Annotated in this window: 45 protein-coding genes (2 of these 45 running past the window's edge); 11 read left to right on the top strand and 34 right to left on the bottom strand. The window is 44.8% G+C overall.

Going from position 1 to position 57,671, the window contains the following annotated elements; genetic code table 11:
* Positions 1 to 358, top strand: the final stretch of a protein-coding gene (locus tag R70723_RS03285; protein WP_039869770.1) for an AraC family transcriptional regulator. 584 nt of this gene lie to the left of the window's left edge; only the last 358 of its 942 coding nucleotides appear in the window; its start codon lies beyond the left edge, outside the window; its stop codon occupies positions 356 to 358.
* Positions 359 to 962: 604 nt separating this feature from the next.
* On the opposite strand, the gene R70723_RS03280 is transcribed toward R70723_RS03285, so the two are convergent.
* Positions 963 to 2,129 (bottom strand): DUF4317 domain-containing protein, encoded by a 1,167-nt coding sequence (locus R70723_RS03280; protein ID WP_039869768.1) that lies wholly within the window; start codon positions 2,127 to 2,129, stop codon positions 963 to 965.
* 139 nt (positions 2,130 to 2,268) lie between these two features.
* A complete protein-coding gene (locus R70723_RS03275; RefSeq protein WP_039869766.1) occupies positions 2,269 to 3,006 on the bottom strand; it encodes a hypothetical protein in 738 nt (245 codons plus the stop codon).
* Positions 3,007 to 3,153: 147 nt separating this feature from the next.
* On the opposite strand from R70723_RS03275, the gene R70723_RS03270 reads away from it, so the two are divergent.
* On the top strand, positions 3,154 to 3,759 hold the full coding sequence (locus R70723_RS03270) for a DUF4304 domain-containing protein (protein ID WP_039869764.1): 606 nt from the start codon (positions 3,154 to 3,156) through the stop codon (positions 3,757 to 3,759).
* Between the two features lie 120 nt (positions 3,760 to 3,879).
* On the opposite strand, the gene tnpB is transcribed toward R70723_RS03270, so the two are convergent.
* The 9 genes from tnpB to R70723_RS03220 form a co-directional block, all read right to left on the bottom strand.
* On the bottom strand, positions 3,880 to 4,968 hold the full coding sequence (tnpB, locus tag R70723_RS03265) for an IS200/IS605 family element RNA-guided endonuclease TnpB (protein ID WP_197071792.1): 1,089 nt from the start codon (positions 4,966 to 4,968) through the stop codon (positions 3,880 to 3,882).
* A gap of 236 nt (positions 4,969 to 5,204) precedes the next feature.
* Positions 5,205 to 6,626 (bottom strand): stalk domain-containing protein, encoded by a 1,422-nt coding sequence (locus tag R70723_RS31850; RefSeq protein WP_052421171.1) that lies wholly within the window; start codon positions 6,624 to 6,626, stop codon positions 5,205 to 5,207.
* A 371-nt stretch (positions 6,627 to 6,997) separates the two neighbouring features.
* Positions 6,998 to 8,290 (bottom strand): carbohydrate-binding domain-containing protein, encoded by a 1,293-nt coding sequence (locus R70723_RS03255; protein WP_039869762.1) that lies wholly within the window; start codon positions 8,288 to 8,290, stop codon positions 6,998 to 7,000.
* Positions 8,291 to 8,443: 153 nt separating this feature from the next.
* Entirely contained in the window at positions 8,444 to 9,322 is an 879-nt protein-coding gene (locus R70723_RS03250; RefSeq protein ID WP_156123775.1) for a hypothetical protein, read from the bottom strand.
* Between the two features lie 87 nt (positions 9,323 to 9,409).
* Positions 9,410 to 12,493: an EAL domain-containing protein gene (locus R70723_RS03245; protein WP_052421170.1), complete on the bottom strand. Its 3,084-nt coding sequence runs from the start codon at positions 12,491 to 12,493 to the stop codon at positions 9,410 to 9,412.
* Positions 12,494 to 12,674: 181 nt separating this feature from the next.
* A complete protein-coding gene (locus R70723_RS03240; protein ID WP_039869759.1) occupies positions 12,675 to 13,469 on the bottom strand; it encodes a hypothetical protein in 795 nt (264 codons plus the stop codon).
* Between the two features lie 138 nt (positions 13,470 to 13,607).
* Complete coding sequence (locus R70723_RS03235) at positions 13,608 to 14,711, bottom strand: slipin family protein (RefSeq protein ID WP_039869757.1); 1,104 nt, start codon at positions 14,709 to 14,711, stop codon at positions 13,608 to 13,610.
* A gap of 653 nt (positions 14,712 to 15,364) precedes the next feature.
* Complete coding sequence (locus R70723_RS03225; protein ID WP_039869753.1) at positions 15,365 to 16,162, bottom strand: DUF1385 domain-containing protein; 798 nt, start codon at positions 16,160 to 16,162, stop codon at positions 15,365 to 15,367.
* Between the two features lie 26 nt (positions 16,163 to 16,188).
* Entirely contained in the window at positions 16,189 to 16,686 is a 498-nt protein-coding gene (locus R70723_RS03220; protein ID WP_039869751.1) for a hypothetical protein, read from the bottom strand.
* A 175-nt stretch (positions 16,687 to 16,861) separates the two neighbouring features.
* Between R70723_RS03220 and R70723_RS03215 the strand changes: the two genes are divergently transcribed.
* Entirely contained in the window at positions 16,862 to 17,089 is a 228-nt protein-coding gene (locus R70723_RS03215; protein ID WP_039869749.1) for a helix-turn-helix domain-containing protein, read from the top strand.
* Between the two features lie 191 nt (positions 17,090 to 17,280).
* On the opposite strand, the gene R70723_RS03210 is transcribed toward R70723_RS03215, so the two are convergent.
* The 10 genes from R70723_RS03210 to R70723_RS03170 form a co-directional block, all read right to left on the bottom strand.
* On the bottom strand, positions 17,281 to 17,757 hold the full coding sequence (locus R70723_RS03210; RefSeq protein WP_156123774.1) for a DUF8743 domain-containing protein: 477 nt from the start codon (positions 17,755 to 17,757) through the stop codon (positions 17,281 to 17,283).
* A 312-nt stretch (positions 17,758 to 18,069) separates the two neighbouring features.
* Complete coding sequence (locus R70723_RS33215) at positions 18,070 to 18,519, bottom strand: hypothetical protein (protein ID WP_144027143.1); 450 nt, start codon at positions 18,517 to 18,519, stop codon at positions 18,070 to 18,072.
* 15 nt (positions 18,520 to 18,534) lie between these two features.
* Complete coding sequence (locus tag R70723_RS03205; RefSeq protein ID WP_039869746.1) at positions 18,535 to 20,307, bottom strand: ATP-binding protein; 1,773 nt, start codon at positions 20,305 to 20,307, stop codon at positions 18,535 to 18,537.
* Positions 20,304 to 25,664 (bottom strand): FtsK/SpoIIIE domain-containing protein, encoded by a 5,361-nt coding sequence (locus R70723_RS03200; RefSeq protein ID WP_039869745.1) that lies wholly within the window; start codon positions 25,662 to 25,664, stop codon positions 20,304 to 20,306. Before R70723_RS03200 ends, R70723_RS03205 begins: the two co-directional genes overlap by 4 nt.
* 2 nt (positions 25,665 to 25,666) lie before the next feature.
* Positions 25,667 to 27,199: a methylation-associated defense system protein MAD7 family protein gene (locus R70723_RS03195; protein WP_039869742.1), complete on the bottom strand. Its 1,533-nt coding sequence runs from the start codon at positions 27,197 to 27,199 to the stop codon at positions 25,667 to 25,669.
* Positions 27,192 to 29,030: a hypothetical protein gene (locus tag R70723_RS03190; protein ID WP_039869741.1), complete on the bottom strand. Its 1,839-nt coding sequence runs from the start codon at positions 29,028 to 29,030 to the stop codon at positions 27,192 to 27,194. Before R70723_RS03190 ends, R70723_RS03195 begins: the two co-directional genes overlap by 8 nt.
* 211 nt (positions 29,031 to 29,241) lie before the next feature.
* Positions 29,242 to 30,120 carry a hypothetical protein gene (locus R70723_RS03185; RefSeq protein WP_039869739.1) on the bottom strand — a complete coding sequence of 293 codons (879 nt, stop codon included), beginning with the start codon at positions 30,118 to 30,120 and terminating at the stop codon, positions 29,242 to 29,244.
* A gap of 4 nt (positions 30,121 to 30,124) precedes the next feature.
* Complete coding sequence (locus R70723_RS03180; protein ID WP_039869737.1) at positions 30,125 to 33,601, bottom strand: DUF6079 family protein; 3,477 nt, start codon at positions 33,599 to 33,601, stop codon at positions 30,125 to 30,127.
* Positions 33,602 to 33,611: 10 nt separating this feature from the next.
* On the bottom strand, positions 33,612 to 34,490 hold the full coding sequence (locus R70723_RS03175) for a DUF4007 family protein (RefSeq protein ID WP_039869735.1): 879 nt from the start codon (positions 34,488 to 34,490) through the stop codon (positions 33,612 to 33,614).
* 132 nt (positions 34,491 to 34,622) lie between these two features.
* Entirely contained in the window at positions 34,623 to 35,438 is an 816-nt protein-coding gene (locus tag R70723_RS03170) for a hypothetical protein (RefSeq protein WP_039869732.1), read from the bottom strand.
* A 131-nt stretch (positions 35,439 to 35,569) separates the two neighbouring features.
* On the opposite strand from R70723_RS03170, the gene R70723_RS03165 reads away from it, so the two are divergent.
* A complete protein-coding gene (locus tag R70723_RS03165; RefSeq protein WP_039869730.1) occupies positions 35,570 to 35,920 on the top strand; it encodes a helix-turn-helix domain-containing protein in 351 nt (116 codons plus the stop codon).
* Positions 35,921 to 36,214: 294 nt separating this feature from the next.
* Here the strand turns inward: R70723_RS03165 and R70723_RS33210 are convergent, their stop codons facing one another.
* The 5 genes from R70723_RS33210 to R70723_RS03145 all read right to left on the bottom strand — a co-directional run bounded on the left by R70723_RS33210 (position 36,215) and on the right by R70723_RS03145 (position 40,548).
* Complete coding sequence (locus tag R70723_RS33210) at positions 36,215 to 36,409, bottom strand: hypothetical protein (protein ID WP_144027144.1); 195 nt, start codon at positions 36,407 to 36,409, stop codon at positions 36,215 to 36,217.
* A gap of 364 nt (positions 36,410 to 36,773) precedes the next feature.
* Positions 36,774 to 37,625: a hypothetical protein gene (locus R70723_RS03160; RefSeq protein WP_039869729.1), complete on the bottom strand. Its 852-nt coding sequence runs from the start codon at positions 37,623 to 37,625 to the stop codon at positions 36,774 to 36,776.
* A 135-nt stretch (positions 37,626 to 37,760) separates the two neighbouring features.
* Positions 37,761 to 38,384 carry a type 1 glutamine amidotransferase family protein gene (locus tag R70723_RS03155; RefSeq protein WP_039869727.1) on the bottom strand — a complete coding sequence of 208 codons (624 nt, stop codon included), beginning with the start codon at positions 38,382 to 38,384 and terminating at the stop codon, positions 37,761 to 37,763.
* A gap of 72 nt (positions 38,385 to 38,456) precedes the next feature.
* Positions 38,457 to 39,419, bottom strand: coding sequence for a helix-turn-helix transcriptional regulator (locus tag R70723_RS03150; RefSeq protein ID WP_039869726.1), 963 nt, complete (start codon positions 39,417 to 39,419; stop codon positions 38,457 to 38,459).
* Positions 39,420 to 39,537: 118 nt separating this feature from the next.
* Entirely contained in the window at positions 39,538 to 40,548 is a 1,011-nt protein-coding gene (locus R70723_RS03145; protein WP_231574817.1) for a carbohydrate-binding protein, read from the bottom strand.
* Positions 40,549 to 40,893: 345 nt separating this feature from the next.
* Here R70723_RS03145 and R70723_RS03140 point away from each other — a divergent pair, with 345 nt between their 5' ends.
* Entirely contained in the window at positions 40,894 to 43,056 is a 2,163-nt protein-coding gene (locus R70723_RS03140; protein WP_039878194.1) for a sensor histidine kinase, read from the top strand.
* 19 nt (positions 43,057 to 43,075) lie between these two features.
* A complete protein-coding gene (locus R70723_RS03135; RefSeq protein WP_231574816.1) occupies positions 43,076 to 43,789 on the top strand; it encodes a response regulator transcription factor in 714 nt (237 codons plus the stop codon).
* A 111-nt stretch (positions 43,790 to 43,900) separates the two neighbouring features.
* Here R70723_RS03135 and R70723_RS03130 read toward each other — a convergent pair whose 3' ends face one another.
* Positions 43,901 to 44,470 carry an SF0329 family protein gene (locus tag R70723_RS03130; RefSeq protein WP_039869722.1) on the bottom strand — a complete coding sequence of 190 codons (570 nt, stop codon included), beginning with the start codon at positions 44,468 to 44,470 and terminating at the stop codon, positions 43,901 to 43,903.
* A gap of 25 nt (positions 44,471 to 44,495) precedes the next feature.
* Positions 44,496 to 45,479: a tRNA dihydrouridine synthase gene (locus R70723_RS03125; RefSeq protein ID WP_039869721.1), complete on the bottom strand. Its 984-nt coding sequence runs from the start codon at positions 45,477 to 45,479 to the stop codon at positions 44,496 to 44,498.
* Between the two features lie 636 nt (positions 45,480 to 46,115).
* Here R70723_RS03125 and R70723_RS03120 point away from each other — a divergent pair.
* Entirely contained in the window at positions 46,116 to 47,093 is a 978-nt protein-coding gene (locus R70723_RS03120; protein ID WP_039869719.1) for a phosphotransferase enzyme family protein, read from the top strand.
* Between the two features lie 329 nt (positions 47,094 to 47,422).
* Here R70723_RS03120 and R70723_RS03115 read toward each other — a convergent pair whose 3' ends face one another.
* The 3 genes from R70723_RS03115 to R70723_RS03105 all read right to left on the bottom strand — a co-directional run bounded on the left by R70723_RS03115 (position 47,423) and on the right by R70723_RS03105 (position 48,820).
* Positions 47,423 to 47,890 carry a bactofilin family protein gene (locus tag R70723_RS03115; protein WP_039869717.1) on the bottom strand — a complete coding sequence of 156 codons (468 nt, stop codon included), beginning with the start codon at positions 47,888 to 47,890 and terminating at the stop codon, positions 47,423 to 47,425.
* Positions 47,891 to 48,200: 310 nt separating this feature from the next.
* Positions 48,201 to 48,437 (bottom strand): hypothetical protein, encoded by a 237-nt coding sequence (locus R70723_RS33695; protein WP_197071791.1) that lies wholly within the window; start codon positions 48,435 to 48,437, stop codon positions 48,201 to 48,203.
* A 14-nt stretch (positions 48,438 to 48,451) separates the two neighbouring features.
* The gene (locus R70723_RS03105) at positions 48,452 to 48,820 is read right to left on the bottom strand and encodes a winged helix-turn-helix transcriptional regulator (RefSeq protein WP_039869714.1); all 369 of its coding nucleotides are present in this window, start codon (positions 48,818 to 48,820) and stop codon (positions 48,452 to 48,454) included.
* Positions 48,821 to 49,005: 185 nt separating this feature from the next.
* Here R70723_RS03105 and R70723_RS03100 point away from each other — a divergent pair, with 185 nt between their 5' ends.
* From R70723_RS03100 to R70723_RS03090, 3 genes are all read left to right on the top strand, one after another.
* Complete coding sequence (locus tag R70723_RS03100) at positions 49,006 to 49,542, top strand: NAD(P)H-dependent oxidoreductase (protein ID WP_039869711.1); 537 nt, start codon at positions 49,006 to 49,008, stop codon at positions 49,540 to 49,542.
* 131 nt (positions 49,543 to 49,673) lie between these two features.
* Positions 49,674 to 50,567 (top strand): ATP-binding cassette domain-containing protein, encoded by an 894-nt coding sequence (locus R70723_RS03095; RefSeq protein ID WP_039869709.1) that lies wholly within the window; start codon positions 49,674 to 49,676, stop codon positions 50,565 to 50,567.
* A complete protein-coding gene (locus tag R70723_RS03090) occupies positions 50,564 to 51,340 on the top strand; it encodes an ABC transporter permease (RefSeq protein WP_039869707.1) in 777 nt (258 codons plus the stop codon). The genes R70723_RS03095 and R70723_RS03090 overlap by 4 nt, the downstream gene beginning before the upstream one ends.
* A 34-nt stretch (positions 51,341 to 51,374) precedes the next feature.
* On the opposite strand, the gene R70723_RS03085 is transcribed toward R70723_RS03090, so the two are convergent.
* Together R70723_RS03085 and R70723_RS33205 are read right to left on the bottom strand one after the other, a co-directional pair.
* Positions 51,375 to 51,974: a response regulator transcription factor gene (locus R70723_RS03085; RefSeq protein WP_039869704.1), complete on the bottom strand. Its 600-nt coding sequence runs from the start codon at positions 51,972 to 51,974 to the stop codon at positions 51,375 to 51,377.
* Positions 51,955 to 53,013: a sensor histidine kinase gene (locus R70723_RS33205; protein WP_144027145.1), complete on the bottom strand. Its 1,059-nt coding sequence runs from the start codon at positions 53,011 to 53,013 to the stop codon at positions 51,955 to 51,957. The genes R70723_RS03085 and R70723_RS33205 overlap by 20 nt, the downstream gene beginning before the upstream one ends.
* Before the next feature lie 893 nt (positions 53,014 to 53,906).
* Here R70723_RS33205 and R70723_RS03075 point away from each other — a divergent pair.
* A complete protein-coding gene (locus R70723_RS03075) occupies positions 53,907 to 55,772 on the top strand; it encodes a leucine-rich repeat domain-containing protein (RefSeq protein ID WP_039869699.1) in 1,866 nt (621 codons plus the stop codon).
* A gap of 130 nt (positions 55,773 to 55,902) precedes the next feature.
* Here the strand turns inward: R70723_RS03075 and R70723_RS31845 are convergent, their stop codons facing one another.
* On the bottom strand, positions 55,903 to 57,671 hold the 3' end of the coding sequence (locus tag R70723_RS31845; RefSeq protein ID WP_052421169.1) for an S-layer homology domain-containing protein. Its footprint extends 2,227 nt past the window's final position; 1,769 of the gene's 3,996 nt are visible here — the last part of the coding sequence; its start codon lies off the right edge, out of view; it ends in the stop codon at positions 55,903 to 55,905.

Genomic DNA, 57,671 nt, shown 5'->3' with positions numbered 1-57,671 from the left:
CTCTCCGGCGCTGGAGTATATCACGAAGCACTATATGACGCCGATTACGATCGACTTTCTGGCCGAGCTATGCCACCTGAGCACCACCCATTTCCGCAGAAAATTCCACGAAATCATGGGCACCGCGCCGCTGGATTTCCTGACCAGTACACGCATCGAGGAAGCCTGCAAGCAGCTAAAAAGTACGGATGATTCCATCCTCTCCATCTCCGAGCAGGTCGGCTTTCATTCCATCTCCAGCTTTAACCGCTGCTTCTCCCGGCTGATGGGCACCTCGCCCAAAGAGTGGCGTAAGGGTGCACAGTCCGAGGCGCAGTCGGCGAAGGCATCGATCCTGGAGTTTACGGGCTGGGTGTAGTGAGGAATACTGAAGAATAAGCTGATTGCTGATATGCAGGAGGAAATTGCTATCCGGAAGGCAGCGGCGAAATTTTGGGATGAGTCAAAGGGAAGCGACTGAATGATTGCTTGGATAATAGAAGTAATAGTGAAAATAGGACTCGCCTTGCATAACAAGGAGAGTCCTATTTTTGTTTAATATATCCAATCAATTAATCAGCATGCTATACTATTAAAGCAATAGAAAGGCTTTGAGGGCGGCCGGCTAATCTCCCGGAAGGGAGGTGATGCCAGTGGAGGTATACCAAGCATTGACGCTAATGATTTCATTCGCGACTCTGGCCCGCGTTGATTCTATCTTTCCACAAAAAGAAATAGGCCGCCCTGGTCAAAGGTAGCGGTCTATTTCTGGCCTATCCTGTTTCAAGCCTCCGCCCTTAAAAGCGGCTGTTGCAACGGAGAGTCGTGTTCGCGCACGGCTCTCTTTGCATTGTACGCTGTTTCTAAGCCGAGTATACCACAAAGATGGATTGATGTTAACTCCAGTTAACTGAGTTAACCGGTTAACTGAAAGGATGAAACTTTAAAATACAGCCTATCCATACGCCAAGCTCCTGCCTGAATTACAGCTCCTCCGTACTAAGCGTAAACCCTTCAATCACCACGTCCTCATCAACCTCGATCATGATGCAGCGTTTACCCTGGTAATTAACCTGCTTCACATAACGCAGATCCTGCGGGCTGACGGAGATGGTAGCTACCTTGGTTTCGATTTTGATCGATTTGGTGGTGAATTTCGGCATTACGCTGGCTGCCTTCATCTCGTAATTCCGGTCGTCGATGATCGTCTCGAAGGCCCGCTCCACTTTTTCCGCCGTAACATCCTCCACGCCGCTTACCTTCAGAACGCGTTCGACATCCTTAAAATCCAGCGTAGCCGGCTCTTCCTCACCCTGCCCGTCCTCGATAACCTGCTGAATCTGCTCATACACCTGGGCGATGGTGGTTGAATCCAGATGCTCGCCGGCAATCTCCTTCACGATATCCTCGAAATAAGCTCTCTCCTCCATCGCCGTTATAGAAGATTCTGCATTCAGCACCTGCTCGATGAACTGCGGGTCCGGATAATTCGATTTGCCTGTACAGTACAGCACGCGGTTAATATCCGAATAATTATCCGTCACACTCGGATAGAGGAACCCCTGCTCCGGTGAGCTGAGCTTCACAATCGGATCAACGATGACACTATATTTAAATTCCTTCTCTACATAGTCGAACATGAGGTGCTTCCGCTGCTGCTCGGTAGAATTCACGCTGCACAGAATGAACTGGTGTGCGAACGTCTCGTTCTTCTCACTTTCTTCGTTTGCTTCATTTCTGGCTTTGGTCGGCCGGTGGTACTGCCCGCGTACGAAGGTGATTACCGTGTCCTTTTCATACTTGGTATCTGCCAGCATCCGGTCCACCAGCAGCAGCATGAGGTCCTGCCACTCTTCCGGATCCCCTGTGATCAGCCCCTGGTGCAGCATAACCTTGGCCGGCTCCTCCGCTTCATCCTGAAACTTCAGCTCGAACAGCTTGTGGTCCAGCTCACCGGTCAGCAGCTTTTTGAAATTGCCCATGTACAGCTCCTGCTTCTCCCGGTCCACGAGGCCAAACGGCAGGCGCTCCCAGTGATAAATCTCGTTCGTTTCCTTCATCACGTACACGTTCAGAATATCGTACAGGCTCAGCAAATCATGGTCGAGCTTAAACTGCTTGCGGATATGCGCTACTTCTTTTTTATTCATAATGGATTCGGGGCTCCTTCGATTGAATGTCACTTTACCCAGTATAAATGATCAGGAGGAAATTTTCTAAGGCCTTGCAGCATAAAAAAAATACCTGCAGCGTCCCGCCGCAGGCATTCATCCTGAAAATCAATTCCTTTTATAACTGCTCCACATACTGCTTCGCTTCGCCCAGAGACATATCCGAATGCTGGCGCACGAGCTTGATCGCGGCAATGAGCTTCCCGTCCTTCTTCATCTGGCGGACTGTGTCCAGGATCTCTTGCGGGGGAATAGGCCGGACACTTCCGGCTTCTGCTCTGCGCTTCATTTCCGCGGCTGCCCGCAGCTCCTGTTCTGCAGTCAGCGGCGTTTCAGCTGTCGTCTGGATGAACGGAATCTCCCGCTGCGGCCTCATACCAATTATGATGCCCAGCAGCGTTCCAACCACCGAGTACAGCACCAGATATTGTACGAACCGGTACAGATACAGCCAGACCGTGCTAAGCTCCAGCACCTCGCCGTTCTGCTTTAGAATGGTTAGATTATCCGTAATGGCATACTCGCCGGGTGCATAATTACTGACATCCTGCATGACCTGCAGCTCCCCGATTGGCGAAACCACCCACTCAAGCGGCTTATTGGTTACCGGATTGCCCGAGGTGTCCAGCAGCATGCTGAGCAGAGTGAAGCCCGCAATAACGTAAACCATATTATTCTTCCACGTAAAGCGCTTGGATAGCACCACTACACTAAATATGAACAGCAGCGTTAACCCTTTTATGTACATATTATGAAGATAAAATTGTAAAACCGCAGGCAAAACCCAGCCGAACAGCATGACCATAACAGCTGTAAATAAAGAAACATACAGCAAAACCTTAGCATTCTTCTTCACATGCCGATTCCCCTTTCTTCAGCGCTAATACATTATTACCCAAATGAGTGCGGATTGGTACGGCGGCACCCTGCTATATTAAGGGTATACATAGTTATAGGAAAAAATGAGGTTCATCCTAATTCATTTCAGCCGGGAGGGTTTCTTATGCAAGAGCTGTTTAAAGAGATCATTACGAATGACATCAAACCCTTTTTCAAACAGCATGATTATCGTAAAAAGGCTTTGAATTTCCACAAAACAGAGGCTGGTTTTATCTACAAAATCAATTTTCAAAGGTACCCGTACAACACCTCGAGCAAGCTTATGTTCTATATCAATTGCAGTATCCATTCTGCCGAGCTGGCAGAGCTCCAGTCCAAGCAGCCCGATAATCTGCCGGCTCTGGACTTCAAGTCTCATTTTACCGCGCGGATCAGAGCAATCTGTCCCACAGCTCCCGACATTTATACGCTGACACCTGAGACGGACCGGGAGACCTTCACAGCTGAGCTTATCCGTCATTTGGAGGAGGCCCTCAGCTTCATGCATGCCATGACAAGCGCCAGGGACATTGCAGATTACTATATAGATAGGACATCATTGTATATGAGTGAAGAGATTTTCCGGCTGCTGCTGCACTCAGGGGATCAGGAGACGGCAAACGATTATTTAGCCAGGCTTCAAGCAAAATACGGTACCGAGAAGCGGTGGGCAATCTTTGAGCGGAAGTATGATGCTGTTTGGGCAGAGTACGGGCTGGATAGGTATTGAATTCTCCCCCACTTAGCTAACGCTTGAAGTGGCGGATTCTTGCGAACAGAAGAGTAACCTCTTCTTATTTAGCAAGCGATTCCTGCGTTCCCGCAGTTCTATAATTTGGATAGGTGGCGGTTAAACCGCTACTTGTGCAATATTATGAGCGGCGTTTTCATCACGGTCATGAAGCGTACCGCAAACGGTACACGTCCATTCCCGAACCGCAAGATTCTTAACTTCCGGGTGGATTGTGCCACACACGTGACACCGCTGACTGGTCGGTTCGAACATATCGACGATCCGAAGGGTTCGTCCATACCAAAGGGCTTTGTACGTCAGTTGCCGTACCCACTCCCCCCAAGACGCATCCGCGATGGATTTTGAAAGCTTGGGATTCTGAATCATATTCGCGACACGCAGATGTTCGATACTAATCGTTTGGTTTTCACGGATCAGTTTCGTTGTCAGTTGGTGGAGAAAATCATTTCGTTTATTCGCAATACGTTCGTGAATGCGAGCGACATGCTGCTTCGCTTTCTTCCAGTTGGAGCCGCCCGGAGTACGCCGAGCCATCCGCCGCTGCCAAAGCGCCAGCTTTTTCTCATATTGGCGGTAAAAGCGGGGGTTGGCATACCGTTCACCATTTGAGCTTACAGCATACTCTTTCAAACCCAGATCGATTCCGATATGTGCGTCCACTTGCGGCAGTGGGTTCTTTTCAACTTCGCAGCCAAGCGAAACGAAAAATTTCCCACTGGCGTTTTGACGCACGGTAGCGGACAATATCCGGCCTTCCAGCTTCCGGGAGTTTGCAAAACGCATCCAGCCGAGTTTTGGGAGCTTCAAGCGACTCCCCTCAATGGCGATATTCCCGTTCGTGAATTTGGTCGTGTAACTTTGAACCGGATGCTTCCGGCTCTTAAAGCGTGGCGCTTGATTTTGCTTTTTGAAAAAGCGATCAAAGCTATCCGCCACATGACGGGCAGCCGACTGCAAAGCGATGCTATCGACTTCTTTCAGCCAGTCGTATTGTGCTTTTAGTGCAGGGAGTTTTGTCGCACAAGCGTGATAGGACAAGCCTTTTCCCGTTTCCGCATAGCTTTGATTCCAAGTGTCCAAAAAGGTATTGAACACAAAGCGGCAGCAGCCGAACATACGCCTTATGAGTTGCTGTTGTTCCGGTGTGGGGTAGATCCGGTATTTATAGGCTTGATGTATCAGCATGTGCGACACCTCATTTTTGGTAATATTATTCATATTATAGCACATACGTTCGGGTTTAGGTCAAATACCGCAGATTCATCCCCACCCTATCGAGGGTGGAGTATTCTCAGCTTTTTTAGATAAATAATACAGGATGCCCAAAAAGCGGATTACAGACCAGGTCTGAGTCCGCCTTTTGGGGATGCTTATCGTTATGGATTGGAGAAGTCCGGTCCAAGCAGCACGGCTATCAAGCTTTATTTTGCCGTTATCACACTAATCTCAGCTTTATCCGCGTTCCAGCCCACCTCTGCTCCAAACAGCTCACTGATGAAGCGCAGCGGAACATGCGTCTCATTGTTATAGATCCGGATCGGTCCCCCAAGCAGCACCTTCTTACCGTTAACCGTTACAGTAGCGTCGCCGGGCTTCATCGTTACCTTTTGATTACGGTAGCTGATCGTTACTTCCTTGGTCTGTGCCACAAAAGACAGCGCCGCCCCCAGCGGCTCAGCCAGCTTACGCAGCGGTACCATCGTTACGCCCTTACGGATAACGCCCGGATAATCCTGCTGAACACCGTCGATTATGACCGTACCGGTATCGAGAATCCGGACCGGCTGCTCCTGCCGGCTCTTCCAGGTCATCAGCCCGTCGCCCAGCCGCCCGAACGAGCTGTCGCCCCATGCATGCAAGTCACCTTTGGAATCCAGGGCAAAGCGCTGCTCCCCCCTTGAGGCAATCCCCGTAATTCCGTTCAAGGAAGGAACCGGGTGCGGACGCTGCATCTGCTCATACGCTGCCTGGGACAGATTTGGCTTGCTGTAATCCACCCCCGCTTCGTACACCGTCCCGTCTGCCTTCAGGAACAGCGCTGTAGTACCAATCGAGATCTTCTTTACCTCTTCCAGCCCCGAAATCTGTGTTGGAGCATCCAAAATTCCATAATAGCTTCTAGGATTCAGCGCTAAAAAATCCTGGCCCCAAGTATAAACATGGCCCGAAGCATCGAGTGCCAATGCCCTGGTGGCGTATATATCTATCGCCGTAATCTCCGGAAGGCTGTATACCCGCAGCGGGCTGGTCCGGAAGCCATACGGATTGGACGAAGTAACCCTGCTCAGATGGGCCCAGCCTCCCCATGTGTATACTTCTCCGCGGCTGTTAAGCGCCATGCTGTAGTCCCCGGCGGCAATTGCCTTGATACCGGTGAGTCCGGGCACCTGCTGCGGCGGATTGTCCCAGGAATCGCTGAGCTGCCCGTTTCCAAGCTGCCCCTGGGAGTTAATGCCCCAAGCCCAGACTGTACCGTCCTCTTTTAAAGCCAGATAGTGATTATTGCTGCCTGCGATATCAACAGTATCATTGAGAGCCTTCATCTGTGACGGAGCACTGCTGCCCTCTGCGGGATATTTCCACACCGTGCCGTCCTCGAACAGCACCAGGGTATCATAAGCGTCCATAAGGAACTTAACAGCCTTTTGCGGCAGCTCGACACGGTGCGGAACGGACTCATACATCCCGAACCTCCACAGGCTGCCGTCGCTTTTGTAGAAATACGTATAGCTGCCCGCTGTGTGAAACTCAGTGATTTTAGGCGAGGCTGCGTATGTAGGCAAAGGTTGAACCGTCAGGCACAGGATTGTAAGGATGAAGGCCAGTATAGCTGATTTTTTCATAGAATTGTCCTCCTCTTGGATTAGGAATTTAAGCTAATATAGCGGAAATAACTGTACCTTCTGCAACAAAACCTGACTAATTAGCGCCGCTGCAGGTTTTATTTGACCCTAGACCCGCTGACTGAGATTAGCGTTTGGCAGGGGCGCTCAATCTGCTGCCCGCCGTTTCTCCTAAAGTGGGGAAAGGAGAAGTTTTGTTAGCTTCATTATACACTATGGATATTTTTACCTTCATTTAAGAGGAAAGAATCATTGCTTGCATTCGAATACCGGTTCCCCACGAAAAAAAGCGGTATTCATCGATTGGATGAATACCGCTGTGTTGCTTACCTTTTTATGCCCGGATCAGTAGTTTGACCACAGCCGCTTAATTACTGCCCAGTCCCTCTACCGCCGCCAGCACCGCCACGGAAGCCGCCTCCGCCTCCTCCGCCGCGTGACTCGGTGATCTCCGTAATCTGCTCGCCATTAACCGTGACCGTGCCGCCGTTCAGCTCGGCAGTTCCGTCCGCATCAAACGCGGAAGTGGCCTCTACCTCAATAGTTCCACCATTAATATAGAGATTACCGTTCGAGTCAAAAGCATCCGTATCCCCGCTGCCCATGGTTACTTTGATCGTACCGCCGTTGACTTCAATAGACGCATTATTGTTCACCTTTGGCGTGGCATTAATGCCGTCATCCGTCGCATATATTGTGATCTGGCCGTCATTGATTATGATATTATTGCCTTCGATACCTTCCACAGCAGTCTCAATAGTAATGGTGCCGCCATCGATCTGCACAAGGTTGTTGGCCGTGATGGCATCATCCGCAGCAGTGATATTAAGTGTACCACCTTCAATGTAGATGTTACCGAGGGTAGTGTCCTCCTCATTTTCGCTATGCAGCGCATCCTTACCGGTATCAATGGTGACCGTTCCGTCGTTGATCAGAATGGCATCGTTGGCTTCCAGCGCATCTGCAGAGGATTGGATGGTATACACGCCCCCGGTGATTCTGAGATCATCCTTGGAAGAAATCCCATTGCCTTGAGCCGACACAAGGTCCAGGCTTCCGGTTCCGTTCAGGGTCACATCAGCTCTGGAGAAAATCACCGCATCCAGATTGGTCTCCCCATCCGCCACGTAGGTTCCGGTAACCTCCATATGGTTGTCACTGTCCGTCGAGGTAACGAATACTTTGTCTGCCGATTTTACATAAAGGGCCGGTGCATCAGCATTGGTTATACTGACTCCGTCCAGGACGATCTGAACCTTCGCTTCCTCCGCAGCATCGACCGTCACCGTTACATTCTCCGCCTCACCGCTTAAGACATATACGCCTTCCTCGCTCAGGGTCACATCCTGATTGCTTACCAGATTCATCTGGGTTGCAGCTGTCAGATCCACCGTCTGCTCCAGATCCCGGTCAGTGAATAATGCCGATGTGTCTATAGCCGTTGTTGTTCCGGTGCCTCCGGTTGTTTCAGCACCTTCTGCTGCTTCTCCTGTTGACGTTGTGCCGGATGACGCTGTAGAAGCTGCTGTCTGCGCTGCTGCTGCCTGTGTACTTGTAACCACTGCTGCGCTATTGTCCTGTACACTCGAGCACCCAACAACAGATAAACCTAATAATGCGGCAAACGTTAGAACCTTTATGCTGATAAATTGGTTATTTTTCATAAATGAACACTCCTTGTATAATCGGATGCAAATCTTTTTGTTGATCAAAAAGCATTATTGCGTCCTGGCTTATACAAAGAATAACCCGAATACCTTTAACCAAGCTTAAACGGGCAAAAAGAAAGGGATGCCGGATAGCACCCCCTGTTTCTTTTATAGTATAGGCTGAATCTTCTTAGTCGGCTGAGGCCCCGCACCGTTCTTAGCCCAATAAATAATGTAGTAAATAGTGCTGTTATAGTTAACAGTCGCGGCATAGTTTACATTTTGGAAGGAGTACTCATTGGTCCAGATCTTATATCCCGGTGAAGCGTAGTTCCAGCGCATGGGCTGGTTACCCGCCGGTTTATGTGTCCAGTCACTGGCTGAGGTATCGCCCTTCATGAAATGATAGTCATTGCTTCCTTTACGGACCGCAACCACCCGCTCATAATAAGCCAGGGAGCTTGGCTTCGTCGTAGTCTTGTATCCCCAATAGCCGAGCGCATTGAGATCACTGACTGCCAAATCTGCTATTTCTGCAATCCCCATGCTTACCGAAAAGCTTTGGCCGGAGTGGTAGCCCGGGTCCTTGAAGACCTGCTGGCCGATCGCATATCCATAGCAATTATAATATCTGTAGTCATTCGACCAGGACCCGATTAAGCTGCTATCCTGCAGCGTATAGCCGGCCAGGGCAGAGATGCCTCTTGCAGAAGCGCCGGGGGCACCGATGATTTCCAAAATATTCTGCGTAAGCTCCACCATTTTCGTGTAACTGTACGGGATACGGTCTGCGGTTATTGCCCCGCTCTCAATACCGGTGACGATCTCCTTTGCCGCGCTGCGTGTGAATTCATCCGCTTCCAGGCCTTCCGGCAGCCGGAGCCCGTTATCAAGCAGCGTATCCAGTACATCATCACCGCTTAATTGTGCCAGCTGCTCCACAGCAGCCCGGCTGCCTTCTGCATCGGCTGCAGGTGACGGTATAACGACCGTATGTAACAGAAAGAATGCCATTACCAAAGAAAACGCTCTAGTGATTGTCTTCAAAAGGTTCCCTCCCACTAATATATTCTCAGCTATAAGTATACACGGAATAGAAGGGATTGTGCTTTTGTTCACTATTTATCTATTAATTCAATTATTTGGTATATCATTCACATCTAACAGAATGGACTCTATTTCTGACGCAGGCATCGGCTTATAAAAGAAGTACCCCTGAATCTCATCGCATTTATTCTTGTTAAAAAAGGCGAACTGCTCTTCGGTCTCAACACCCTCGGCAATCACATGAAGCTTCAGGTTTTTAGCCAGCTGAATGATCGTCTTGGCTATCGCCTCATCGTCGTTGCCTGTTGAAATGCCGCGTACAAACTGCATGTCAATTTTGATCCGGTCTACAGGCATGGTCTTTAATCTGCTTAACGAGGAATAGCCCGACCCAAAATCATCAATGGAGATGCTGACACCCAGCTTCTTAAGCGCATGAAGCACTTCTACAATATAGTCATCTCCGTCAGCGGCAGCACTTTCCGTGATCTCCAGCTCCAGGTACTCCGGCTCCAGGCCTGTCTCACTGAGTGTCCGTTCAACGATGCTGAGCAGGTTCCGGTCCTGGAACTGGACAACCGACAGGTTCACTGCCATGCGTATCCCCTGCACCCCCAGCGCCTGCCACTCCTTCATCTGCCGGCACGCGGTCTCAAGCACCCACTTGCCGATGGGGATGATCAGTCCGGTCTGCTCAGCCAAGGGAATAAAGGCAGCCGGGGAAATCATGCCCCGCTCCGGATTATTCCAGCGGATCAGCGCTTCCAGACCCACAATTTCCTTCGTCTGCACACTTACCTGCGGCTGGTAGTAAAGCGTGAATTCATTTCTTTCCAGCGCCCGGTAGAGGCTGTTTGTAAGCTGTGTTTTCTCCAGTACCTGCTCCTTCATGGCTGGTGAGCATAAGAGGTACTGGTTTTTACCTTTTTCTTTGGCAGCGTACATCGCCAGATCGGCATTCCGGATCAGCTCCTCCGTGCTTTCCCCGTCTCCGGGGTAGACCGCGATCCCTGCGCTGGCTGTAATAAAAAATTCCTGGCCTTTGACAATCACGGGCTGGGCAATCGAATGGATGATGCTTTCAGCCATTTCCCCAATGTCTTCCAGCCGCTCTATCCCGGCCAGCTTTACGAGGAACTCATCGCCGCCAAAACGCGACACCATATCCTCTTCACGCAAACACCCGGCTATTCTGCTTGTCACCTGTTTCAGCATCTCGTCTCCGCCGAGGTGTCCTATCGTGTCATTGACGATTTTGAAGGCATCCAGATCTATGAAAAGAACACCGATATGCTTGCCGGCCTCCCCGGCTGACTGGATACTCTCGTCCAGCTGATGCTTGAATAAGGTATGGTTCGGAAACCCTGTTAGCGCATCATAATACGCCATGTAGCTGATTTCCCGTTCGGATTGCACTTTTACCAGCGCATCTGACAATAGATTGGCGAGAATCCGCAGCAGCTCCTGATGGCTCCGCCCGAAGGTTCTATTCGTTTTAAGGGATGCGAAGAACAAAAGCCCCAGAATTTTGCCTTTATTCCTTACCGTAATGGAGATCAGCGACTTCATCCTATGGGAGTTGAATAAGGCTTGTTCTGCTCCGGCTTCCGGCGGCAGCATGTCTACGTCCGCTACTTTTACCAGATCAGTGTGTACAATCTCGTTCATCCACCAGGGGAAGGCGTCGCCGTTCAACTCGGGAATGAGGTCAACTGCGGTTTCAATCCCGGCATTGCACCATTCATACGTCTGCTGCTGGTCCGTTAAACGAATGAAAAAGGCCCGGTCTACTTGAAAATGCTCACCGCACAGCTCCAATAACCCGTTGATTTTTTCATCCAGATCATCTTCAGCTACCTTAACAAAGTCACCGGATATCCGGGCAACCATTTTCTGAAACCTGATTTGGGCTTCATTCTCTTCAAGACGCTGGATATACACCCGGTTAACAAAATAAGCCAAGCTAAGCGTGATACCCAAAATACCGATCCTGGCCAGATAATCCGAACCATCCACCTGAACCATCGCTTCCGGCATTCTTAACCAGATATATATTTGCGTAATTAGTATAGGTATCCCTATCCAATAGATCATTAGCCGTTTATTAAAAAGAACAGACAGCATCACAATAATGAACGGAGCCGCCCACGCGGTAACACTTGCAGATTCGATAAAGCTGACGGCAATCAGAATGATCGAGGCCAGCATAATCAGAACGAAAATGTATTCCTTAATATCTGTATTCACCGGTATATGTTTAATAAGCGTTAATATGAATCCGGTAGCAAAAAAGAAAAGACTGAATAACAACACCGTGCTGAACCGGGGGTCCATCTGATTAAAAAAGTACTGTGACGCAAAGTTCAGCATTCCGCCAATGATATACACGAACGACATAATTTTAATGAACCGGTCCATGTTGACTTCACTTAATATTTTTCCCGGCTCAGCTCTGCCGCTTTTCCCCAGACCCATCAGCCCATACCGTTTGATCGCATAAAAAATAGCTGTTGTCGGGATTAGCACAATAACCGGTGCCAGCTCAGGAAGCTTCAAGGAGGAGTATCTGTTCACAATCACATCTGTTGCAGTCCCCGCAATCATGGCCAGACTATAGGAGAACATAAAGAGATAGCCCTGCTTCTTCTTTATTGGGTCCTTCGACCTTCTCCCCCAATTCCAGAGCAGCAGCAATCCCGCAGTAGTAAAACAAATATAATACAGGTTGAAATACAAATCGCCCCAGCTGTTCGCTGAAACATTAATCCACCCCGTTGCAATCTGGACCAGCTTGTACTGTTCCTTCGCGGCACTGCTATAACCAAAGGCTACAATGTTCACTGCTGCCGGAAGGTAAAGGAGCACATAAATCCATTTGCTTCTCAGCACCTTCGTTCTTTCGGTCAAAATAAGAAAAAAATGCAGCAGGAAGCTGTACACCGTCCCGAAACCAAGCGCAGACAGCCTGCGCCACAATATCGCCGTCTCATAATCGGGTGCAGAATTGGTGATCGAAAAACAAAAGGACCATATGGAAAGGGACAGACAGGCTACACAATAGAGCCGGTTTAGCTTGCTGCTGGTATTAAGAGAAAGGATATACATCCCCAGGATGAAATAAATGGCGAACGCTATAAATAAAACCAATGAATAAAGATAGGATAACGTCATAACGGGTCCCTCCATGATTTCCGGTAGATTCTGTATATCTATGAGAAACCATACATTGATACAATATACCTATATTTCGGCAGAAATGTGAAGTTCTATTAGCAATATTTTCATACCAAAGACCCCTCCAGCCCTGGAAGGGTCTTAGCACCGATCCTTTTTAAGATAGATCACCTGACATTCACAAATATGCGCCAAAATAAAGCTCCACCGCCGCCTGAGAGTACCCGTCCTCCCCCTGCCACTCCGCCATAGCATTGTAATCAGAGCTCCCGCCTCTGCGCTTCCGCGGGGTATTACCCGGCACCAGCAGTCCGGCATAGCCCCAGATCTCCATCAGCACATCCCGCTCATTCTTACTGGAGGGAACTACATCCTTCCACCGCTTCTCCAGCATCCGCGCACTGTCATGGCCAGCACAAGCCCGAATGGCTTCGAGCATTCCCGAGAGTATCGCAGCATCCTCGTCAGTACTCTCGAAAGGCTCTTCCTTACTGAATAATTCAAGATCCAGCCAGCAATATAAAAGCCAGTTGAGGCGAATCCCGCCCCACTTGACCCGTTCGAAATTCAGCACATTCAAATCCGCATGGTTATATTCCCGGTCGGCCATTAATCCGTAGAAGTTACAATCCCCGCAGCTGCTATAATGGGGCCGTACTGCACTCCGCTCCTCATAAGTATGCATAGGCAGACGTGAGGTCAGCGCCCAGCTTGAGAGGGCACTGCGCAAATGGACCTTTTTGGTAGACAGACTGTGCAGGAAAGCGGCAGCTACCCGCTCCCTGGTAATCGTCTGGTGCAGCACATTCAGCCGTGTAATAATCTCATCGTGAGTAATGGTTACAGGATCGAACATCAGCCCTTGGCTCTTGGCATACTCGAAATCCTCACCGGCAAAAGCGCCCCGGGTCCCCCTCCAGCCGGCCGATGTCCAGAAGGTGTTCATTAGGATCTTTTTCGCTTTCTTGTCCATGCTGTTACTCCTTGGGTTTGGCTTAATCCTATGTTGAAGCTTAGTTCTATACTATCTATTATATGACCTGCATGCAAAACACCCGGCTCATGTTCGTTCTCTCTTTCCGCAAAAAGAAATAGACCGCCAGGCAGCGGTCTACTTATTAACACTGATCAGCGAGCTTAACCGCTCCAGGAGGTCGCCGCCGCCTGTTACCGAGATCGAGCCGATTTTGTCACAGATCTTCTCGAGGAATTCCAGCTCCTTCAGCCGGAACAGCGTCTGATTCTCATCCATCAGCTTCGCCGTATTGAGCAGGCTGCGCGTCGAGGCTGTCTCTTCCCGGCGGGTAAGCAGGTTCGCCTGCGCCTTCTTCTCTGCGAGCAGGACAGTGTTCAGGATGTCCTTCATTTCTCCCGGCAGAATCACATCCTTCACGCCCGCCCCCAGGAAGCGTACCCCGAACGTTTCTTCCTTCTCCTGAATGCGGGACAGGATGAAGGTAGCCACATCCTCCTTCTGCTTCAGCAGCTCATCGAGCTTCAGCGTCCCGACATATTCCCGGAGCAGCAGCTGCAGCTGAATGTGGATCTGCTCGTCATAAGCCTTCAGCTCCAGAACGCGCTGCGGGTTCACGATCTTGTACTGGCATACGAAGTTCAGGCGCAGCGTAACCTTATCCTCTGTCATGATCTCCTGCCCCATCAGATCCATCTGCTGCTGTCTTAGATCGACTATTTTGGTCAGTACGGAGACTGGGCCCTTCCAGAAATAATACTTGCCGGGCGTCAGCTCCCGCTGGAGAGCATGGTCATAGAACAGGAAGCCCAGCTCGTGGCTGGCGATTTCACAGCACTGCACATACGGAGTAAGCTTCGTTATAATCGAGCGGTCAATCCCGGCCGGGAGCTCCGGCTGCCGGATGTCCGTATGGACGAAGGTGTGCTTCTTCAGGAGGTTCCAGTAAGCATACATTCCCGGCTTCAGCACCTGTGCAAACTGGCCGTCCTCATAGTGCACCACAATCTCATGATCCTGTACGCGTACAACATCGAGCTCCCGCAGGAGCTCTTCATCCTGTATGAACAGCTGCAGGTCCTTGCCCTCAACGTTAAACGGTTTGGCAATGTTCAATACCGCCACCGTATGATGCGTCCAGGATAAATAACGGTAGGTTCCCGGCAGCAGCCGCTTTACATAGCTTCCCTTATGAAAGAGCAGACCGCGCTGGTCCGCTTGAATCGTGATTGGCTTTAACATATATTTTGCCCCCTTCATGTTTGACCAATGGATGGCAGAACCCCGCTGCGGTCCTGGCGGAATCACGTTTGAGACAGGCGGCCTGCCGGAGGCTTGGGAGGACGTTGTGATCTGAGAGCTAAACCCTGCTTCAGCCAGCCTTCATATCCTTCTGTCCTTGCCAAGCCTCTCCTGCTGCCGCACTACCGGTATCCACGGATTACAAAGCCCTTCCGCAGTGTGCTGGATTAGCCGCCTGGGATTCTGCCCCTTGGTTTCCTTACTCAGATCTTGCTCAGTTGTGGCTCGATGGAAATCGAGTACAATACCAATTATCGCTCCTAAGGCGATCGGGGAATCGAACCCCAAGTGAGATTCCTACCGAAACGTGCTGTACAGGATACCGTAACATACATGCCGGCACTGCGGGATCTTCTTGAGATCCCCGCCTCGTTACGCCCGCCCGGATAAGAACCAAATATATGATGAACGCGTTCGGCGTTATCAACCTGCAAAGTGTTAAGCTGCTTCTTACAGGTTCTATCTTCGCTGAAATCCGGCGGAACGAACATGGCGGAAGTATTACGACGGGAGAAATTATTTCCAGAGGGGGGTAGAAGGGAAAGAAAAAAGCTCAGGGGCAGGGGGCTGCGCTTGAGCTTTGGGAGTGCGGATTATGTATAAGGGGTATGAAACTTCTCCAACTCCTCCAAGTGCTTCAGGCAGGCAATAGCGACTTCAATATGTTCCGTTTGCGGCTTGGAAGTAAATAGCCATCTTTGCGCCAGTGCCCCAAGCCAATAAAATGGCTTCAACAGAATATTAAAGAACTTATGATCGACCATAAAAATCTCCATACCAACAGACCAGCCGATAATAATTTTAGCTATAAACCATATTTGTATAGGGGATATAAGGATCATAACCAATACAATAAATACCGCCAGATTCGTTCCACACTGAGGATGAACCCTGCTTTGCTGCTGAACATTAGGAACGTTTAACTTCCAGCCTCTATCATAAGCGTTAGCCGCCATATGCTCTGCTGCATGAAATTTCCCGGCAGGTCCAAAAATAATTTCATACAGCAGAACTATCATGCCCGCTGTTATTATTAAGGCTATTAAGAATAGAAGCCAAGCCCACCCATCAGATGTGGAGTTCTCTGTACTTGATGAAGGTAAAAATAAACTGAATATCCCGAATAATAATATAACGCCATTCATCACAGTTATGACTTTACCGTCAACTGATCTTTTGCCGAGCTCCACCACTCCACGGATAAATGGTAACCCAGCCAGCTTCCTGCCCATTCCTCTATATACACCCGAGCCTTCATCCGTTGTGAATTCATGCAATATCTTATCCTCAAAATCGATACTACCCTCCGCATTGAGAGTAGCTGTAACCATATAGTGATTAGAAACGAACATGACCCCATTACGGTATGCCCTTCCGCCAAGTGTATTCATTTTACAGCCCCCAGCCCCAGTGTTTATTAATCCGAGAGAACAGAAGGAGCAGTAAAAGCATGGGCAAGCTGCATACCATCCTTTAAACCTTGCAGATAAAGACGTTCATACAGAACGGATAGCTTTATTTGAAGCTTTCCCTCCCAACCCTCAAACTCAGGCATACGTGTAAGGTCCATAGAATCAAACAACGCCTGAAACGCTTTACTCTCTTCTTCAAAAACAAGCCTAGGCTCGGATTGGTATTCGATCTGTGCGGTCACTTCATTTAGTCTGCCTTGCATCGTTTGAACAAACCATGCCGGAAAGCCCACCACAACTCCCCCATCACAAAAGTTTAAACGAAAATCCCCTGAGTACCGGTTCTTTTCTTGATACATCTGATTAATAATTTCGTCTACCTTACGACTCTGAGCTTGAACCGCCTCATTGCCGCTGAGTGGAACTCCCTGCTCCAGGGATCTCTGTCCAAGTTCATTCAGCTTGCGTTTTTCCTCCTCATATTTCCGACTCAAATGCTGCATTACAACCTCTCCCTTCTGGAAAAGCTATATCTGTAAATACCGAATTAGGAACAGGATACTTTCAAGAAGAACAATATTCTTTTTTGTTACGCATATGCGTACCGTACTTGGAAATATTATACGGTACGCTTATACGTATAGTCAAGATTTAGACTCAGATAGGCGGGGAGATTCTATGGGAAAGAGAGTCATCGTAAAAATACCTCAGTTAACAAAAAAACATGGAATCTCTCTAAGAGAGTTATCAAGAATATCCGATGTTAGACATGCTGCTTTGAGCGAATTAGCCAACAATAAAAGAGAAAGCATTAATTTTAATCATATTATTAGGATTGCAGAGTCTTTAGATATTGACGATATTCGAGAGATTATTGATTTGGTTGATACAGAAGATACAAATTGACCATTTTCTCAGCACTCAACTCCCTATAAAGCACAAAAAAGCTCCAAGGTAGACGCAGTGACGCATCCGTTTTGGAGCCTTCGGTATGCAATACAAGTCTTGACCAACATAACTAGATAGAGAATTTGCCTCTTCGTTCATCACAAATCCATCCGGCGATTCCGATATACAGCCCTCCAACCGCAGAGTGACTATATATTCCTCACCTCAACAACCCGCCCCAAATCCACATACTCCTCATGATTCAGCTTCACCTGCACTCTGCCCTTGCGGCGCTTCTCCCGCCATTCCCGCAGTGCTTCCTCTGTTTCCAGACGGAGCTCGGCGAGCTCCAGGGCCCGGTCCAGGATGTACTTACTGTTGTAGAGCACCGTATAAATCCCTTGTCCGCCAAGCGCAATAGGAGCGGCCAATGGCTTCCATTCCTCAACCGTAAAGCGCACATACAGATCCTCCTCCGTCCCCGGCCGACAAGGGACCTCCATAATCTCCTTACGCCGCAGCACCTTCCAATCCGCTACCTTTCCTACCCAGTGGATACCTGTTTTTGCAGGAATAATGAACTTTTTGCGGGATTGGCACATCGCCACGTATTCGATTTGGGTGAGTATTTTCTGACTGGCAAGATTCCGTAACGGCATATGGTAAAAAGCTTTCCGAACCGCCACCCCCACCTGCTCCGGCCCCCGGAAAGAACCAACCAGCACATTTTGCCCGCAAGCTGATCCGCATAATACTCTCTCGTGCCGCGTGGACGTGTGGACCGCTCGTAGGCTTTTTCCGGACTGTCCCGGATAATCTCATCAAGGAATTGTTCCACCAGGCTCCTCTTCCGGCACAGGCTGTCCATACTTTCCTGGGTAAGGAGTACCCTCGTACGCAGGATTCAAGCGATATTTAGCGTCAATAACATACCGCAACTAGCTGCTACATATACACTTTAAGCATTGTCATGCAAAAAAGAGAATGGGGTTAAAGCTTCAGATATTGTAATAATCAATAAATTTCAACACTATAGTTTCTGCCAATTTCTCAACTTTCTTTTCAGAGGTAGTACTAAAAGTTCTAACATTCGATATCACTTTGAAGGCTTTGTTTAAACTAGCCCTTCTTTCAAGTAATTTTACCTGAACAAGGTATTCTACTGATTGTCTATAGGTTGAAGCAACACCTGTATATAGCGGGTCTGAGGGAAGCACGTATGATAACAATATTAAATCATCAACATTCTCTAAATCATCATCAATCCGTTCCTCAAATCGTTTTCTAAATGTACCGCAAGATCCTATATGCGCTCTTAACCTACCGATAGTTCCGTGTCTATCATTGGTCTCCCCTACATAAACAGTTCTATGAGATTTTGATAAAATTATATAAATATATGCTCTTTCTCTACCACTAAATATACTAGATATTTCTGTTACAATCATGGCTCTATCCTTTTACTAAATAATATCATCTTTGTATAATGGCGGAAGTTTATTTTCCTTCGTCCTAACAAAAGCCGCCAAATATTCCGAAACAATCCTTCTGTACTCTAATATTGTTCCTTCTGTATCTAATCCTGCAAAAACATTGGATGTTCTCGCCTTAACTTCTGCCAAGGCAAAATTATAAAGTAGCAAATCATATATCACTTGTAAATCTGTGTTCATACTATTGTCCTCAAAGACTACTTTTGAAAATCGATGTTTCTTGTTTATTCTTACACAGTGACCTTGATCCGCATCGAAATAAGGCTCCCACAATAAATTATCGTCTACTGAATTAACCCTAAATATTTTCTCAACTTTTGGATTATTTGTCCCTCTTAGTGTTGTATTAATATCTTCATCAGACAGTTCTTCTTCGCTCACCTCTCGTCCCTCATTCTCACTTTTTTCTTCAGCAGCCATTTGTTTTATCTTCTTTTTCATATTATCAGCAAGTGCTTGTCTCTTTTTCTGCTCGTTTTTTTCTTCCTCTTCATTTAAAATTGGTTCAGTAGATAAATCGGGAACCTCATAATCTAATACAAGCTGATTAGATGTTGCACTTGGTTCTGATCCTTCCTTTTGTTTTAGTAACTCATTGGCGTGCTTCCAAGCCTTTTTACTTTTTCGCTTATAATCGTCGCTTAAATCACTAATCGTTTTTTGGGCTTCATCAGACAAGATTATTGATGACTTCTTAACATCGATATTAAATGCATTATCTGCAGAGTCATCAATAATTATCCTTCCTCTAAAAGAATAATAATCCTGATCAAGAGGAATTATTCCAAACCGTTCAGCCCAGGAAATCAATCTTTTATTTCTATAGACATAAAAACCATAATTATTCGCTTCAATTTTATACTTCTGTCTAATCTTTGAATCTTCTGGTTTAAAGGCTGGGGGATACGGTAGTTGAGTCACCTCGATTATTCCATGAACACCAAAATCAGGGTCTAACAACATCGGTTCTTTAGGTTTCTTAATCCACTTAACATTCAAACCATCCCAAATATCTTCATCCAAATTCCCACCATTTGTAGCATCACTTGCTTCCTGTGTAAATAGCACGTCATACGGTTCTATTTTAGTAACAGAAGTCCCATTCAGAATGGATATTTCCAAACCATTTTCTTTTATAAAGTAATAATAAATTACACCTAATTTATACTCTAATTCATCAAATGTCGCTTTAACACTAGGGTGATTTTCAAGTCTAATATCACAAATCCGTATAATTGTCCCATGGTTATCACTTATGTAATTCTCTATTAATTGCATATCTTCATCACTTAGTTTAACTTTTTTTGAAAAGTACTTCCCCTCTGTCTTTATTTCGTTTAAGGAAACAATAAATTTTATAAAATCATGGGTTCCGTCCGATGAAATAACTTCTAAAACATTCCCTTGTGAAAAGGCAGCCGATTTTAATCCTAATCCAAACTTTGACAAGGAATTTGTATCATAATTTGAATCTGGCGACCCTAACTTTAATGCATTCAACACCTCTTGTTCTGACATTCCTCTTCCATCGTCGACGATAATGTATTCTTTAACATTATTTTTTCTAGCGTCACGGCTGGCTGGGTTAATTTTATTAATTTTAATCAGAATTTTTTTGGCACCTGCCCTAACTGAGTTGTCTAGTATATCTCCTAAAGCAGCAGGTGGTGTATAACCAATTCTCCCTAGTCCAAACAATGTTCTATAGGGGTCCCATTCTAAATTATACACTTCTTCTGTCATTCGACATCCACTCCTATTTTACCAGTAATTTTTAATATACTTTCATTTGAAATAAAAGGAACCTGACCAAAAATCAATCCAGTTTCCCCCTGTAATCTTGCTGCTAAATGCCCTCTCCCGAGTAACTTTTCCGCACCTTTTTCCCCAAGAGAAATTTCAGAAGTACCTACACTCTCAACTCGCAATATCAATCGATTCCCCAGATTATCCCTTAATTGAACTGGCAAAACATTAGCATCAGGACGCTGTGCTGCGAAAATTAAATGTATTCCGGCCGCACGTGCCTTGACTCCTAAACGTTGTACAATGGAGGAAACTGCGTTCTTATACTCATCGACAAGCATCCATTCAGCAAACTCGTCGTGAACTAAGAATATAAGTGGTAGCTTATCGTCATCAGAAGCCTTAGCGTTATAATCTTTCAAATTATTCACTCTAATTTCTTTAAACTTCTGGTACCTAGTATTCATTTCAACAACAAGATCTTCAAGTACTTGTGTAGCTTTATTCTGATCGTCAATGATTCCTTCAACAAGGTGAGGTAATTCTGCAAGATGCATATAGTCGACACCATATTTAGGATCAATTAAATAAATGTGCGCTTGATCTTTGCTGTTTGTTATGCAAATATCAAGAATTAAATTTTGTAACAAGACAGATTTACCACTTCCCGTTGCGCCTGCAATGAGAGTATGTGGGGCATGTTGAGCTCCACCTTCAAATTCCCCACCCAAATTTAAGTAAAGCAACTCCCCATCAATTTCTTTAACACCGATAACAAAACTCATGTTCAATCCAGAAGCATTGCTTTGAACCTTCCTTACTTTCCATACATCTGCTAACGATATGCTTTGCCTATTAGGACGAGCTAAGGACACAACAATCTCTCCAGGGTGAGCCATGATATTTATTACATTAAGGGCATGTGTAGTAAGAAGAATTGATCTTCTTTTTTCTATATCATCAACCTTTAATTGATCTGATCCCTTTAATTTTATGACAATAGCATTAGGCGTAAGTCGATGCCCAACTACTTTCGCTTGCAAGTTATAGCTAATTAAAGCCATTCTAAGTTTATTCACTGTCTCACTAACCCAGGATTGATCCTCAATGGTTTCTTCCGTGCTTTGAGCATTCTGTAATATCCATTTTGCCAACTGAGTATTCGCCCAAGGAACTTCACTGCTCATTTCCACGATAGGTCTCTTTGAATCTAGCTCCATCGCTATCGTTTTTTCTTCATTGTTCACGGAAAAAGTTTCTCCTCTATCTCCTTCAACTTCATCTGTCTCAAAGCTAGATTGTATTTGATTGTTAACAGATGTTTCATAGGACTTTACTTCTCCAGTACCAACCCTATTATTACTCGCAGCAACAAAATTGATTCTTGGAGCAGGTAATTTAGCATCACTTAATTCCCAAGGCTTACTTTCGTCAAGCTTCTCCCTAACTTCAACGATCGAACTCCTGTGATGATAAGCCAAGACTAATTCTCTTACAAGATCTCTAGTAAACACTTCTTGATAGGAGTTCTTAGCATTTGTAATGGAGTTTCTTTCACTATCCACAACTGTGTCAGGTACCGTAGATATAAATACATGAGAATAACCTTTGATTTCAATAGTAATTGCCCCTGCTCGAATAACCTCACGCAACTCTTCAACAGTAAAGGGAGAATCAGGAGCTAATTCAATACCGTCATTTAACAGATCACTTATTCTAGAAAGCCATAAGTCACGGTCAAGTCGTCCTGGATTACCAAATAGTGCGTTATCCATTCTTGTGACGGTATCGCGCAACTGCTTTGAAGAATTTTTTTTCGCTTCGGAAACACCTTTGGCATCGACATATTTTGCTTCAGAAACAAATACTTGAAGACTCGGCTTATCTTCAACCATTTTAGGTACAAGCGCTAAAATATCTGCGATCTGTTCTTCTTTTTGTCCAAGCCAACTTGCGTAATCATCAAGGAAAAACCAACCTACAGCCTGTTCTGTTACCATCTCGGATTGAAGGATCATCTTACTTAGTACAACACCAATTAATTCACCCGCAAACACACCTCGTTTTGCAGCACGAAGTACGATATCGCCTGATATTGAATTGGCATCCTCAATAAACCGCTCCGTGAGCTGCACTAATTCCGCTTCAGTTAACCCTAGGCCTAAGGCATTTAATCTTCTTTTTACTAATACATTTAACAGGTTCAATTTAGATTTCGACGATACAACAACGTTTGAGCCATGGGATTTATTGTGCTGGTACTTTATTACCTTCACCCCAAGATTCTTAAGCTGTCTTCGTTCTAATAATTGATCATAATTGACTACCCATTCGCCAAGTTTGTGAGCTTCATCAAAGATGTCCTTCACCTTATCATTCTGGAACGAAATTTGCCTTGCCGGTAAAAAGAATGTTCCTGGTTTAACGTCCTTTCCCTTAACAACTGAATATATTGCTGATAAGTAAGACCATCCAACTGAAGGTTGACTTGGACATGCCAAGTATACCGTAGATTTAAGTTCATCTTTCGCCGTAGATCTTCTTTTCGTCCACCGTGGAGGATAGTGATTAAGTAATTCTGGCATCTGCCTCACCTGAACTTCATCCCACTCAAGATTTGCTTGCCGAGAGATAACATCTTGTAAAAATACGATATCTGCTAACTTCCCCTCTTTTGGGTCTAATGCAGTAGCCTCATGTGCCATTACTCCTACACGGAGACGTGCCATAAAATCACGGGTTACCTCGCTCGCAACAAAGGAGTCAGCATCGCTATCCGTACTCTCTATCATTTTCATATATAACTCGTTTAATTTATTTGTATCACGATGCCTCAAAATTACCTGACAGCGGACTTCATCTTCAACTTCATGCATTGCGGCTAGAGAATTTACAATTGTTTCTGGAAGTCTTGTGGAATCACAATTGTACAAGACTAAGCTTAAATTTGTCTTTTCATGAGGTTGAAGATCCAAGTAACGTTCAACTAGGTTAAGAAGTTTGTGGCTTGCTTCTTTTGGGTCTTCATTCGTCTGCAATTCCTCTTCTGTACGTACTGGGCTTTCCATTAAGGTGTAATCATTCTTAGCATCTGTAATCGATAGAAGCACCGGTTCATGACCTTTATACCCTATTGCAAGTTCAGGATAATATGGGCTTAATATTTCTTCTTTGAGATCCGTAAAGAACAAACTCGGATCGCCAAAGTCAACTTGGTCCGATGTTAGTACATAATTTAGTAAACCAATAACTTGCCGCGCCTTAACCGCCTTTGCCGCCATTCGCATCGGGTGCCATGGAGCTACTATCGTCATTGGCTTATTTTTATCTCCATCCACCCTTATATTCCCGATATCCATAACAGGCTGCACAATATGAATTCGATTCATATCGCCCAAAGCGTGCTCTTGTAATGATCGTAAGAACTTATCGTACATCTCACTTTGTTCAATCATTGAATCAGAACTGATACCATCAATAAGCCAATCATTTATAGACTGTTTATATTTTTTTGAAAATTGAATCCACGATGCATTAAGAGCTTCATAGTCGCTGTGTGTAAGTCTGGTTTCCTCAAGCAACTTTTCCAAGTTATTTAAGATTGTTTTTTGCAAATCAATTGTTTTTGAATATACACCAACTAGGGAACCCCTATCTTGTCCGAACACTGCTTGAATTGTACCGACATCGCTTAATGATAACCCCTGTAGCTTTCCTTTTTTACTAACTGGATTTTGGGATACACTAGAATAAGCGAATGGGTGTTCAGCAAGTCTCCTTAAATCGTGGTGAAGCTCAAGCCCAATCTCTTGAGGGTTACCTTGCCATACTAGTTTCACTTCATTTTTTTGTCTTGATCCCTGTAAATCAAGGTAACTAAGCTCTATGTAGAATACGATTTGAATAGCCGCTTTTGCTGTTGAAATATTCTTTTTATAGCCTTTCTTCTGTTTGGATTCTTTCTGTTTAGCCTCTGACACTAACTCATCGTATTTAAACAAATAATAAGTGTCCCAATTCACTTGCCAATTAGTTAATTTTTCAAGTCCTCTATAAGCGTTGCAAAAGGCCATTCCCACATCTTCATTTAGATCCAACCAAGACTTTTTACTAACCGTCTTCTGAGTACGAATTCTTAAAGTTTTCTCCCCAATAAAGTTATCGCATTGAGCGAAAAGGCGCTCAATTCCCTCTAATAAACCAACTAAAAAATCATTGCATTCAATCGCCTTACCATAAACGAAACGGTCCCACTCCGCCTTTAGCACTTTGTCTGTGTCAAAGTTATGACGGTGCTTATCGTAAAAATCTTTATCTTCCTCTGTAGCTTCCTTCGCTTTTTTCTTCTTAAAAAGCTCGTTTAGATTATCTAGATAAAGATTCTCAACATCCGTTAATGTATCTGGAAACTCATCATCGTATAATTGCAGAGTTTTTTCTGCCAAATTCACTTTCATTGGCTTCAGTTCAAAAAATAGAAGGTTGACTTTATCCATCTCCCATTCTAACTCTGACAGGTTGTCTGCGGCGATGGACCAGCTCACATTCGACTCAATGAACAATTCCATAATTGGCTGAACAGAAGGATCGATTTGGCTTTTCACCTTTTCGTAAGAAGCCTGAATCTCACTGTTCTCGATGATTTGACGATTCGGATGTTGCTTATACAGATAACAAGCTCTTTTGTTATATGCATCTGTAAAAAGTTTCTTCCACCTACTAGAATGACCCAAGGCATTCTCTGGGATTGCGTCAAAATAATAAGAATCACGTGGAATGCGAAGTGCAGGTAGCGCCCAGCCAATCGCCCTAACAACAGGAATGCCATTCTCCGCGATTGTTTCACGTACTTTTACAGTAAATTCACTAAATTCCTCAAGGCTGCACTCATTTGCCTCTTGCAAACCTTTCAACGCTTGCTGCCAGTGCCTTTTTTGCTCATCAGTAAGAGGGAGATCACTACTCGCTACTTGAACCCAAATATCCGGTTGACTTTTTAAATCTCCTGCTCCAACCCTTGTTATATCTCTTAGCGACTGCCCCTGATCATCGTTTGTGTTCGCTAATAAGATAGCTGGCTTATCACAAGAAGCATTTCTCCAATATGTTGTCTTCTCGTCAGTAACCATTTCAGACGGCAAACCGACTCCTTCGACTAACTTTCGAGGGACCTTTATGGCCATAGTCGAAAATAATAGCATATCTCGGCTTATTTCTTTACATATATTGGTTACCTGATCTGCGGTAAGGCGATCTAATAAGAAACGTGCAATCCCCTCTTCGGATTTACTATTTTGTAATTGTCTGCGAAGAAATTCAGTCGCTACCTTCCCTATTAACTCTAGCTGGTTCATGGTTAAACTTCCTCCTGAATCCCAAAGGGATTTTCTACATATGCACATGCATCAGATAGTCTGCGCAGCAACCCCATACTAGCCAATCGTTGCTCAAGTCGTCTTGCATTGTCTGAAAACGCTTCTAAATCCGCTCTCCCCGCCTCCGTCAATTCAAGAGCCTGCTTATCGCCAATTATAAAACCATATTTTTCATACAATTTATCTAAGAAGTCTTGAAATTCCATTCTCTTAGGAACAACGCACAGTACTAAAGATTTCAAAAGCATATCTTGGGGGGCATAACGTAGTCTTCGCGCGCCTCTTCTTGAAGCGAGCCCAATCTCTTTTCCCCAGGTACCGTGGAATTTATCGACGTGTTGCTTGTGTCTATTAATTGCTGCTGATATAAATTTGTTAATTAAATCCTCGGGAGAGTTGGCAGAATCAATCCCATTTTCTTGAGGCCATTCATATTTGAGTGCAAGCAAGGATGTTGCTTCCGAAAGGTCAGTTACCTTTTCCCATTCTTCAGTTTGTTCAACGTTCCTAATATAAGCTTCAACCGCTCTTCGCGACATATTATTGTGTTCTGTGAATGAATCAGAAGATAGCTCCCTAACAATTGTTTTCTTTGGTGATACGATTTCTAACACAAATGTTAATTTCGTATCATCTTCTAAAACATCCTTTGCCCTATTCAAACTATATATAATCATATGCAGTCCCATTATATTAACTAGGTGAGGAATTACGTCGTATTTCGGAATATTACTCTCCAATAAACTTAACCAATCGCCTGCAAGTTCTTGGTATTCAGGCAGTTCCAAATACGGCAAATAAACCCCTAGTCTGGCAGTGGAGGAATTCATCGAATCTTTAGGTTCCAATGAAGCAACTAGCCGGTTAAATTTATTCTTTTTGTTTAAAACACTTTCTTGAAAATTTACAAGTAATTGAGGCCCCCTCCCGCTCCTCACCAACATTAAATACAACATTTCACCTGTCCTACCAAAAAATCTTCGGTCATTTGTAGGAGATTTATTTTCTTTTACATTTAGATCTTCATACAAACAGTTTGGACCATATGGGAATATAAATTGAGAACTCCACCGCTTGTTATTTTCCCCTTCGATCGTCGTTTCTCTCAAAAATTGAACTACTGAAACGAAATGCTCAAACTTAGGAAATCGCTTTTCCAAATATGCGAAGTCAGCATTATCGATTCCTGATTGCCCCTTAATAATTGCCTCTTGCCACTTTGACCACGCCTCTTTATCATCATTACTATAGGTACGTGCTATTACCGGAAGTTGAGGATTATTAAATAGAATATTACGCAGATGCAGTCTTGATTTAGGTACGTAAGCTAAATTGTTTGGTATATCTTCAAGAAATGCCCTTCCTTCATCAAGTTCAGCTTGAAGAACGTTTAAAAACTCCATAAAACAAAGCCACGGGGTTTGCTCATTATATAATCGGTGGCCCCAAATCGCCTCATCAACCCACATATCCGAGGGAATCTTTATTGGGCGCGGAAGTCTTTCATTATTCATCGAAGTTAACCTCCACGATTCTGTCGTCAATTAGGCCGTCTGGATTTAATCGAATGATCCTAAAGGACAAATCACTGTCATTTTCCGATTCTTCTTCATCTATTGTACGGCGCTCCTCTAGTCTTTTAAGAAGCTTACTTTTAAAACCTAGGATATCTTCATAACATTCTCTGGAAAAACTTCCCGGTAACGCACCCTCAGCAACCCGAGAAAGAAACTCATAGCGAACCAATTGAAGCGGTAGGTCAACCGTAGCAACAGAAGCTGATAACTTCACTTCTATTACGAGCTTACCATTTGCATTCATTCGAATCTGCATGCTTTCTCCGCGTTTTTTTGGTACCGAAATACTTTCTTCAAAAATTCTACTCACTTTTGCTTGAGAATGACTTCCAGACGTGGCTAAAATCAATTCATCATTGTTCTTTGCTAATAAACCTGTAAAGATTCGATTTAACCCTTGTGAAATCCTAGAAGTTATTTGCGTAGCTACTTTACCTTCTCTAGCTACTCTGTAAACATGAGACAAAAATTCCCCAGCGTATTGGAACGTTGTAAGATGCCAAAGTTTAAGATCATTCTCTTTTTCTCTAGGAATTACAAAAAACAATCGTTGTCTTTGAGATCGAAGAGACTCTAAAAATTTTTCGCCGTTATCTGATACACCTTCTAAGTATTCTTTTTGATTAGCTCGGAAAGTCTGGTCGGCACCGTAGTATGTATCGTTTAGTACAAGATCCTTGTAGTACGGTCGAAGTTCTGGATCGTCCTCACCAAAAACTAAAATGTTATCAATTGTATTACTTGTCTCGTAACCAATACCAAACTTTCCAAGTGCAGCAAATACATCAGTAGATTCGCGACGTCTTTCTGTGAGATTCTCGCCCAAAATATTTCGGTAAATACTCGCAAGTGATGTTTTATTTTCTTCAACTATTTTGGCCGCATCAGAACACGACATAAGTCGATCCTTAGCCTCCGGATGACCAAGAAGCATATTTGACAATAAGAGGAGTAATTGCCTTATAGGAAGGTGCAAACCGTTTAACTCACATAATTCCAAAAGATCAGTAACACGCGATTGAATCAGCTGTTCGTCTCTAATCCCCTCGAGACGATTACGATTCTCCAATATAGGACATGTTTTGCCCGTTTGTTCATTTTCCCGCAAAGTACATTGGTTACAATCATTCCATCCAGGATGTTGCAGTACAGCATCCACAATTTGAGGAAAGAGTTTCGCCGCGCTTATTTGGCTTAGATTATACATCCTTAGATTAAATCCGATTTTTTCCTTTATTTCATTAACTAATAAATCCTCTACACACTGTTTTACTAATTCAGTTTGTGTGTTGTTGTCAAGATGTTTCCAGGCTTCAATCAGTTGTCCATCATTTGCAGCAATTAAAAAAACATTACTATCAATTTTATTAAGGACCGAGTTAACAAACTGATTTAAGATTCCTCTTTCCTCATCTTTTAGCTCACTTAAATCCTTAATAACATAAAGTTTCTTAGAATTTGGCAGCTCTAACACCTTTACCTTATCGTCATTTTGCCAAACTTGTAGCGAACCGTTTAAGGCTAACCAAACTTCTCTGCAGTTGTACGTCTTCCCATCCCCAGCTGTTCCGGTGAGTATTATAGACTTCGGATTGGGACAACTATAATTTTCAATAAGCTCATTTAAATAGACAGAATCAATGATGATTGGCTTAATATTTTTCCGCTTTATAATTCTGTGAATTGCTTCATCATACATGTTATCATTACGTGGAATTGGGCCATACTGCCGAAGAAACCCTATCCAATCCGAATGACTAATAGTCATTATGCACTACCACCTTATTTAGTCACATAGTCTTATATTTATTTTCGACAAATTACATTGTTTCCCTTCAATTTCACAACAAAATTATCCATATTTTATATATCGGTATGATAATTCCTAAATTCACATCTAAATCTTCTAATATTAAAAGAAAATACCCAAATAAAAAGAAGCCTCCCTTAGTGAAGGCTTCTTCTAAATTTATGAGAATTCAAGAGAACGAACATACACATGGGATATCCGCATCCGCTTTAAATAGGAACTTTTCAAACCCTTCCGCTTCCATAACTTCACGGAACTCTTTCATAGTATAGGAACCACCATTCTTTTTAAGAATTGATACATTCTTCTTAAAACTGGCTCTAAAACGCTCCTCCATCTCTTCTTGTTCTCGGTATCTTTCTGGCCAGATAGCATATAGAAGCGCATAATGCTGGAATCCACCGCGTACGCATCTGCCTGCACAGTTTGCATGGGAGAACCCCTTTATCCCATATTTCAGTGCTAATTTTGCATTTTCATTATTTTCTTTCTCCGCTAATTGTTCTACAATATTATACATTCGAGGCAACTCAATCCCCCATTCGTCTCGAATGATTCCTTTTGCATCAAGATCCTCTCTGAATAAATCAATTAGCGGAAAACGCGTTTCTATAGGATCTAATGGAAAATGTTCATAAAACTCCTTAAGGTTAACTGCACGGTGACTCTCATGGGGACCAATTCCAAAATAAAGGATTGGCTCTAGGTTCTTTTGATTCCTTAGTTCATCTTCTAAGAAAAGTATAGTTTGCCTTACTTTTAGTTCCTCTGAACATTTTGCCAAACGGGCATTACCAAGAAAACGTTCATCATAAAATACTTCTTCCGGCGTTCTTCCGTCAATTCTCTCTGTGATTTCTAAGCCTATATGGTTTGATATTTCCTCCATAAACCGATAATTATCATCATCTTCCCACAGAGTATTTGTGAAAAATAAAATGCAATTTTCTTTGCCATACGTTTGTACCATATGGTTTGCGACAAATGCACTCCCAGCTCCGCCGCTAAACATCGCAACATGTACAATCTTTTTTTCTTGGGTGTCCATAGTATCACTCCGATTTTATTACGTAATTTTCAAACAGTTGATAAATAAGGTATTCAAGTTCTTGCCGTGGCACATTTTTCCCAGCGTTATTTACCATTCTTTCTAAATTTGAGTATACAGTTACTGATTTAACAGACAGATCCACCTTGTTTATTAACTTCCTATGATTATTTATTTGAATTGCGACCATATTCAAATTGTTTTTTTCGATTTCGCGCTCAGTCAAGGTCAGTTCTTCTAAATCGTGACTCAGTTGTATAAAGAATAAGTCGTAAGTGGTATCCGACCAATCTTCTACTTTTACTCCAACGTATCCCTCAGAAAAATGTTCTATCCAAGTTTCTTCCTCTTCATTGGAAAGAGCGGTGAAGATTTTACTCGGAAGCTTATTAATTGAATACGCTCCTTCAGCACGCTGGATTTCAACCCAGTCTTCTAAGCCTTCAAAGTTACCAACTCCCACAATTTGCAATGTTTTATTAGCTAGCTTCTTCTTTAGTAATATAGTGAAGTTCTCCGCATAATGTTTAATAGCTAGCAACCCATCTGGGTTGTGTTGGTATTGGCGTAATAGCTGTGCAATCGACTGTTGAGGATCCACTTCAGACCTTTTTATAAGATCTCTGAATTCCATAAATTTTTCATCCACATTAACTGAGGTTTGCGTAATCCTAGGAAGAGACCTAAACCATTTCAATAGAGTCCCGCAAATAAATATTAGTCTAGATTGGTTATTTAATCGAGTTTCTAGTGAATTAACAAAATAGACCTCAATAACATTGAAAAATTCAACATAAGAATCATTTATGTGTTCATAAACGTACTGGTAGTTCTCTGCACCTGTCTCCACTATAATTTCGAATAATTTGGCACCATTAATACCTGGGACAAACATATCATTGCGATATAACATAAACTCATTCCAACGATCCCTAATTAAGGACACAAAAAGAATCGGAATCAACGGTTTTCTAATACCAAAGGGCGGAGCTATAAACAGCCTAATTATATCTTTAAAATTACCCGATGGATTATTTTCCAATAGTTCAATTAACTTTGACCTAAGCGCGAAAAATGATCCATTCGTTATATTTAAATAGTCCAAATTATTAACATTCACATCAAACCTGTCATTATTTTTAAAAATGGCAGCAAATAAAGCATAATCAGGTCCGTTCCCTGTGACTCCAAAGTGTGGACTGCGTGGATCCTCGATTATTTTATCAATTAACTGAGTTGCTGCATTTCTCTGAACTCCCGAAACCACATTCCTATTAAAGCTGTCATTCAAAATTACAGGTGTACAATTGTAAAACTCGTAACATTTATCTGAGAGTATTTCAGCCAGCTCAAATTCAGATGTAATAGTTACCTTCTTTCCAGAGATATACCAATTCTTTTCTTCGTTGAAAGAAGCTATATTTGATAAATATAGAGAGAGTCTATATTTTGTCTCATTAATAAGTACCTCTAACTCTTCTTTAATACCTTTATCTTCAGAGAGTAAAGTCTTGTTTTTTCTTAATAAATCCAATCCTATATAATTGTAAATCTCAGGAAAGATCTCTGATACAGGTTTAGGATGTAGGAAGAATAACTCTTTATTCGATCCTATGCTTAAATCTTGTAGGATAAAGTCTAATGATTCATACATTTCTTGGTCATTTGCTAATACATAATACATGAGTAGATCATGCGTCTGATTCCCTATATTCCAATTTCCTTCAATAATATCTCGTCCGTATACAATTCTTACTGCAGAGAAACGCATCATTCCCTTATCGTCGTTGTATCGTTCTGGGAAGTAAAACTTTTTCACCAGGTTGGTATGAAGCACTTCTATTTCTTTTTCTGAATCTATTTTTAACAATTGCTTCTCATGATCTAACTTTTCTTGTAGATCAACCGAGTTACCTGCAAATAATTCCCAATAATCATTCACTCGGTTAAATCGGATGACCTTATGTTTGCTTAATTCTTCTAGAATCTCTAACAGCTCACCTTTACTAACTTGCGTTGCAAATTCTAAGAATTCTGTATTTAATTTTTGCTCATTTTGTACTGCGCACAAATTCCAAAGGGTAATAATCTTAACTAATTTCATTGCCGACTTCTTGTTTAAAAACCCCTCCGGTAGGCGAGCCACTGCTTTTTTATAGAGAAGAATATGTTCAGAAAAATCATCATTTCCAATATCGTAAGAGTCCGGAAAGAAAAAATCAAACAACTGATGAGCTAAATAATAATCATTAGTTTTATTAATATGGTTTAGTAAGCCACCAGTCTCTTGGCTTTCCAGGAAGGTAAACAGTGTTCTCTCATTCTGTCCGAATACTCGAGTCAGGTTTGGTAGTAAAAATATTGCTACAGGATGAAGTGGGAACATTCCTCGAACGACCAGTTCATCTCGCTCTGTTTGATTAATACTTGGAAAAAGAGGATACTTTCTCAACATCCCCTTTGTACTATTGAACTCTACAGAACTTATAAACGGCTTTTTATCGATATTTTCTGTTAGTATGATTTCAGCGATCCGCAAAAAAGTAATTTGGTCACTTTTTACCAAATATTGATTAAATCTCTTCTCAATACGTTGAAATTCTTTTGCTACATCATCGTTATTTGAACTGAAGTAATAGCGTAGACTTTTGTGAGTGATTAGTAACAAGTGTATGGAACTCATTCTGTTAGCCAATTCAGCAAGATCTTGAATATCTTGCATTGCTTCATTAAATTTAGCAGGGTTCAATCCTTGTAAAAATCTTGCGAATTCATCATAAATGATAAATACACCCAGATTATTATCTTTAAGAATATTTGCTAAATACTCCATCTGTGATAGAAAGCTATAGTCATAATCAATATCAAAAGTAGCTCCAGCAGTAAGAAATGGATAGATCGTTGAAAAATATTTCATTTCTACTTCACTTTGTTTTTTTATCTCTTCAATCCAATTATCCGAATTTCTTCCATCTTTCTCCAATTGAACACAAAATTTTTGATAAGTGTCAGGAAATTCTCGATTCCACGTCATTACTGACTTAATAATTTTTGTGGACAATCCCGGCAGTACAACGTCAATCCCTTTTTCTTTAAGTTTTTTCAAAATCCCCGATAAAATAGAGTGTCTAAATCTTCCTTCATTACCACTCAATAAGATTGGCAAATAAGTTGTTGACAATTTACTAATATCTTTTATTTTCGAAGCAATTTGATCATCAACTTGTTCGAACTTTCCAGCTAATGAATCAATTTCATAAGCACTAGCCATTTTCGAAACGATACTTCCAACTACATTAGCTAACAGAGACTTTCCCGTACCATATGGACCAACAATAATGTGAGCACTATTAGTATCAGTAGTAAAACCATTAATTATCCCTTTCATTGCCTCAGCATGAGACGGCGTCGGGATGTAACGGGTTATTAACTCAGCATTCCCTAGGTCGAATTTTATGTTAATACTAGACTTAAAAGCCATTTCTAATAGGTCATCCTTTCAAGAGTTCACTCTTAATATATTCAACTGACGTTATCATTGGTAGTCTAATGTAATCTAAATTATTTGTTCTAACATACTCAATAGGGTACTTTTCATGGTTAGTAAGAATATTTAATGCTTCTACTACTTTATTTCGAGATAGATTAAATATCTTCCCCCACAAGTTATCACCCTTTACGATCTCATCTACACTAATAAGCCTATCTTCTGGAATAGCATCAGAGTTAAGAAGGATGTAATAAAGCGGTACTATTTCAATTACATTAAGTTCAGGGGTGATTTTCTTGATTGTGTCGAAACCCTCACCTGAGCGTTCGCTCTTCATTAAGGTTAATTTTGAAAACGGGGAAAACATACCATCCTCTGGGTCATTTTCATCCGGTGTTTTTGTGTAAAATTGAATTAAGCAATCTATGTCTCGTTTTAAAGAATTCTCTGATATTTCCTTCACTTCATTTTGACTAACCCAAGTTATAAAGGAACTCAGTAAATCTGGCTTACTGACAGATGTTTCTCTATATCGATTAAAATACCAATCAAAAACTGTAGAGTAGTCATTTGTATTTCTCACTAAGTGATAGTGGAGTATAGCCAATGATTCATTTTTTTGCAAAAGCCGATCATGTTGAAACAAAATCTCACCTAGCTCTGTAAGAGAGTGTATTCGTTGACCTTCAACTATCGTTTCTTCAAGAACGTCAAAGGCAAATAACCAATACTTCAAAGATTCAAGCATATTCTTCCCTAATCCAACTGTCTCAAATGCATAATCATTAAAGAAAAATCTATTGTTTTGTTTTACTGCCTTTAGTCCTTTACTGAACCATTTATCTCTTATATAAAAACTTTGATGTCTAGCGTAAGCCATATTATGTAGCTCTTCCTTTCTACAATAATTACTCCTGGAGAACTATCTCCAGGAGTAATTATACACTATTGTATTGAAGTTGGACAGAACCTTAAAGAACTTATGTTCTGTATTCTTTGAAATCATTTACTTTCATAAATCATTAAAGCAACCACATCCACCAATGTCATTCAAATCTATTGTTTTCAGATTGTTATTCATTTCATCTTTTTGTATTTTCTCTCTGAATTCTCTTAGGCTTAAATAACTTATCTCTTTATCTATTGATTTTCTAATGAAAGGAACTCTTTTACCAATAACTAAAAATAGCTCTTCTTGTTTTGCTTCATGATAAGCATATCGTTCTGGCATTTGATTCAGCAGATTGAAAAAATGTCCCTGACCTCCCTTTACACAGAATCCTCCACAATTATTATGAGAAAACCCCATATCATATAAACGTGGTCTTCTAACCCCATATCTTTCTACCCAATCGCACATATCGCCTTTGGATAAGTAAGGTTCGTCTATCAGTGGGAACTCTACATTATATGGTTTCCAATAATCTACGCACTTTTTTGCACGGTGTTCTTCAGTCCAATCAATTCCAAGGTATAATGTAATTTCATCAGGAGAAAACCTCTTTTCAATCCAACTTCTTGCAGCCTCTCTCTTTAAAATTCTGCTACATGGATCATGTCTTGTATTTCCCATATATCTTGCTTCTTCAAAAACTTGCCATATATGTTTCCCCACAGATATCCATTCCAATTCTCCACCGATATAACCCCAGCTTTCACTCAAAAACCGATATAGATCTTGATCCTCCCCACGATGAGGATGTTGATCATTCTTCTTTTTAGTATCAGTAAATAAATTGATAATATCTTCACTACCGTATTTTTGCATTACACGCATTCCAGCGGCCCAACTTCCGATCCCTCCAGACAAGAAAACTATCCTTTTCAATTCAAAACCTCCCACCAAGAATGAGTTAACTAATAGTTAACATTGATTATAAGTTATCTATTAGTTAACATCAATACTTTCTTGTTAACCTTTCGTTAACTTTAGAGTAAAATATTTTTGAGGTGGGTGATATGCTAATATCCGAAAGAATAAAAACATTAAGGGTTCAAAATGGCCTTACACAGTCACAGCTTGGTGATGCTATCGGAGTTACAAAAGTATCAGTATCTGGTTATGAATCAGGAAAGAGAGTCCCAGATCTAAACACTCTAGTACGAATTGCTGACATTTTTGAGGTGACTGTGGATTTTCTACTTGGAAGGGAGGAGAAAGTAAATCTAGATGATTTACTAAAAGAGGAGCGTCCACCTTATATTTTCTTTGGACAAAATAAACTAGATGAATTAACAACGGAAGAGGCGCATAGACTACAGGAAGAATTAGAAATGTATCGTTTATACCAAATAAAGCGCAAAAAATAAAGCTATGTTATTATTTCTCTCTTCATAATAAATAAGGGCGGAATCATTTTAGATTCCCCTCCTTATTGTTCCCCAGTTTACGGAACCATTACTTAAAGTTTTCAAGTGTTAATAAGTCTAAAAAAGGACAATTAAAAGCTATTCAAAAGTTAACCAGCAAAACTAGAAAAAGCCCCACGGAACCAGAGGTCACTGATATCAGCTCGGCCTAAAATCTGTTGTTGGAGATATATAAAAAAGTAAGAGACTACGTTCTTGTCCTTTCAATGTTTCATAAGAATTAATATATTCATATTACTCTGGAATGATCCATCCTTTTAATCCTTGAGCTTTCTTTCTATCCTCTATTTGATGTCGTATAGCACCATCAGTTCGATCAAAAACTCGTGACAATGATGGAGTAATTGCTTTCATTTCATCAGGGTGAGAAATTTTTGAAGTTACCCAATCTAGAATTACCTTTTCGTCTTCGGTGTAATGCTTTGACAATAATATCACTCCTTCATATTCGATAACGTCTTATTATATCATACCTCAATTAGATTACCTGACTTTAAAGCATGTTCAGCGAGCTTTACACTAATGGCGATACCTCATTAATATATTTGTTTCATGAGCCTCGCATTATATGCAGCTTTCACGAATGATCAAACAGAGCCCGTCGAAACTGACAGATCGCCTAATAGTATGATCACTCACCTCCCCCAACAAAAAAAGACCCCGCATCCGCGGAGCCTCTCATCAAATCTATATTTAATGCCCAGTCCCATGATTATTAACAGTAAACCCGCCAGTGCCTGCCTTCACTTTCACACCCGCATCAGCGCTAGCTGAGGCTCCGATCGCAACTGCACTAATGAACAACAGCGTTGTCAGCAACAAGGATATCTTCTTCGTCATATAAAAACTCCCTCTCTAAGATATTTTTTATAATCCCTTGATACATCTCTTGCTGTGAATCTGATGCCTTGTTTCGGATAAGCTCGTAGAAGGCGACGGATTTTCTAAATCCCGCCTCATCTTCTAGTTTACTACATATCTGTAAAATATCTAGTATTCCATTTAGCGCATCGGTGATATTATTTCTTCTATATAAATAGGTTGCGAGTAAATACTTGTAATCCACGTAGCTTCGGACGTCTTCTCTCTTCTCTTTGCTGCTGATCTCCTCAATCTGGTCCTTGAACAGCTCGAGCACCCAATCGATAGAGTAGTTAAATTTGATTGCGGACTCTAGCACGGTTAGCATCCCGTTCAATAGTTCCTTCTTCGCCAGCGTTTGCAGAAAACGGACATATCCCTGCAGAACTCCGGCGTTGCCCTCAAGCAAATCAATGACATAGCCGTTGGCGGCAGCCATGCTTTTGTAGAAATGGACTTCCGCATATCCCTCTTCATCTAATGGCTTAATCCAGCTCAAATCCTTATACTGGTTAATACATCTTCTTGATTCTGCGTACTGTCCCGTCTTCTGGTGCCCCACCCCCTTCATTAATAGGCTATATCCAAAATAGTATACAATGCTTCTCTTCAGTTGCGGCTTGGGAGACATCCCGATGATATTCTGCGAGGTATCGTAGGTGATGGCAATCACTTCGAATAGCTTATCTGACACCTCAATTACGGCTGGCCAGTTCTCCCATGAAAAAGATAGCTTTATCATGTCTACAAGTGAATCGGCAGCTATACCATCGAGTTCAAGCAACGTCTACACTTCCTCTCAAAACCATTTACACCTATACTATTCCTTTATTTTCCATAGGTCAATATTGCATTTATGCAGTTTGCTAGATTGTCAATATTATTGCAGGTGTTTGGAGGAAGTGCCTTATACATTGCTCTATGAATGACTCATCAACTCATAGAAATACCTTGGCTCCTGAGTCTTATACAGGTTATACCAGGCCTCTAACGTTTGGTCCGGGAATACATCCAGGGCCCGCAGGACATGAACAGTGAACTCCAGCGGAGCTATTCCAGAGGCAGTAATCAGCTTCCCGTCCGTTACCGCAGGCTGCAGCTTATAGTGCTGTTCGCCTGTGTATGCCGGGCAGACCATTTTAAGATACTCCAGATCGTTGCTTGTATGAGCACGGGTATCCAGCAGGCCTGTCCGGGCCAGCCCCATTGTAGCTCCGCAAATCGCCGCAACCCCTATATTGTCCTCCAGACATCTCCCGGCAGCCTGCAGGATAGGCTCGTGGATCGAATCTGTCCATGTCTCTCCACCCGGCAGAATCAGCATATCTCCGCTGCTAGGGCTGCATTCCTCCAGTGTGATGTCAGGCATTATGGTTAATCCGCCCATTGTAGTTATAGGGTTCTTGTCTAGCCCTACGGTGACTAGTTTAGAGGAGGCTTGCCCCTTCTTAAAGTATCTTCCTGAGTTCAGCTCGGCAGTCAGGTAGCCGATTTCCCAGTCCGCCATAGTGTCCAAAACATACAGATATACAGTTTGATTCATTGATAAATCCCCCTTTTCGTGATTACCTCCATAATAAAACAGCTCCACTGACATCCGCTGTCAGTGAAGCTGTTACTGCTGATAATATTCCATTAACTCCGCTGCAACAGCAACGAGCCTGTCCTTTAAGCTCTGCGGCTCCATCACTTGAATGGACTTCCCATAGGGCAGAAGAAAGGAAGGGACATACCTGTGAACGTTCTCCTCCTCAAGGGTAAAAATCGCCTGACCCGCTGTCCGCTCCTTCAGATGATGCCCCAGAAACCAGTGCATACACAGGTCGTCCAGCGCATCCGCCGTACCTTCTATCCTTACAGCCATCCATTCCTCCTTGCCTGCTGCATCAGGCAGCAGATTATGCAGGAAGCTGTCACGGGCCGAGAAACCCTCCAAGCGCTCAAAGCTCTCAGCCGTACGCTCGATCGTCAGAATCCGGTCGGCCCGGAAGCTGCGAAGCTCTTTTTTCAAGTGGCAAAAGGCAACCGTGTACCATCTGTTATTCCAGTAGACCATTCCATACGGGTCGATCCTCCTGTTCTTGGCATGCTCCTCACGGCCTGTACGGTAAGCAATTTCTACAGAGCATTCATTGGCTACCGCCCATTCCAATTCCGCGAGCACCGGCTGGACAGCAGCAGGCAACGTATGATTTATAACCTCAACACCTGCTACATGGCGGCTAAGCACCTGCTTCTGCTCCTGATTCGAATACATTTTTAGCTTGGCTGCGGCATTGTCCAATACGTCAGTCATAGGATATCCGGCTTCTTTGGCAAAAAAAGCAGCATGCAGCAGCGCCTTCTTCTCCTCCATATCAAACAGCAGCGGTGCTCTAATCACATTACTGAGCAGGCTATATCCGCCGTTATGCCCAGCGTCGGAGATGATTGGCACTCCGCTGGCACATAATGCATCGATATACCGGTACACGGTCCGTATATTGATTTCCAGCTTCTCGGCGAGCTGCTTCGCCGTTATTTTCACGCCGGAGTTCAGCATCCATAGAATGGCCAGCATATTATCTTGTTTCGGCATGACATAACCCTCATTTTCTTAAAATCTGCTAGAACCAGTTTACCTCACAACGCCTCCCGCCGCAGCTTATAAAAATAAAGACGCCAAGGGAGCTCCCCAGCGTCTTATTGCCATTCTATTAATTCTTACCGCCGTACCCCTGATAGGTAGCATAAACGGCATTTGCATATTGATCGGCCAGGATAGGACGGCCATAGGAATCGGTAGCACCCGGATACCAGTTATCCCCTCCGTTATAGTGCAGCAATCCGTTATAGATGCTTCCGAACCGGGAGATTTTTTCATCCAGAATCAGTCCGCCCAAGGCTACTTGGTCCTGTTCACTGCTGTGATTATAGGTGCGGCCGAATTTGGCGCTGAATTGTGAGAGATAGGCATTGCGTGTGTTGGGTTCCACCTGCATCAAGCCGTCTCCGGCTGACGGGCTGCCCGGCAGGCCTGCTCCAAAGCTGCTCTCCTTCTTGATAACCGCACTTAGCAAGAGGGCAAAATCTCCGCCTTTACCGAACTTATTGTCTACATTCATTACATAGGTCCAGATTTGACTTGGAACCTCGGAAGGCTTGGTTACAGAGGTCTGCGGTGAGCCGATATAGATTTTAACCGAAGTCATCTTGTCATTGACATTGTCGCCAACCCAGGAGGAATTAGCTGTATAAGTCCATTTGGTGCCTCCAAAGTTTTCATTCTCATAGACTTCAACAGTCCAGCCGCTAGGAACCTTCAGCGAGGACATCCAGTCATTCGGAATGCCTGCAGCGTTCAGCTGAGACAGTGTATAGTTACCTGTTCCAAGCGTTACTGCCTTCCCGCCATAATTGATATCTGCATAAAAGGTGGCCCCGTTTGTTGCCGGAGGTGGCGTTGGGGTCGGGGTGGTTGTTCCTCCTCCACTCTTCCATAAGGCAGGTACATTAGCCGGCTCCCAGCCGGTGAGGGAAGTGTGGGCCTGAAGGCAGGTATACGTACTTCCGCTATAGGTTACGGTATCATTTACTGCATATGCAGTATTTGGAGCCCATGCTCCTTTGGCGGCAGCGTTTGCAGGTGTTAAGCTCGTGAAGAACAGGGATAGAAATACTGCTACAACTACCAGCAGCGATACGGCTCTTGCGGGAACTTTTTTCAAAATCGGAAGCCTCCCTTATTTAGTTTACCGGTTTCGGCCGTAAACCGAACCACAGGTCTATTGTATTGTCGTTTGTGAAAATCATTCCATACTCGATAAACTTTAATTGGCTGGCTCCATAACCTCTCTCACTTCACCAATCTAAAAGAAGACCCAGTTAACCACTATAGATATGTAGCTAATGGAAATAAAGTTAAATTTTAAATTAACCGGGATACAACATTCCGGCAATTTCAAACCGATAATAATAAAGGTTACTGCTTGAATACAGCCTCCTTTAAGAAGGCTATCTATAGGAACATCAGTATATTCCAGCGAATGTTGCAGATTGGGGTCGACATCATCATGAGAGGGATTCTCCGGATCAGTTCTCGTAATATCCTGCTTCGTATAGCTGTAGCCGTTGTTATTGGTCTGGTTGCAAGCTATGCCATCCTGGCTACACCGTCAGGTGCCCCCAAGCTCCAAAGTGAACAAGGCTTTCTGGATTTAACACAGCATACTATCATTAAGCAGCCGCAAAAGCTGCAGGGGGAATGGGCATTTTACTGGCAGGAGCTGCTCTCGCCGGAGGATATACACACCCGGATAACAGGAGGGGAAACAGCTGACCGGTATATCAGCATCCCCCAGTCCTGGTTAGGCTATAAGCTGGATGGTCAAGAGCTGAAGGGAGAAGGCTTTGCCACCTTTCGGCTGGTCATCCGGCTTAGCGGGCAGGATCAGAATGAGCAGCTTGCCCTGAGACTGCCTACTATTTTTCATGCGTATAAATTATGGGTTAACGGAGAACTGCGCGAAGAAGTTGGTGTTGTAGGTAAGGACAACAGTGGCATGAACCCGCGTCTGGCAACGAAGCTGGTGTTCTTCCAGCCCGGGAACGACACGGTAGAGCTGGTTATGCAAGTATCGAACTTTCATCATAAGCGGGGCGGCATCACTAAGGATATCGAGCTGGGCGGCAGCAATGTGCTTGCGGCCAGGGCACAGCTGAAGGTTGCCTCTGAGATGTTCATAACCGCGAGCCTGCTCGTGTTAGGCTTGTATAATCTGCTGTTATTCATGCTGCGCCGCAAGGACAGGGCTCCGCTGTACTTCGGTCTGTTCACCTTGTTATTCGGTATCCGGTCCCTCCTGAACGGCGAGCTTATGCTTACCCAATGGTTTCCTCATTTTCCGTGGGAATTGCAGTTTAAGATTGAGTATTTGACGCTTTGCCTCGGCGGTTATATTATCACCAAGTACTTTGAATGCATTTTTCCGAATGTTGTGTCGCGGTGGTTTCGGCTTAGCACCCGTATCGCAACCGGCTTACTTTGCCTGGTGATTGTGCTGACCCCTGCACTCCTCTATTCGAAAATGCTGGTGCTGATTGGTGTTATCGTTGTGCTGCAAATGGCGTATCTGATGGTTGGGCTGGCTGTGGCGGCCATACGGCGTATGGAAGGCGCACTGATCTTCCTGCTCGTGTCGGTGGTGGCGCTGGTTACGGTGATCAACGATTTTTTATATTTCAATGAATGGTCAATCATTGGGAATACCTCTCCGTTCGGGCTGCTGATCTTTACGATCGCACAGCTGATTCTGTTGTCTTCAAGGTTTACGAGGGCGGCAACAAACGAAGAGCGGATTGCACGTGAGCTGCAGGAGGCTAACAACAAGCTCACTGAGATGAATTCCAGTCTGGAGCAGATTGTATTGTATCGCACACACGCCTTATCCGCAGCTCATGAGGATCTCCGCATGTCGTATGAGCGGCTGCTTCACTCCGAGCAAGGCAGAAAGAAGCTGCTTGCCTACATTACGCATGATCTGCGCCTGCCGCTGTCCAGCATGCTTGGTTATGTCGAGGCTGTGCTGGATAGGGTTAAGCCGGAGCGCAATGAACAGTACCTGAAGTATATCCGGGATAACACGATAAGGGTTAACCGGATGATCGGGGAGTTGTCCTTCCTGTCGCAGCTGGAGACGGGGCAGGTAGCGTACCAGATGGAGCCGGTGCGGGTGATGGACTTCCTGCGCAGTTTCTTCGAGCAATACGAGCTGGTTGTTCGTGATGCTGGGCTGGATTTCGTACTGGATACCGGACCTACGGAGGATATCGGATATACGGAAGGAGATCAACGATCCGGCTCGCCTGTTGTCCGGATAGATGCTCAAAGATTAGAGCAGGCCTTGTTCAATCTGGTGTCGAACGCGATGAAGTTCACCTCCAGCGGCGGGATGGTGCGTCTGGCACTGACCGTGGACGAGGCAAAAGAGACAGAAGCCCGCTGTGCAATCATTAGCATACAGGACTCCGGTACAGGCATCCCCCCGGAGCAGCTCGAGCAAATCTTCGACCGCAATTACCGGGTAGAGCTGCCGGGCACGGACAAGGGCGTAGAGGGCAGCGGGCTTGGGCTGGCGATTTGCCGGGAAATCGTACAAGCGCATGGCGGAAACGTCCGGGCAGAGAGCGACGGCAAGACGGGGTCGATATTCTATGTATCGCTGCCTTGTATATGAGCAGCAGGAAGGTGATGGCGTGATAGACACTTACAAAATTATGATCGTCGACGATGATCCCCACATCTGTGAGATTATTCAGGCGTATTGCGAACGGGAAGGCTTTGTAGCCTCGTATAGCCACAGCGGGACAGAAGCCACGCTGCTGCTTACCTCGTTTGATCCGGATTTGATTGTACTGGATGTAATGCTGGCTAATGAAAATGGCATTGACTGGTGCAGGAGCGCACGCAGCTACACGAATGCGCCGATCGTATTTCTGAGCAGTCATGAGGAGGACGAGATCAAAATCAGCGCGTTATCTTACGGGGGCGACGATTATGTGACCAAGCCGTTTAGCCCGGGTGTACTTATGGCCAAGATCAAAGCTCATCTTCGCAGAGTATCCGCAGGCAGAAGGGAGCAGCTGCTGGAGCTGCCGGGCTTGACGCTGGATTTCTATGCACAGTCTGTTAATCTAGGCAGTAAGACCCTCTTTTTATCGAAAAAAGAGTTTAGTCTGCTCTCCTACATGGCCCAGAACGTTAACCGTGTCGTCACCGTCGATACCTTGTTTCATCTCGTCTGGGGAATGGATAGTCTGGAGGATACGAGAACGGTCGCTGTACATATCAGTAATTTGCGCAAAAAAATCGAGGCAGATCCTGTTAATCCGGAGAGAATCATTACCATTCGTGGGCAAGGCTATATGCTGGCCGCCAGCAAGCGCGAGCAAACGGATAAGGGCAGGTAGTGTGCTTGGGCTCCTCCCTTCCATAACAAGCAGCAGAAACGGACACCTTCCTAACCAGGACGGTGTCCGTTTCTCCGAGAAATGAAAATCAAAGAATAAGCTTGTAGCGGCTCACAACGTCCCCCGCCGCAGCTCATAAAAATACTGCACCGCCGGATGCTTCAGCTCCATCTTCCCGGCCATGCTTAGAATCCGCTTTTTGCCGACCCGTCTGTCCAGCAGAGCCAGAATATTCAGCATCAGGTCGCTGCTCTCCATACTCTCCTCTATCGGAGTGACCAGAAACTTGTTAGCCACCACGATAAAATTCGACTTCGTTAATGCCGTCTGGGCGGACAAAAGCTCCTTGGCATGCTCTGTGCTCTTTCGGCTGCCGGCCATGACGATCAGGCGATCCTCCGGCACTGGCCCTTTGACGGTTTGTCTGACTGCTTCAATGTCCTCACTTGTGACAGGAATCCGGATACCCGGATCGTTCTTGATGTCCAGCTCTGTCTGATACCATCTGATCGGGTTACTTTTATCGCTCATGCTGAGCAGATTCTTTTTATCGACCGAGATGTAACAGATCCCTGATTTATCAGGCAGATAACGGTAGCCCGGCGCGCGGTATTCTACCCTTCCGTTTAAGGCAGGACTCAGAAAGCCCTCCAGCTGCTGCTTCAATTTACTCCAGGACATGTAATCCTCCTTACCCGTTAAATATCTATACGTTCTCCGCCTCGTCAGGCTCCTTACTCACAAAAGCATCCAGCAGCGCACGCACTTCACCCGTTGACTTGGTATTCATCAGGGTATTTCTTAGTTCTCCGGCTCCGCGGAAGCCGCGGACGTAGATTTTGAAGAACCGCTGAAGCGGGCTGAACGAGCGTGGTGCCTGTCCTGCGTATTGATCATAAAGGTCCAGATGCAGCCGCAGCAGATCCAGCAGTTCCGCGCTACTGTGCTCCTTCGGCTCCTGCTCAAACGCAAACGGATTCTGAAAAATCCCCCGCCCGATCATAATCCCATCCACCCCATACTCCTCAGCAAGCTTCAGGCCAGTCTGGCGGTCAGGGATATCTCCGTTAATGGTTAACAAGGTATTGGGTGCAATCTCATCGCGAAGCTTTTTGATCTCAGGAATCAGCTCCCAGTGGGCATCCACCTTGCTCATTTCCTCACGTGTGCGCAGATGAATCGACAGATTCACAATATCCTGCTGCAAAATATGGGTTAACCAGCCGCGCCATTCATCGATTTCGGTGAACCCGAGCCTTGTTTTCACGCTGACCGGCAGTCCCCCGGCCTTCGCCGCCTGGATGATCTCCGCTGCAAGCTCGGGACGGCAGATCAGGCCGCTTCCCTTCCCGTTCTCGGCTACGTTCGCTACAGGACAGCCCATGTTAAGGTCGATGCCCTTGAAGCCTTCCTCCGCCATCCCGATGCTCATCTGCCGGAAATATTCCGGCTTATCTCCCCAGATATGCGCAACAATCGGCTGCTCATCCTCTGTAAACGTCAACCGCCCGCGCACCGCATGATGCCCCTCCGGGTGGCAGTAGCTCTCCGTATTCGCAAACTCGGTAAAAAACACATCCGGTCTGCCCGCCTTACTTACGACATGACGAAACACCACATCCGTCACATCCTCCATCGGCGCCAATATAAAAAAGGGACGCGGCAAATCGCGCCAAAAGTTAGTTGTCATGTTGGAAACCTCTCTATGGGTATCAGGATAAAGCTTTATCCTGAGTATGATTTAATTGTAGACATTTCATAAGTATATCATAACCCAATAAAAAAGAGGGGGTATGCCCCTCTAGTCAGCGAATCAGCAAGTCCAATTTAGCAACAACTTCTGATAGTATTGCCTGCGGTATTTTACAGATGAACGCTGCCTGCCAGGACTGCCAGTCTAAACTCTTTACTTGATCGGCAAGGATAACTCCTTCGATGGGCTGATTGTGCGGAATAATGACTTCAAACGAGTGGCCCTAGTCGCCGCGATCCGGTACGTACCCGTCCATCACCATATTTCCCGTCCTTGTTGCTCTCCAGTAGAAACCTCTTTATGGAGATTTCCCGGTGTGACCCAGGATAGGATATCGTCCAGAGTAGCTGACTTCGGAATACGAATGCCTAAGCTGTTACCCCATTTTTGAACCTGGAACCTGGAACCGCCCCCCGGAATGTTTAAACAAAGTATAAACGCACTGTTCTTAAAGGCCAATTCGTTGCAGTCCCAAAAACAGTCAAAAACAACTATAACCAACCCTTACACATTCCCAGTAACCAGTTGATGCTATTGTTATTTTATACCATTACAACGAGGAGCGATGTTGATTTGATTAATCTTTTGAATACTGCTCAGAAGGCCTTAAGTAACTACGCAATAACTTGCAAGTCGGTTGATTTTATCGCACAAAGCGGGAATACGATCTATAAGGTCACTGACATGGACAACAACAGCTACAGCCTGCGCCTGCACCAATCCAAAGGGGATGCTCTTGAAAGCTTCTGGAGTAAGCCGGAAGTGATCGATTCTGAAATGGTCTGGCTTCAAGCCCTGGCCTTGGAAACAGATGTAACTGTGCCGGCACCTTTTAAGAATATCCGCGGGGAATTCATCACGAACGTAGACGATATTAATTGCACTTTACTAAGATGGGTGGAGGGTGAGCAGAAGCCCTTTATTCCTACTGTAGAGGACGCGGCGGCTATAGGGGGAATGATGGGTAAATTACACCGGCAAGCCTCGAATTGGAGCATCCCAGGTTTATTTGAACGCCCTTCCTTTGACAGCTCCCGGATACTGCAATCCCTGGACAAGCTTGAAGAGCAGTCTGATGCAGGTATGCTTAACGCAGAGGATACAGCGCTTCTTCAGCAAGCCGGTCACCGAGTCATTGCAATGATGAACACTATTGAAAGAGCTCCAGGCAATTGGGGAATGATTCATGCGGATTTAATTCCAAATAATCTGGTGTTTCATGGAAAAGAGGTACGGCCGATCGACTTTGGCGCTTGCGGGTTTGGATACTATTTAGTTGATCTTGGCTGGACGTTCTCCTATATCCATCCTGCATTTAGAGAACAGCTGCTTCAATCCTATGCGGAGTATTATCCGTTACCGGATAACCATGTTGAGTTGTTGGAGGGCTTTTTTATTGCAGCGCAGCTGGAAACTATGAATTTCTGGCTGGGTCTGCCTGACTGGCAGGAATGGCTGCCTGATCATATTGGAAGATTAGCAAGCAGAGAGGTTAGTACCTATATGAATGGTCAATCGTTCCTCTATAGCGGGAAACCTTACTGGGAATAGGCTGACACTTTACACTAACCTCAGTCAGTGGGTTCAGGGTCAAATCCGTTTAAGTGTACTTTGTACAATTAAAACAGAGAAAATGAATCATTATAAGAAAATAAATGTATTCTGTACATCTATTTTCCTCGAAAAAGCCGGTTTCGGGCATTTTCAGCAAATATAAGTGTACAGAGTGCAGTTATATTCTAAAACGGCGCTAATTAGTCAGGTTTAGTTGCAGAAAGTACAGTTATTTCGGCTCACCAAGTTAGCCCAAGTCCTAACCCCATCGACGGACTTGGGCTGTGGTAGCGGCGGATCGCCCCCTCGTCAGGTTATAACCTTAATTACGTTCTATATAGAATGAAATCTTTTAATATCACATGTTGAAATACAATCTCTCCCCCTTTTATATGTTCCTGCTCTTTCTTCTGCAGAATGCCATCTTCCAATACATCAAATTTGAGTACTCCGCAACCAGGATTAATAGTGATTTTCAGGAATTCTGCAGAAATATGATTAATCGAGGTATCACTAGAGATATTCATAGTAATCGATTTAGCCAAAAGTCCTTCAGCTTCCAGCCCTCCAGAAATCTCTAAAGTTTGGGTGCTGATCACTCCTTTACATGTTATCCCTCCTAACACATCAATTGAGGTAGCAGATATATTCCCATTAACCTCAAGTGATCCGTTAACATCAATTACATCTGCGTGTAAATTGCCATGAACCAGTCCGGCGCCCATAACGTCAATTACATCATACTCTCCACTCTGGATCTCAGAGTAACCCTGTACAACAATATTTTTGCTCAAGCTTGCTTCTCCTCCTCTTAATTAAAATTTGTGTTATATAGATCGAACTAATATTATGCTGTTTTGGGATTGCATGTGACTCCAGAGAATGTTTGGACTTCCAGCCGCTGTTGTCTCCTCCGCCACCCCTCGTTTAAGCGCTTTCAAACAGGCATTACATTAGCTTATAGCCATCACATATATTTGGCATGGGTTCAGTTCACCCCATAGTGTCGGGAACACCTCCAGCTCCTTAAAACCAAGGCCTAAATAAAATCGGTTTGTATGATCATACTCCTCATATCGCCCCATTTGGACCGTTTTCATTCTTTTAGAAACCCATTACGGCAAGCTCTACTGTATCCTTACCTGTTTCTTTCAGACACAGAAATCCTATGGCGTGCTGGTTTTCTTTTGCCACAAAAAACGGCTGCTGTACACTTTCCAGAATATAATCCTCTCTTGTTTCCGGAATCCCAAACCACTCCGGCAGAGCCTCGAGTATTCCACGGGCTATAACCTTTTTGTCATTATTATCACAAATCTGAGCGACTCTCTTCTTCTCCAAGCTATTCCCCCCCATCAATTACTGACCCCCGGCGGCTGCTCCTCTAGCAAAATAATAGCTTCTCCCCGTTCCTGTCTAATCTGAATATTCTCTCTGCCCCAGGAGCACATCACGTCAATGATCCGATTGGCTGTAACGCCATATTCCGTCAGGCTATATTCGACTTTTGGCGGCATCTGCTGATAGACAAACCGTTTTACCAGCCCGTCCTTTTCAAGCTCACGAAGCTGCTGAATCAGCACCTTTTGCGAAATACCGGAAATACTGTGCTGTAGCTCGCTGGTTCTCTTTGTGCCGGACATCAGTAAACATATAATCAACGCCTTCCATTTGCCGCCGATAATCTCCAGAGTCGCCTCTATGCCCAGATGATATTGCTTCATATAATAACACCCCGTTCATGCTGATCTATCAAGCCAGTTAAAAGATTTATTATCGCATTCCGTGTCTGGTCGAGTCTAGTACACACTTTGAGGTAACCATCTTACTTTATTGTGTGTATTTTCATTTGCCAAAGCCTGCAACATAATGGTGGTATCAACTATACGGGTTAAAAGGAGCTTTCATTATGAAGACACTGGTGATTCTGGCGCATCCTAATCTGGAGGGTTCAAGGGTTAACCTGAGATGGAAAGAAGAGCTGCTGCAATATCCAAACGATGTTACCCTCCATGAGCTTTACAAAGAGTATCCTGACTGGAGCATTAATGTTCAAACCGAGCAACAACGGTTAGAGGCACATGAGCATATTGTCTTTCAATTCCCGCTGTATTGGTACAGCTATCCGCCTTTATTGAAGAAATGGTTTGATGATGTCTTCACTCACGGATGGGCTTACGGATCAAAAGGAGACCGGCTAAAAGGGAAAAAGCTGGGCCTCGCCATGTCCATCGGGGATAAGCAGGAAAATTATCTGCCTGAGGGCTCCGTTTCTTTTACCGTAGATCAGGTGACGACGCCTTTCAAAGCCAGCGCAAACCATGTAGGCGCAGTTGCATTACCCTATTTCGCTGTGTTCGGAGCTTCCTTTCAGGCCAGTGATGCAGAAATCGATCAAAGTGCAAGGGGTTATATCCGTTATATTAATAAGTATAGATGGCAGTGACTAAGCCGGAGTAACACGCAAAACGAGTGGCTTTGACTTCATTGCATATTAACTTTGCACAAATTACTCATGCCCCCTGTTCATGATTCATATAGAATAGCTCTTGTAAGCAACGAAGGGAGCCATCAACTATGATATTAAATGTACAGGACGTATCCATACGTTACCATAAAGCCAATAAAAATGCGGTGACCAAAGCCTCCTTTTCTATCGAAGATAACAGCATCGTATCGATTGTGGGGCATAACGGGGCAGGAAAAAGCACCTTGATTCAAGCCATCATGCAAAACTTAAACTATGAAGGCGCCATTACATATGGTTTTAATAAAAAGGAGCTCTATAAATACATCAGGGTGCAGACTCAGACGTCCACGTTCGAAAAAAACGCCAAAGTAAAGGATATTGTACAGCTCTATATTGAACTGCTGGATAGCCGGGAGACGGTGGATGAGCTGCTGCAAAGTGTGCAAATGCTGCCCTTTAAGAATTCCTATCTGGAGAAGCTGTCCGGCGGCGAAAAGCAAAAAATCGCGGTGCTGCTGGCGACCATCGGCAATCCTAAGCTGATTATTCTGGATGAGCTTACGACAGGGCTGGATGTTATGTCCCGCAGAATGATCTGGGATCTTCTGAACAAAATCCGTAAGGAGAAGGGCGTTAGTATGCTGCTGACCAGCCACTTTTTAGACGAGGTGGAGTACTTGTCCGACTATGTGATTGTCCTTGAACAGGGTATGGTTAAGCTGCAGGGGACTGTTCCTGATCTGATCAATGCTGCCTTTGCGGGGCATAAAATAGCGACCTGTCTTGTGGATTCCAGCTTTAGCTTCTCCTCCCTAAAATATGCGTATAAGCAGCAAAGCAATAAAGTAATGATCGAATACAAGGAAGAGAACGAAAAGGATGTATTCGATAACCTGAAAATTTGCGGGGGATACGATATCCAGCTGCAGAAACGGACGTTTGAGGATGCTTTTCTAACAATGATTGGCTATGAGCTGGATGAGAAGGGAGAAACTAAATGAAACCCGTAATAAGCTTAACCAAATATAATTTCAAGCTGTTATTCAGAGATAAATCGTCTGTCCTTATGGCCTTCTTGATGCCGATCGGCTTTTATATTTTATTCGGATATATGCTGCAAAATGTGGAGTTCAGCGGCTCGTCCTTATCTGACCTGCTCATCCCGCTGTACATCATCATTATTATTGGCAATGCGGTGATCAGCGTGTTCGGAACGTTTTATGTACAGGCGAGGGAAAGCGGCAACCTGCAAAAATTCAAGTTCATGGGTGTCAGCGAGCTCTGCTTCTCCTTCACTTTATTCGTGGCGACCTTTGCCTTTCAGCTTATCGTCATTGTCGCTTTCATTGTATTTACTTATTTCTATAAGGGAACCGTATTCCCCATGCAAAATATCATCCCGGTACTTGTTACCCTTGCCGTCATTGAGATTTTCCATTTTGCAGTTACGTTCCTGTTAACCTCAATTCTGAGAAAGGCTTCTATCTATAATCCGATCTCCTTAGCCTTTTATATGTTCCAGATGTTCCTTGGCGGCTTAACGTTTCCGATTGAAATGTTCCCGCAGTTTCTGCAAAAGCTGGTGTATTATATTAATCCGGTCATCTACGGACGAAATGCTTTGCTGGCGGCTTGGACTGGCAACTCTGCATTCGGCAGTGTGGTTAAAGATAATGTGATCCTGCTCGCCATCTCTGCCGGACTTGTGATCGCAGCAATCTGTGTTCAGCGCTTAGTTTTCTCGCAAAAGACATCCGCAGCACTGGTACAATAAATAAAGGCATCCAAAGCGGATGCCTTTTTCCTTTTCACCGATTGTTCGACAGCTTAATAACGCCCAGCTCGATCCCTTTTACAATGGCAGCAACGGTGGAGTTCACCATCAGCTTATCGTTAATCGACATTAGATGATTGTTGACTGTGCGTCTGCTGATAAACAGCTTATCGGCAATCACCTGCTGCGTATCCCCGTTGCTTGCACACTGCAAAATTTCCTTCTCACGCGGGGTCAGCTCCTCGATCACAGCATCCTCATTTTCCATAAAGATGGTGCCGCCCTGCTGGAGCTGCCTGATGCTGTCGATCAGATGCTCGACGGACATATTTTTATCTAAAAAGCCCTTAGCCCCCATGCGCTTCGCTTCCAGATTGTATTCATGCAGGTTGTATCCGGATAAGAAAGCGACCTTCTGCTCAGGAAAATGGTACAGCACCTCCCGGCACACATCGAGTCCGCTATACGCGCCCATATGAATATCCAGCAGAATCAAATCGGGCTTTTCCTGCTGTACAATTTCCGTTATGTTATCCGGTGTCTGGAAGCACAGAAATTCACCGATATGGTTCGCCATGACAATTTCCAGGCTTTTTGCAAACAGCTTATGATCATCAAATAAGAGTACCTTCATATGTTCTCCTTGGAAGTCGTAGTATGAACAATTTATAATCCTCATGCTGAGCCCATTCAAAAGCGCCGCCAAGCGAACCCGCCTGCTGCCTCAAGCTGGAAAGCCCCAAATGCTTAATCTTTCCCTCCATGTCCTCCTGCACGAGTGGTTTGCCATCCTCTTTCACTTCCATAATCCAGTGGTCCGCGGTATACAAATGAATCCAGATATGATCTGCCTCCGCATATTTACAGGTGTTCGCCAGGAGCTCCTGCAGCGTACGGTACAATAAATACGCAGACTGCTCATCCATCCGCTCGAGAATTTCATACTGAATATGGGGAGCCGGAATGCTGCCATACCGCTTCCGCAGCTCATCAAGCAGGATATGAATGTTCCGTTCAAAAGACAGGTCAGCAAGGGTAGACGGATAAATCTCATGCATTTGCGAGCGTATCGACGTATTCAGGTCGCCCAAGGTTTCTACCGCCAGCTCCTTCAGCGCAGACTGCTCCGTTGGTAAAGTGGCTACGATATTTTTGGTCGCAATGATATTTTGCAGAATGTTATCGTGCAGATAATACGTCACCTCTTTGCGGAACCTCAGCTCCTCACTGAAATTCCCGCCCTGGTCAGCATCCGGCAGCTTCATCCTGCCCATCTCTTCCCATTGGCTAAGCTTGTCCTGCATATAACGGGTTAAGGCGTATGCCATATAATATTGCCCGGGCGTAAAAGACTGGTGTGTATGGGTTTCGTGAATCATCAGCATGACTTCTCCTGCATAAAGCGACTTGCCTGACTTAAACTCCGGTTCAAGAAAGACCCCACTGGTATACACAGCCTTGTGTTTATATAGGATTCTAATACCGTCATTAGGAAACATAGGGGCCAGCTTGGAATCAAAACCGGACCAGGACAACCCTTTTTCCTGCTGGCTTAGTGCATCCTCCCATTGCTTCACGAACCAGTCACCCAGCCCGTCCTGGAGTAGTGCATACTTGGCCTGGATTACCCGCTGTATATGGAAGCATGCTGCAAATGCGATCACTAATAACATCAGGCTGCCTGCTAAATAAACAGCGAATGGGCTGCTGTCACCTGCATAAACCCGCTTATAGCTGGCTATGGAGTAGCCAAACAGCATACCTGTCATACATAGGAAAATAATAGCTTCTGAGTAGAGCAAGCGGAATAACACCTGTTGTATTGACGCTGACATCACATACATAACAAAGATCAGAAAGCTCACCGGCAATGTGAAAATGGTGTTTTCCTGATAAGGGAACAGCACCGGTGACACACAAGCAGCAATCGCTAAGCTATGTAATAACCCTAATATAATCACATTCCATTTTTGCAACGTATTCATCTCTGCATGCAGCACCATCACAATGGCGTATAGGGTACAGACCGTAAATAATAGGACCGGATTTAGAGCAAATGCCGCTAGCAGATTGGCTAACAGGGTAATATAATATATCATTTTAATCCAAGGCTGAATGGACCTTCGCCTCATATAATAAATTGAAGCTGCGATAAAGATAAGCGCTGAGCCGTAAAATAAATAAGAGTGGCTGTCATACAATAAAAACATCCATAAAAAAAGATGCACGGGAATGTAATATTCCGGCTTCGCTTGATTGGCAAAAAACAAATAGCTGCACAGCAGCATATTGCCGATCACAAATATAAACAGGTAATGCGCCGGAGGAACGATCACCTCATTCTGAAATAAGCAAATCAAAGCTAATACAACGGAGTATATAAAAAATAGCATTTTGGTGCTGGTATGGATGCGGGTTCCGGTTAGTTTAGGTTGCATTGGAGGGCTCCTGATCTTCTGGCTTTGCTGTCGAATCCATTATAGCTCTTTGAATAACGAAGTTGAACCCAATATAATAAGTGTAACTATGCTCTTATGCCCCATACATAATGAAGGAGGAGGCACCCATGGCGTTCATTCCGTTAAACTGTCCCAACTGCAGCGGAAGAATCGAATACAAGGAAGGTACAATCCTCAAGTGTCCCTATTGTCAGACAGAGCTTTTGTTAAAGCAAAATAACGTCTACTATGTGGATCAGACTATTAACCATTATCACGGGATACCTCCTAAGCCCGCAAAGAGAACGTCCGTCTCCCTAAGGCTGGTGCTGCTGCTGCTTCTGGTCCTATCCGGCGCCGTCAGTACTTACTTCTACTACAGTCTCAGCTCTCCTCAGCAAAAAATAGAGGCCAGTCTGCCTGTGCGGACAATGCCCGAAAGTGAGGTCCTGCTCTCCTTTTTGCGGGAAATCTTCGATAAAGGGTCTGCCCTGCCGACAGAGGAGGAATTGGCCCGACTGCGCTATTTAACCGTAGAGCGCTCGGACGATGACCAGTGGCAATTTACTTACAGCCTCTCCGATCCCTTCAGCGATGAGCAGGCCGGGAAGATCACTTATATTACCCGGGACAAGAGATTGAATGCAGAGCAGATTGATCAGCGGGATTTTGAAGCCTTTAAAGGTCTAACGGCGCTCAACCTGACCGGAACCTACGAAATCTCCCAGACGGATAAAACCAGTTTTGCCCATATGGCAGGCTTAAAAAGCTATGGCGGGGCCTTTAACGAATCCTTCAGCAGATTTTCCGGCTATTTTGGCGATAAGTCGAAAATCACAGAGCTTACTACCCAGCTTCGCAGCAATCAGGAAGTAGCCCTGCTGCTTGAATTCCCCAATCTCAGCTCTCTGTCCATTACCTATATGGATGAGTCCGTAACGGATTATCATCTGCTGAATAAGCTGCCGCTCAAATCTCTTTCACTAACCTTTGTCGATGAACTGGGGTGGCTGTCGTCCATGACCGGGCTAACCTCACTGGCCATCCATTACAGTGAAGCCACAGACCTGCAGCCGCTGTATGCGCTAACCCGGCTTCAGGAGCTTCAGCTTTCTTATTTAAGCAATGTAAAGTCCATCGACTTTGTGCAAAATATGCCTGCCTTGCAGACACTAGATCTCGAAAGCTTGAGTTTTTCCAGCCTGGAGCGTCTGGCCGGCAAGGCCTCCATTACTGCACTCCGCCTGGCTTCCCTAGGCCAGCTTAGCTCCGTAGAGCCCGTGAACAGCCTGCCCTCTCTGCGGGAATTAACGTTGTCCGGTTACTACGAGAAGGCAGAGACGCTGGCATTGCCGGGCGTACAGCGGGTGGAAATCCCCGGCTCCCTCCTTCCCGGACTGGAGGCGCCTGCCGTAACTGCCCTGACGCTGCGGGGCGGGAGCTCGGAGTTGAATATAACCGGGCTGGGGAAATTCCCGGAGCTGACGCAGCTTGACCTCTGGGAGATCGACGAAATGGCCCATCTTGACGCCTTGGACGACTTGCCCCGCCTGCAGACACTAAGTCTCTACGACTCCTCACTGTATAAGGAGAGCGATGCCCTATTTCGTCTGAAACAGGTGAAAACGCTGGTCTGCTCGGAATGCCGGCTGAATTTCACACAACAGGCAGCTGAGCCGAACAGCGTGCTTGAGCACTTGACCATAGATCAGCCCTATTTCAGCGTAAACAATACCTCTGTCAGTGACATTGACCAGGTGCTGCCTTATTTCGCAAAGTTGTCCGCGCTGCGTTCCTTCACCCTGCAGGACAGCAATTTGGCTTCTCTGGAATTCATGGGCAACTGGCAGGCGATTGAAGAGCTTCATCTGGAGAACAATGCCATCTCCAATATAGAAGTCCTGAGCCGGCTGCCGAATCTGCGCAAGGTATTTCTGGCCGGCAACTCCGTACAGAACAAATCCGTGCTTAGTGCGGGTGTCCACGTATATTAATTTCCCTGTGTCTCCTAAACGTCAAATAGACCGCACACCCGGCAAGGGTATGCGGTCTATTATTATATTGTACTTCCAGCTAGACCAGCGCTGGTAAAACAGCTGATTCCATCATCCTTATGCGGATTTCTTACTTATTGTACAGTCTGTAGAGGAACACCGCAGCTTCTGCTCTGGTTGTGTTTCCAGCCGGATTGATTTTGCTGCCGCTGCCTTCGATCAGCCCCTCCTTCACCATCGCAGCTACACTGTTGACCGCATAGGAAGCAACCCGCGATTTGTCGGTGAATCTCTCCAGATCTGCAGCCTCGCCCTGGGTGTTCAGCTTATTCTCAAGCTTCAAGGCCCTTTCGGTCAACACCATCATGTCCTGTCTTGTAATCTTAAGGGCGCTGCCGAATCTGTCATTGTCCAGGCCATTCGTAATGCCAAGAGCTTTGGCAATCGCAATTTCATTATAGTAATAAGCACTCTCCTGTACATCGCTAAAATTCCCGTTTACTTGTGCAGTCAAACCAAGCGTCCTGACAAGGGAGTAAAGGAAATCTGCCCTTGTGATATCGGATGACGGATTGAATATATGACCCTCTGTCTTGAGAATATCCTTTGCCGCAAGTACTTCGACCGCATTCTTGGCCCATACTGCCGTTCCGAGATCAGTAAATGTCTTGTATACGTAAGCTACTGCGTAGCTGCTGAAATGGGTTGTCATGAAGGTTACCATACCCGTCTTGGAAGCATAACGTCCGCTCGGTACGGCTAGAACCTCTCCGCCTCCGTCAATATACCAGACAGCAAGCATTTCGGGATTCTTCAATTCCTCCGCAGTCGGCTTGTAAGGCACGGACACGGTTACAGGTGCACTGGGATTGCTCCAGGCTAATTCTTTTCCGTCCGCCTTAAGGCTTAACTGTATGATTGGTCTATCGCCGAGAGCCGCCTTCACTTCCGCCGGGAGCTTGGACTTGTCGCCTTTTCCAATCTCCAGCGCTACTTCCTTGCTGCTGCTTTCGGTTATGCCTGTCAGCATGTTGCCGGACAGTACTACCTTGCCCAGCTCTGTGGAAATCGTGAGTTTGCTATCCTTTGCTCCGCCTGTCAGTGCTGCAGCCGGCAAGCCTACCGAGTATGCATTCACTCCTTGCGCCACAGGTATGTCCAGGGTAAGATTTTTATCCATCCATTCCTTTACTTTCGCCAGATCCGGTGCCGGAACAAATGCCGTTCCATTCTTCACAGTCGTCTGAACAGCTGATGCTGCAGGCGCAGGGTTCGCAGATACTGCGGGTGCTGCAGGTCCAGGCGTTACAGGTGCTGGCGTTGCGGGTGCTGGTGTTGCGGGTGTAGGCGTTGCAGGTGTAGGCGTTGCCTCTGTTCTGCCGTTTGTTACTTTTATGGTGTACGTCTTTAACGTACCGTCTGCAGCTGTTACTTCTACCTTTATATCCGCTCTTGTACCAGGTGTCAGCGTTATGGCTCCGGATGCTGTACCGCTGGCAACAACTGTGCCGTTCACTTTAATGGATGACCTGCTGTCTGCCGCTGCCGCTGTAACGGTAATGCTGCTGGCATCCTGCAGGGAAACCTCGTATTCTGTAGCCGCTGCGTTGAAAGCCGGCCGGAGTGAGCCCGCGCTCAGTTCCAAGCCGCTGAGGTCCGCATTCACACTATTGGGTATATAGACTCCAAGATCACCAAGGTCAATGGCATTGCTCCGGATTGTCTCGTATTCGCCTGCAAAATAACCATCCAGATACGAATGTCCAAGAATGAATCTGTCCGGATTCATAGCGCCATAGTAGCCGGCATTTGCATTACTCTGACCGTCGAACAGGACGTAGCTTCCCTGCCATCCGGAACCCGATACGCCCCAGCTGATGATGTGATCGATATACGGGG

The sequence above is a fragment of the Paenibacillus sp. FSL R7-0273 genome (assembly GCF_000758625.1).
In the GTDB taxonomy this organism is placed as follows: Bacteria; Bacillota; Bacilli; order Paenibacillales; family Paenibacillaceae; genus Paenibacillus_AQ.
The sequence above is the reverse complement of the archived record's forward strand: the minus strand, read 5'-3'. Positions and strand labels throughout refer to the sequence as shown.

What these genes read in the sequence shown, in the direction of transcription:
- R70723_RS03190 (WP_039869741.1), bottom strand. Translation starts at nt 29,030, where the DNA reads ATGACTATTAGTCATTCGGATTGGATAGGGTTTCTTCGGCAGTATGGC.
- R70723_RS03205 (WP_039869746.1), bottom strand. Translation starts at nt 20,307, where the DNA reads ATGACAGAAGAAGTGTATAATTTAGAATGGGACCCCTATAGAACATTG.
- R70723_RS03125 (WP_039869721.1), bottom strand. Translation starts at nt 45,479, where the DNA reads ATGACAACTAACTTTTGGCGCGATTTGCCGCGTCCCTTTTTTATATTG.
- R70723_RS03100 (WP_039869711.1), top strand. Translation starts at nt 49,006, where the DNA reads ATGAAGACACTGGTGATTCTGGCGCATCCTAATCTGGAGGGTTCAAGG.
- R70723_RS03235 (WP_039869757.1), bottom strand. Translation starts at nt 14,711, where the DNA reads ATGTTAAAGCCAATCACGATTCAAGCGGACCAGCGCGGTCTGCTCTTT.
- R70723_RS03200 (WP_039869745.1), bottom strand. Translation starts at nt 25,664, where the DNA reads ATGAACCAGCTAGAGTTAATAGGGAAGGTAGCGACTGAATTTCTTCGC.
- R70723_RS31850 (WP_052421171.1), bottom strand. Translation starts at nt 6,626, where the DNA reads ATGAAAAAATCAGCTATACTGGCCTTCATCCTTACAATCCTGTGCCTG.
- R70723_RS03225 (WP_039869753.1), bottom strand. Translation starts at nt 16,162, where the DNA reads ATGAATACACTTGGCGGAAGGGCATACCGTAATGGGGTCATGTTCGTT.
- R70723_RS03085 (WP_039869704.1), bottom strand. Translation starts at nt 51,974, where the DNA reads ATGAAGGTACTCTTATTTGATGATCATAAGCTGTTTGCAAAAAGCCTG.
- R70723_RS03245 (WP_052421170.1), bottom strand. Translation starts at nt 12,493, where the DNA reads ATGACGTTATCCTATCTTTATTCATTGGTTTTATTTATAGCGTTCGCC.
- R70723_RS03150 (WP_039869726.1), bottom strand. Translation starts at nt 39,419, where the DNA reads ATGCCGAAACAAGATAATATGCTGGCCATTCTATGGATGCTGAACTCC.
- R70723_RS03255 (WP_039869762.1), bottom strand. Translation starts at nt 8,290, where the DNA reads ATGAAAAATAACCAATTTATCAGCATAAAGGTTCTAACGTTTGCCGCA.
- R70723_RS03220 (WP_039869751.1), bottom strand. Translation starts at nt 16,686, where the DNA reads ATGCAGCATTTGAGTCGGAAATATGAGGAGGAAAAACGCAAGCTGAAT.
- R70723_RS03280 (WP_039869768.1), bottom strand. Translation starts at nt 2,129, where the DNA reads ATGAATAAAAAAGAAGTAGCGCATATCCGCAAGCAGTTTAAGCTCGAC.
- R70723_RS03195 (WP_039869742.1), bottom strand. Translation starts at nt 27,199, where the DNA reads ATGAATAATGAAAGACTTCCGCGCCCAATAAAGATTCCCTCGGATATG.
- R70723_RS03185 (WP_039869739.1), bottom strand. Translation starts at nt 30,120, where the DNA reads ATGGACACCCAAGAAAAAAAGATTGTACATGTTGCGATGTTTAGCGGC.
- R70723_RS03240 (WP_039869759.1), bottom strand. Translation starts at nt 13,469, where the DNA reads ATGGACAAGAAAGCGAAAAAGATCCTAATGAACACCTTCTGGACATCG.
- R70723_RS03130 (WP_039869722.1), bottom strand. Translation starts at nt 44,470, where the DNA reads ATGTCCTGGAGTAAATTGAAGCAGCAGCTGGAGGGCTTTCTGAGTCCT.
- tnpB (WP_197071792.1), bottom strand. Translation starts at nt 4,968, where the DNA reads ATGCTGATACATCAAGCCTATAAATACCGGATCTACCCCACACCGGAA.
- R70723_RS33205 (WP_144027145.1), bottom strand. Translation starts at nt 53,013, where the DNA reads ATGTTATTAGTGATCGCATTTGCAGCATGCTTCCATATACAGCGGGTA.
- R70723_RS03165 (WP_039869730.1), top strand. Translation starts at nt 35,570, where the DNA reads ATGCTAATATCCGAAAGAATAAAAACATTAAGGGTTCAAAATGGCCTT.
- R70723_RS03075 (WP_039869699.1), top strand. Translation starts at nt 53,907, where the DNA reads ATGGCGTTCATTCCGTTAAACTGTCCCAACTGCAGCGGAAGAATCGAA.
- R70723_RS03090 (WP_039869707.1), top strand. Translation starts at nt 50,564, where the DNA reads ATGAAACCCGTAATAAGCTTAACCAAATATAATTTCAAGCTGTTATTC.
- R70723_RS03155 (WP_039869727.1), bottom strand. Translation starts at nt 38,384, where the DNA reads ATGAATCAAACTGTATATCTGTATGTTTTGGACACTATGGCGGACTGG.
- R70723_RS03215 (WP_039869749.1), top strand. Translation starts at nt 16,862, where the DNA reads ATGGGAAAGAGAGTCATCGTAAAAATACCTCAGTTAACAAAAAAACAT.
- R70723_RS03095 (WP_039869709.1), top strand. Translation starts at nt 49,674, where the DNA reads ATGATATTAAATGTACAGGACGTATCCATACGTTACCATAAAGCCAAT.
- R70723_RS03180 (WP_039869737.1), bottom strand. Translation starts at nt 33,601, where the DNA reads ATGGCTTTTAAGTCTAGTATTAACATAAAATTCGACCTAGGGAATGCT.
- R70723_RS03270 (WP_039869764.1), top strand. Translation starts at nt 3,154, where the DNA reads ATGCAAGAGCTGTTTAAAGAGATCATTACGAATGACATCAAACCCTTT.
- R70723_RS03175 (WP_039869735.1), bottom strand. Translation starts at nt 34,490, where the DNA reads ATGGCTTACGCTAGACATCAAAGTTTTTATATAAGAGATAAATGGTTC.
- R70723_RS03105 (WP_039869714.1), bottom strand. Translation starts at nt 48,820, where the DNA reads ATGAAGCAATATCATCTGGGCATAGAGGCGACTCTGGAGATTATCGGC.
- R70723_RS33215 (WP_144027143.1), bottom strand. Translation starts at nt 18,519, where the DNA reads ATGATTGTAACAGAAATATCTAGTATATTTAGTGGTAGAGAAAGAGCA.
- R70723_RS03140 (WP_039878194.1), top strand. Translation starts at nt 40,894, where the DNA reads ATGAGAGGGATTCTCCGGATCAGTTCTCGTAATATCCTGCTTCGTATA.